39 protein-coding genes are annotated in these 42,460 nt (G+C 73.2%); 22 read left to right on the top strand and 17 right to left on the bottom strand.

Annotation, left to right across the window (positions count from 1 at the left end; translation table 11 throughout):
- A partial coding sequence (locus UW392_RS31705) for a glycerate kinase (protein ID WP_320778611.1) occupies positions 1–416 on the top strand: 416 nt, incomplete at its 5' end.
- Between the two features lie 57 nt (positions 417–473).
- Here UW392_RS31705 and UW392_RS31700 read toward each other — a convergent pair.
- The 10 genes from UW392_RS31700 to UW392_RS31655 all read right to left on the bottom strand — a co-directional run bounded on the left by UW392_RS31700 (position 474) and on the right by UW392_RS31655 (position 11,534).
- Positions 474–653, bottom strand: coding sequence for a hypothetical protein (locus tag UW392_RS31700; RefSeq protein WP_320778610.1), 180 nt, complete (start codon positions 651–653; stop codon positions 474–476).
- 139 nt (positions 654–792) lie between these two features.
- On the bottom strand, positions 793–1,575 hold the full coding sequence (pssA, locus tag UW392_RS31695; protein ID WP_320778613.1) for a CDP-diacylglycerol--serine O-phosphatidyltransferase: 783 nt from the start codon (positions 1,573–1,575) through the stop codon (positions 793–795).
- 67 nt (positions 1,576–1,642) lie between these two features.
- Entirely contained in the window at positions 1,643–2,299 is a 657-nt protein-coding gene (locus UW392_RS31690; RefSeq protein WP_320778609.1) for a phosphatidylserine decarboxylase, read from the bottom strand.
- 173 nt (positions 2,300–2,472) lie between these two features.
- On the bottom strand, positions 2,473–3,678 hold the full coding sequence (locus UW392_RS31685; protein ID WP_320778608.1) for an acyl-CoA dehydrogenase family protein: 1,206 nt from the start codon (positions 3,676–3,678) through the stop codon (positions 2,473–2,475).
- Entirely contained in the window at positions 3,678–4,193 is a 516-nt protein-coding gene (locus UW392_RS31680; RefSeq protein ID WP_320778607.1) for a MaoC family dehydratase, read from the bottom strand. Before UW392_RS31680 ends, UW392_RS31685 begins: the two co-directional genes overlap by 1 nt.
- Before the next feature lie 5 nt (positions 4,194–4,198).
- On the bottom strand, positions 4,199–5,161 hold the full coding sequence (locus tag UW392_RS31675; protein ID WP_320778606.1) for a CoA ester lyase: 963 nt from the start codon (positions 5,159–5,161) through the stop codon (positions 4,199–4,201).
- Positions 5,158–7,185, bottom strand: a complete 2,028-nt coding sequence (locus UW392_RS31670; RefSeq protein ID WP_320778605.1) for a protein meaA — start codon at positions 7,183–7,185, stop codon at positions 5,158–5,160. The genes UW392_RS31675 and UW392_RS31670 overlap by 4 nt, the downstream gene beginning before the upstream one ends.
- A gap of 10 nt (positions 7,186–7,195) precedes the next feature.
- Entirely contained in the window at positions 7,196–8,533 is a 1,338-nt protein-coding gene (gene ccrA / locus UW392_RS31665; protein WP_320778612.1) for a crotonyl-CoA carboxylase/reductase, read from the bottom strand.
- A gap of 336 nt (positions 8,534–8,869) precedes the next feature.
- Positions 8,870–9,682 carry a TetR family transcriptional regulator gene (locus UW392_RS31660; protein ID WP_320778604.1) on the bottom strand — a complete coding sequence of 271 codons (813 nt, stop codon included), beginning with the start codon at positions 9,680–9,682 and terminating at the stop codon, positions 8,870–8,872.
- 46 nt (positions 9,683–9,728) lie between these two features.
- Complete coding sequence (locus tag UW392_RS31655) at positions 9,729–11,534, bottom strand: 3-hydroxyacyl-CoA dehydrogenase family protein (protein ID WP_320778603.1); 1,806 nt, start codon at positions 11,532–11,534, stop codon at positions 9,729–9,731.
- 344 nt (positions 11,535–11,878) lie between these two features.
- Here UW392_RS31655 and UW392_RS31650 point away from each other — a divergent pair, with 344 nt between their 5' ends.
- Positions 11,879–12,451, top strand: coding sequence for an adenylosuccinate lyase (locus tag UW392_RS31650; protein WP_320778602.1), 573 nt, complete (start codon positions 11,879–11,881; stop codon positions 12,449–12,451).
- 55 nt (positions 12,452–12,506) lie between these two features.
- Here the strand turns inward: UW392_RS31650 and UW392_RS31645 are convergent, their stop codons facing one another.
- Positions 12,507–14,084, bottom strand: coding sequence for an alpha/beta hydrolase (locus UW392_RS31645; protein WP_320778601.1), 1,578 nt, complete (start codon positions 14,082–14,084; stop codon positions 12,507–12,509).
- A 135-nt stretch (positions 14,085–14,219) separates the two neighbouring features.
- Complete coding sequence (locus UW392_RS31640) at positions 14,220–15,284, bottom strand: Rv2578c family radical SAM protein (RefSeq protein ID WP_320778600.1); 1,065 nt, start codon at positions 15,282–15,284, stop codon at positions 14,220–14,222.
- A gap of 171 nt (positions 15,285–15,455) precedes the next feature.
- Between UW392_RS31640 and UW392_RS31635 the strand changes: the two genes are divergently transcribed.
- From UW392_RS31635 to UW392_RS31620, 4 genes are all read left to right on the top strand, one after another.
- The gene (locus tag UW392_RS31635) at positions 15,456–15,899 is read left to right on the top strand and encodes an SRPBCC family protein (protein WP_320778599.1); all 444 of its coding nucleotides are present in this window, start codon (positions 15,456–15,458) and stop codon (positions 15,897–15,899) included.
- 150 nt (positions 15,900–16,049) lie between these two features.
- On the top strand, positions 16,050–18,455 hold the full coding sequence (locus UW392_RS31630; protein WP_320778598.1) for an MFS transporter: 2,406 nt from the start codon (positions 16,050–16,052) through the stop codon (positions 18,453–18,455).
- A 143-nt stretch (positions 18,456–18,598) separates the two neighbouring features.
- A complete protein-coding gene (locus tag UW392_RS31625; RefSeq protein ID WP_320778597.1) occupies positions 18,599–21,085 on the top strand; it encodes a SpoIIE family protein phosphatase in 2,487 nt (828 codons plus the stop codon).
- Positions 21,086–21,206: 121 nt separating this feature from the next.
- Positions 21,207–21,941 carry a class I SAM-dependent methyltransferase gene (locus UW392_RS31620; protein ID WP_320778596.1) on the top strand — a complete coding sequence of 245 codons (735 nt, stop codon included), beginning with the start codon at positions 21,207–21,209 and terminating at the stop codon, positions 21,939–21,941.
- 62 nt (positions 21,942–22,003) lie between these two features.
- On the opposite strand, the gene UW392_RS31615 is transcribed toward UW392_RS31620, so the two are convergent.
- The 4 genes from UW392_RS31615 to UW392_RS31600 form a co-directional block, all read right to left on the bottom strand.
- Positions 22,004–24,652, bottom strand: coding sequence for an immunoglobulin I-set domain protein (locus tag UW392_RS31615; protein ID WP_320778595.1), 2,649 nt, complete (start codon positions 24,650–24,652; stop codon positions 22,004–22,006).
- Between the two features lie 86 nt (positions 24,653–24,738).
- A complete protein-coding gene (locus tag UW392_RS31610) occupies positions 24,739–25,278 on the bottom strand; it encodes a hypothetical protein (RefSeq protein ID WP_320778594.1) in 540 nt (179 codons plus the stop codon).
- Positions 25,279–25,460: 182 nt separating this feature from the next.
- Positions 25,461–26,441 (bottom strand): HtaA domain-containing protein, encoded by a 981-nt coding sequence (locus UW392_RS31605; protein WP_320778593.1) that lies wholly within the window; start codon positions 26,439–26,441, stop codon positions 25,461–25,463.
- A 48-nt stretch (positions 26,442–26,489) separates the two neighbouring features.
- Positions 26,490–27,341, bottom strand: a complete 852-nt coding sequence (locus UW392_RS31600) for a hypothetical protein (RefSeq protein WP_320778592.1) — start codon at positions 27,339–27,341, stop codon at positions 26,490–26,492.
- A gap of 88 nt (positions 27,342–27,429) precedes the next feature.
- Here UW392_RS31600 and UW392_RS31595 point away from each other — a divergent pair, with 88 nt between their 5' ends.
- From UW392_RS31595 to UW392_RS31570, 6 genes are all read left to right on the top strand, one after another.
- The gene (locus UW392_RS31595) at positions 27,430–28,491 is read left to right on the top strand and encodes a heme/hemin ABC transporter substrate-binding protein (protein WP_320778591.1); all 1,062 of its coding nucleotides are present in this window, start codon (positions 27,430–27,432) and stop codon (positions 28,489–28,491) included.
- A 67-nt stretch (positions 28,492–28,558) separates the two neighbouring features.
- Positions 28,559–29,392, top strand: coding sequence for a M55 family metallopeptidase (locus UW392_RS31590; protein ID WP_320778590.1), 834 nt, complete (start codon positions 28,559–28,561; stop codon positions 29,390–29,392).
- Positions 29,385–30,734 carry a M20/M25/M40 family metallo-hydrolase gene (locus tag UW392_RS31585; RefSeq protein WP_320778589.1) on the top strand — a complete coding sequence of 450 codons (1,350 nt, stop codon included), beginning with the start codon at positions 29,385–29,387 and terminating at the stop codon, positions 30,732–30,734. The genes UW392_RS31590 and UW392_RS31585 overlap by 8 nt, the downstream gene beginning before the upstream one ends.
- Positions 30,735–30,772: 38 nt before the next feature.
- Complete coding sequence (locus tag UW392_RS31580; protein ID WP_320778588.1) at positions 30,773–32,740, top strand: prolyl oligopeptidase family serine peptidase; 1,968 nt, start codon at positions 30,773–30,775, stop codon at positions 32,738–32,740.
- Positions 32,737–33,660, top strand: a complete 924-nt coding sequence (locus tag UW392_RS31575) for an LD-carboxypeptidase (protein WP_320778587.1) — start codon at positions 32,737–32,739, stop codon at positions 33,658–33,660. Before UW392_RS31580 ends, UW392_RS31575 begins: the two co-directional genes overlap by 4 nt.
- 29 nt (positions 33,661–33,689) lie before the next feature.
- Positions 33,690–34,241 (top strand): GNAT family N-acetyltransferase, encoded by a 552-nt coding sequence (locus tag UW392_RS31570; RefSeq protein WP_320778586.1) that lies wholly within the window; start codon positions 33,690–33,692, stop codon positions 34,239–34,241.
- A gap of 6 nt (positions 34,242–34,247) precedes the next feature.
- Here the strand turns inward: UW392_RS31570 and UW392_RS31565 are convergent, their stop codons facing one another.
- Positions 34,248–34,595, bottom strand: a complete 348-nt coding sequence (locus tag UW392_RS31565) for a VOC family protein (RefSeq protein ID WP_320778585.1) — start codon at positions 34,593–34,595, stop codon at positions 34,248–34,250.
- A 69-nt stretch (positions 34,596–34,664) separates the two neighbouring features.
- Here UW392_RS31565 and UW392_RS31560 point away from each other — a divergent pair, with 69 nt between their 5' ends.
- The 10 genes from UW392_RS31560 to UW392_RS31515 all read left to right on the top strand — a co-directional run.
- On the top strand, positions 34,665–35,213 hold the full coding sequence (locus tag UW392_RS31560) for a phage holin family protein (RefSeq protein ID WP_320778584.1): 549 nt from the start codon (positions 34,665–34,667) through the stop codon (positions 35,211–35,213).
- 267 nt (positions 35,214–35,480) lie between these two features.
- Positions 35,481–37,328 carry a transketolase gene (locus tag UW392_RS31555; RefSeq protein WP_320778583.1) on the top strand — a complete coding sequence of 616 codons (1,848 nt, stop codon included), beginning with the start codon at positions 35,481–35,483 and terminating at the stop codon, positions 37,326–37,328.
- Positions 37,325–38,251 carry a non-homologous end-joining DNA ligase gene (gene ligD / locus UW392_RS31550; protein ID WP_320778582.1) on the top strand — a complete coding sequence of 309 codons (927 nt, stop codon included), beginning with the start codon at positions 37,325–37,327 and terminating at the stop codon, positions 38,249–38,251. The genes UW392_RS31555 and ligD overlap by 4 nt, the downstream gene beginning before the upstream one ends.
- A 62-nt stretch (positions 38,252–38,313) precedes the next feature.
- On the top strand, positions 38,314–38,733 hold the full coding sequence (locus UW392_RS31545; RefSeq protein WP_320778581.1) for a gas vesicle protein: 420 nt from the start codon (positions 38,314–38,316) through the stop codon (positions 38,731–38,733).
- A 52-nt stretch (positions 38,734–38,785) separates the two neighbouring features.
- Positions 38,786–39,205, top strand: a complete 420-nt coding sequence (locus tag UW392_RS31540; RefSeq protein WP_320778580.1) for a gas vesicle structural protein GvpA — start codon at positions 38,786–38,788, stop codon at positions 39,203–39,205.
- The gene (locus UW392_RS31535; protein WP_320778579.1) at positions 39,202–39,975 is read left to right on the top strand and encodes a GvpL/GvpF family gas vesicle protein; all 774 of its coding nucleotides are present in this window, start codon (positions 39,202–39,204) and stop codon (positions 39,973–39,975) included. The genes UW392_RS31540 and UW392_RS31535 overlap by 4 nt, the downstream gene beginning before the upstream one ends.
- A 5-nt stretch (positions 39,976–39,980) precedes the next feature.
- Positions 39,981–40,244, top strand: coding sequence for a gas vesicle protein GvpG (locus UW392_RS31530; protein WP_320778578.1), 264 nt, complete (start codon positions 39,981–39,983; stop codon positions 40,242–40,244).
- Positions 40,241–40,936, top strand: coding sequence for a DNA primase (locus UW392_RS31525; protein ID WP_320778577.1), 696 nt, complete (start codon positions 40,241–40,243; stop codon positions 40,934–40,936). Before UW392_RS31530 ends, UW392_RS31525 begins: the two co-directional genes overlap by 4 nt.
- The gene (locus UW392_RS31520; protein WP_320778576.1) at positions 40,933–42,156 is read left to right on the top strand and encodes an SRPBCC family protein; all 1,224 of its coding nucleotides are present in this window, start codon (positions 40,933–40,935) and stop codon (positions 42,154–42,156) included. The genes UW392_RS31525 and UW392_RS31520 overlap by 4 nt, the downstream gene beginning before the upstream one ends.
- The coding region (locus UW392_RS31515) for a gas vesicle protein (RefSeq protein WP_320778575.1) at positions 42,153–42,460 on the top strand (308 nt) is incomplete at its 3' end. The genes UW392_RS31520 and UW392_RS31515, both read left to right, overlap by 4 nt.

Here is a 42,460-nt window from a genome sequence, read left to right as displayed (position 1 = left end):
GGGCCGCCGAGCACGCCGCCGCGCCCGGCGCGGGTGCCGCGGGCGGCATCGGCTACGGCGCGCTGCTGCTCGGCGCGCGGTTCCGGCCGGGCATCGAGGTGATGCTGGACGTCCTCGGCTTCGCCCCGGCCCTGGACCGGGCGGAACTGGTGATCACCGGTGAGGGTTCGCTGGACGAGCAGACCCTGCACGGCAAGGCCCCGGCGGGCGTCGCGGCGGCGGCGCGCGAGGCGGGCAAGGAGGTCGTCGCGGTCTGCGGCCGCCTTGCCCTCCCCGCGGAGGCCCTCGGCCGGGCGGGCATCCGCCGCGCCTACCCGCTGACGGAACTGGAACCGGACGTGGCGACGTGCGTCGCGGAGGCGGGTCCCCTCCTGGAACGGGTCGCGGAGCGCATCGCGCGGGACTTCCTGGTCTGAGCCCGCTGTCCGAGCGGACGTGCCGTCTCCCCCGGCGGGCCGGGAGAGACCGCGCCGTCAGTCGATCAGCGCGCGCGGCACCGGCACGCTGACCCCGGCCGCCACCAGGCCGGTCAGTGCCGCACCGGCCGGAGCGGCACCGCCGGGAGCGGCCGGCACCGCGACGACCAGGCCGATGACGGCCGCCGCGAGCAGCACCACCGCCGTGTGCGGCGGCAGGAACGGCGGCCGGCTCATCCGGGCTCACCGCACTCGTACACTCACCGCTCGCTCCCCGCCGCCCGGCGGAGGCGGCGGAAACGCCCACAGAGCCGGAAAGGGCCCCGAACCGGGGAGGTCCGGGGCCCTTCGGCCGTTCGTGTTCCGCGCGGCGGTGCTACGGCAGCTGCGCCGCCCGCGCCTCGCGCCGGTTGTCGCGGAAGTTGTTCACCCGGCGGGCCGTGGCGAACAGGGGGATCACCGCGCCCATGACGAGCTGGAGCGCACAGCCCGTCTGGAGCAGCAGCTGGCCGCTCGGGGCGTCGAACGCCCAGCCGGCCAGCAGGCCCATGGAGAGGACGATCCAGGAGAGCATCGCGACGGCGAGGCGGCCCCGGGGCTTCGGGTACTCCACGCGCGAGACCATCAGCCAGGCCGTGCCGAGGATGGCCAGCACGGTCGCCACGAAGGGCAGCTCCAGGAGCACGATCGAGACGACCGTCAGCGCGCCGAACGGCGACGGCATGCCCTGGAAGGTGCCGTCCTTCACGGTCACGCAGGAGAATCTGGCGAGCCTGAGCACCACCGCCAGCAGGACGACGATGGCGCCCACCGCCGCCAGCCGCTGGTGGGCGTCGTCGGCGACCATGCCGTAGACGAGGACGAAGTACGCCGGTGCCAGGCCGAAGCTGATCAGGTCGGAGAGGTTGTCCAGCTCCGCGCCCATCGGCGACGACCGCAGCTTGCGCGCGACCAGGCCGTCGAACAGGTCGAAGACGGCCGCGCAGAGCATGAGGATGACCGCCGTCGCGGCGCTGTGCCGCGCCATGCCGGTCTCCTGGCTGCCCTGGAGGTGCGGGATGAGGATTCCGGTGGTGGTGAAGTACACCGCCATGAACCCGCACGTGGCGTTGCCGAGGGTGAGCGTGTCCGCTATCGACAGGCGGAGCGAGAGCGGCATCTCCTCCTCGTCGAACACCTCGTCGGCGTCGTCGGTCTCCGGCGCCCAGCCGGCCTTGGTATCAGGATCAATCACGGTCAATGCGAGTCACCCCAGCCACGGTCTTCTGACCGACCTCGACTGCCACCTCCACGCCCTCGGGCAGGTACAGGTCGACGCGCGAGCCGAAGCGGATCAGGCCGATCCGCTCGCCCTGCTCGACCTTGGTGCCCTGGGGCACGTACGGGACGATGCGGCGGGCCACCGCGCCGGCGATCTGGATCATCTCGATGTCGCCGAGCTCGGTGTCGAAGTGCCAGACGACCCGCTCGTTGTTCTCGCTCTCCTTGTTGAAGGCGGGAACGAAGCCACCGGGGATGTGCTCGACGGACGTCACCTCGCCGGCCAGCGGCGCGCGGTTGACGTGGACGTTGAGCGGGCTCATGAAGATGGCGACGCGGGTGCGGCCGTCCTTCCACGGCATGATGCTCTGCACCACGCCGTCGGCGGGAGAGATGACCCGGCCCTGGGTGATCTCACGCTCGGGGTCGCGGAAGAACCACAGCATCCCCGCCGCGAGAGCGGTGGCGGGGACGGCGACGGCCTTGGCGGCGCCGGAGCGGCGGGCGCGGACCAGGCTGACGGCCGCGGTCGCGACGGTCGGCAGGAGCCACGGCGATGCTCCGCGCGCGAGGCGTACGCCGGCGAGGCTGTCGCGAGGTGCAGAGGTTTGGCTGTGGGGCATGGATGACCTTCGTAGCGGATGATGCCGCGCTTCGGAAACGGGGGACGGCGGCTTTCTCGCGATCGTAGCGGCTCGGGGTCGCAACTGGGTAAGCCAGGCAGCCGAGTCGGAGGCCGGAGCACGCCTACGGGGTGTGATCTTCTTCTCCAAGAAAACACCCCGTATCCGGACATCTAGCCCTGGAATCGATACTCCTCTAGCAACCTTCGGCCGATGATCATTTTCTGGATCTCGGCGGTGCCTTCACCGATCAGCAGCATCGGCGCCTCCCGGTAGAGGCGCTCGATCTCGTACTCCTTGGAGAAGCCGTACCCGCCGTGGATCCGGAAGGCGTCCTCCACGACCTCTTTGCAGTACTCGGACGCGAGGTACTTCGCCATCCCCGCCTCCAGGTCGTTTCGTTCGCCGGAGTCCTTTTTGCGTGCAGCGTTCACCATCATCGCATGCGCGGCCTCCACCTTGGTAGCCATCTCGGCCAGCTTGAACTGGATGGCCTGGTGGTCGGCGATCCGCCGGCCGAAGGTGTGGCGCTGCTGGGCGTAGCGGATGCCGAGTTCGAAGGCGCGCTGGGCGACGCCGCAGCCGCGGGCGGCGACGTTCACACGGCCCACCTCGACGCCGTCCATCATTTGGTAAAAACCTCGGCCGGTGGTCCCGCCGAGCACCCGATCAGCCGGAACGCGCACCCCGTCCATGATCAGCTCGGTGGTGTCGACACCCTTGTAGCCCATCTTGTCGATCTTCCCGGGGATGGTGAGGCCGGGGCGGACCTCACCGAAGCCGGGCTCCTTCTCGACCAGGAAGGTGGTCATGGACCTGTGCGGGGCCGTGGACTCGGGGTGACCCTCGTCACTCTTCACCAGGACCGCCACGAGCGAGGACGTGCCGCCGTTGGTGAGCCACATCTTCTGGCCGGTCAGGAGGTAGTCGTCGCCGTCCCGGACCGCCTTGGACGTGATGGCCGACACGTCGGAGCCGAGCGCCGGCTCGGACATGGAGAACGCGCCGCGGATGTCACCGGCCGCCATCCGGGGCAGGAAGTGGTCCTTCTGCTCCCGGGTGCCGTGCTGCTTGAGCATGTACGCCACGATGAAGTGCGTGTTGATGATGCCGGACACCGACATCCAGCCGCGGGCGATCTCCTCCACGCACAGGGCGTAGGTGAGCAGCGACTCGCCCAGGCCGCCGTACTCCTCGGGGATCATCAGCCCGAACAGGCCGAGTTCCCGCAGGCCGTCGACGATGTCCTGGGGATACTCGTCGCGGTGCTCCAGCTCGGTGGCGACGGGGAGGATCTCCTTGTCGACGAAGTCCCGCACGGTGGACAGGATCTCCTGCTGGACGTCGGTGAGACCGGCGGTCCGGGCGAGTCGCGCCATCACTTCTTCCCCTGTTCCTTCGGCTGGGGGCGGCCGGGCTGCTCCCCGCCCCGCTCCTTGACGTAACCCTCGGTGGGCACCATCACCTTGCGGCGGAACACGCACACCAGCGTGCCGTCCTGCTTGTGGCCCCTGGTCTCCACCTGCACGATGCCGCGGTCGTCCTTCGACCTCGACGGCCACTTGTCCAGCACGGTCGTCTCGCCGTAGACCGTGTCGCCGTGGAAGGTCGGCGCGACGTGTTTCAGCGACTCGATCTCCAGGTTGGCGATCGCCTTGCCGGAGACGTCCGGGACGGACATGCCGAGGAGGAGCGAGTAGACGTAGTTGCCGACCACCACGTTCCTGCCGAAGTCGGTGGCGGACTCCGCGTAGTTGGCGTCGAGGTGCAGCGGGTGGTGGTTCATGGTGAGGAGGCAGAAGAGGTGGTCGTCGTACTCGGTGACCGTCTTGCCGGGCCAGTGCTTGTAGACCGCGCCGACCTCGAACTCCTCGTAGGTGCGTCCGAACCGCATTCGCCTCAGCCCTCCGGGATCTCGAACTTCGACGTGCGCCTCATGCCCGCCGCCCGTCCCTTGCCGGAGACGACCAGCGCCATCTTCCGGCTGGCCTCGTCGATCATCTCGTCGCCGAGCATCGCCGAGCCCTTCTTGCCGCCCGCCTCGGAGGTGCAGTAGTCGTACGCGTCCAGGATCAGCTCGGCGTGGTCGTAGTCCTCCTGGGACGGCGAGAAGACCTCGTTGGCGGCCTCCACCTGGCCCGGGTGCAGCACCCACTTGCCGTCGAAGCCGAGCGCGGCGGCCCGCCCCGCCACCTCGCGGAAGCCGTCGACGTTCCTGATCTGGAGGTAGGGGCCGTCGATGGCCTGGAGGCCGTTGGCGCGGGCGGCCATCAGGATCTTCATCAGGATGTAGTGGTAGGCGTCGGCCGGGTAGCCGGGCGGCTGTTCGCCCACCACCAGCGACTTCATGTTGATGGACGCCATGAAGTCGGCCGGCCCGAAGACGATGGTCTCCACACGGGGGCTCGCCTCGGCGATCGCGTTGACGTTGTTCAGGCCGCGCGCGTTCTCGATCTGCGCCTCGATGCCGATCCGGCCCACCTCGAAGCCCATCGTCTTCTCGATCTGGGTGAGGAGCAGGTCCAGGGCGACGACCTGCTGGGCGTCCTGCACCTTCGGCAGCATGACGCAGTCCAGGTTCGGGCCCGCGCCCTCGACGACCGTCACGACGTCGCGGTACGTCCACTCGGTCGTCCAGTCGTTGACGCGCACCACCCGGGTCTTGCCGGTCCAGTCGCCCTCGTTGAGGAACTTCACGATGGTGTGCCGGGCCTCCGGCTTGGCCAGCGGCGCGCAGGCGTCCTCCAGGTCCAGGAAGACCTGGTCCGCGGGGAGGCCCTGGGCCTTCTCCAGGAAGCGGGGGTTCGAGCCCGGTACCGCCAGGCAGGAACGGCGCGGGCGGAGACGGTTGACCGTCGTCATGCGGGGACCTCCAGGGGGTCGAGCTTGTTCGCGTTCCGGATCTCGTCCACGATCCGGCCGATGATGCCGGTGATGTCGAAGTCCTTCGGGGTGAAGACCGCGGCCACTCCGGCGCCCCGCAGCTCCTCGGCGTCACTGCTGGGGATGATGCCACCGGCGATCACCGGGATATCTGTGGCACCGGCCACACGCAGCCGCTCCAGCACGTCCGGGACCAGTCGCGCGTGCGAACCGGAGAGGATCGACAGGCCCACCGCGTGCACGTCCTCGGCGAGCGCGGCGGCCACGATCTGCTCCGGGGTGAGCCTGATCCCCTGGTACACCACCTCGAAGCCGGCGTCGCGGGCGCGCACCGCGATCTGCTCGGCGCCGTTGGAGTGCCCGTCCAGCCCCGGCTTGCCGACCAGGAAGCGCAGCTTGCCGACGCCCAGGTCACGGGCGGTCGTCTCCACCGCGCGGCGGACCGAGGCGAGCGCCGAGCCCTCCTCGGCGGCGACGGCGACCGGCGCCGACGACACGCCCGTGGGGGCGCGGAACTCGCCGAACACCTCGCGCAGCGCCCCCGCCCACTCGCCGGTCGTGACCCCGGAGCGCGCGCACTCCAGGGTCGCCTCCATGAGGTTCTCCGTGCCGTGCGCCGCCGCCTTCAGCCGCTCCAGCGCCTTGCAGGGCCGCGGGTGGTTGAACGGCGGCTGGTAGCGGGTGTCCCGCCAGCCGGCCAGCGCGGCGACGACACCCGCCTCCACCTCCGGATCGACCGTCTGGATCGCGGCGTCCAGGTCGGCGGTGAGCGGGTTCGACTCGGTGGACTCGAAGGAGTTGACCCCGATGATCTTCTCCTCGCCCGACTCGATCCGGGCCCGGCGTTCGGCGTGCGAGGCGACCAGCCGCGACTTGAGGTAGCCGGACTCGACGGCCGCCATGGCGCCGCCCATCTCCTCGATGCGGCCCATCTCGGCCGACGCCTCGGCCACCAGCTCCCCGACCTTCGCCTCGACCACCTTCGACCCCTCGAAGAGGTCGCCGTACTCCAGCAGGTCGCTCTCGTACGCCAGCACCTGCTGGATGCGCAGGCTCCACTGCTGGTCCCAGGGGCGGGGCAGGCCCAGCGCCTCGTTCCAGGCGGGGAGCTGCACGGCACGCGCGCGTGCGTCCTTGGACAGGGTGACGGCCAGCATCTCCAGCACGATCCGCTGGACGTTGTTCTCCGGCTGCGCCTCGGTCAGGCCGAGGGAGTTGACCTGGACGCCGTAGCGGAAGCGGCGGTGCCGGGGGTCCTCGATGCCGTAGCGCTCCCGGGTGACGCGGTCCCAGATGCGGCCGAAGGCGCGCATCTTGCACATCTCCTCGACGAAGCGGACGCCCGCGTTGACGAAGAAGGAGATCCGGCCGACGACGTCGCCCATGCGCTCCTGCTCCACCTGCCCGCAGTCGCGGACGGCGTCGAGGACGGCGATCGCGGTGGACATCGCGTACGCGATCTCCTGCACCGGTGTGGCACCGGCCTCCTGGAGGTGGTAGCTGCAGATGTTGATCGGGTTCCACCGGGGGAGGTGGGTGACGGTGTAGGCGATCATGTCGGTCGTCAGCCGGAGCGAGGGGCCCGGCGGGAACACGTGTGTCCCCCGGGACAGGTACTCCTTGACGATGTCGTTCTGGGTGGTGCCGCTGAGCCGCGTGATGTCCGCGCCCTGCTCCTCGGCGACCACCTGGTAGAGCGCCAGCAGCCACATGGCCGTGGCGTTGATGGTCATCGAGGTGTTCATCCGCTCCAGCGGGATGTCCTGGAACAGCCGGCGCATGTCACCGAGGTGGGCGACCGGCACCCCGACCCGGCCGACCTCGCCGCGGGCGAGGACGTGGTCCGGGTCGTAGCCGGTCTGTGTCGGCAGGTCGAACGCCACCGACAGACCCGTCTGGCCCTTGGCGAGGTTGCGCCGGTACAGCGCGTTGGACGCCTCGGCGGTGGAGTGACCGGCGTACGTGCGCATCAGCCACGGCCGGTCCTTCTGTCGCTCGCTCATCCACCGGCCCTCAGACGTTCCGGAAGCGGTTGATGGCGTCGACGTGCCGGGAGCGCAGTTCCTCGTCGCGGACGCCGAGGCCCTCCTCGGGGGCGAGGCACAGGACCCCGACCTTGCCCTGGTGGACGTTGCGGTGCACGTCGTGCGCGGCCTGGCCGGTCTCCTGAAGGGAGTACACCTTCGACAGCGTCGGGTGGATCTTCCCCTTGGCGACGAGCCGGTTGGCCTCCCACGCCTCGCGGTAGTTGGCGAAGTGCGAGCCGATGATGCGCTTCAGCGACATCCACAGGTAGCGGTTGTCGTAGGTGTGCTCGTAGCCCGAGGTGGAGGCGCAGGTGACGATGGTGCCGCCCTTGCGGGTGACGTACACCGAGGCGCCGAAGGTCTCACGGCCCGGGTGCTCGAAGACGATGTCGACGTCCTCGCCGCCGGTGAGTTCGCGGATGCGCTTGCCGAACCGCTTCCACTCGCGCGGGTCCTGGGTGTGCTCGTCCTTCCAGAAGCGGTAGTCCTCGGCGTTGCGGTCGATGATCAGTTCGGCGCCCATCCGCCGGCAGATCTCGGCCTTCTTCTCGTTGGAGACGACGCAGATCGGGGTGGCCCCGCCGGCCAGCGCGAACTGGGTGGCGTAGGAGCCGAGTCCGCCGCTGGCGCCCCAGATCAGCACGTTGTCGCCCTGCTTCAGCTGCGCGCCGTTGCGCGAGACGAGCTGCCGGTACGCGGTCGAGTTGACCAGTCCCGGCGCGGCGGCCTCCTCCCAGCTGAGGTGGCCGGGCTTGGGCATCAGCTGGTTGGACTTGACGAGCGCGAGTTCCGCGAGCCCGCCGAAGTTGGTCTCGAAGCCCCAGATCCGCTGCTCGGGGTCGAGCATCGTGTCGTTGTGGCCGTCGCTCGACTCCAGCTCCACGGACAGGCAGTGGGCGACGACCTCGTCGCCCGGCTTCCAGGAGTTGACGCCGGGGCCGGTGCGCAGGACGACGCCCGCGAGGTCGGAGCCGATGATGTGGTACGGCAGGTCGTGGCGCCGGGTCAGCTCGCTGACCCGGCCGTAGCGCTCCAGGAACCCGAAGGTGGAGAGCGGCTCGAAGATCGAGGTCCACACGGAGTTGTAGTTGACCGAGGAGGCCATCACGGCCACCAGGGCCTCGCCGGGACCCAGTTCGGGCACCGGCACCTCGTCCAGGTGGATCGACTCGCGGGGGTCCTTGTCGCGGGTGGCGAGGCCCGCGAACATCTCCGTCTCGTCCTTGTGCACGGTGATCGCGCGGTACGACTCGGGCAGCGGCAGGGCGGCGAAGTCGGCCGGGCTGGTGTCGGGCGACTGGATCGCGTCCAGGATGTCCTTCACGGTCACGGTGTTGCCTCCGGCGGTGGGCGCCCCGGGGGAGGGGCGCCGATGGGCTGATGGAGAGGTGCCGTCGGTTCGGCGAAAGGTGGTGAGCGGCAGCGCTTCGTGGCGCGGAAGGGTGCCTGTGACGCAGGCGTCCGGGACGCGGAGGGTGACCCGCGGGGACCGCCCGGACAACATCAACGTATGGCACCGCGTGTCACCCCGCAAGGCACTGCGTGCCAAAAAATGGGCTCAGATGAAATCTTTACGCAACAGATGAGCGATGATCGATCAGGGGCGGACACAGAAACGGCCACCCGGAGTCCGGGTGGCCGTTCCGTGACGTGTACCGCGTCAGCGTTCCTTGAGCGCCTGCTCGATGGCGCGCATGACCTCGTCCAGCGGGGCGTCGGTACGGGCGACGGTCACCAGCACCTCGCCTTCCGCCGACGCCGTCGCCGCCGGGCGGCGGTCCTCCGCGCCGCTCCGGCCGGCGCCGATGCCCGTGCCGAAGGTCTTGCGCACGATGGCGAAGGCGTGGTCGAGCTGGGCCTCCAGATCGCCCTGCCCGCCCGCCCGCAGCCAGCGCCGCAGCACATGGTTGTGGGCGGTGACCACGGCGGACGCGGCGACCTCCGCCAGCAGCGGGTCGTCGTTGGCGTCGTCGTCGTGCGCGTGCTCGTCGAAGTGGCCGAGGAGGTAGCGGGTGAAGAGCCGCTCGTAGCGGGCCACGGAGGCGATCTCCGCCTCGCGCAGGGTGGGCACCTCGCGCGTCAGCTTGTAGCGGGCGACGGAGATCTCCGGGTGGGCCGCGTACATCTTCATGACCTCCTTGATGCCGCGGCACACCGTGTCGAGCGGGTGCTCGTGCGCCGGGGCGGCGTTGAGCACCGCCTCGGCACGGACCAGGGTGTCGTCGTGATCGGGGAAGATCGCGTCGTCCTTGGACCGGAAGTGGCGGAAGAAGGTGCGCCGGGCGACCCCGGCCGCCGCCGCGATCTCGTCGACGGTGGTGGCCTCGTACCCCTTCGTCGCGAACAGCTCCATCGCGGCGGCCGCCAGTTCCCGGCGCATTTTCAGCCGCTGGGCGGCGGCTCGGCCGCCGGCGGCGCTCTCCGGCGCGTCGGACGCGGCTGGTGTACGTGTGGACTTGGCGGGCTGGGACATGCAAGTGAACGTACTGCATGTGCCCAGCTCGCCGCGCACGGCCGGGTCAGCGCCTGGCGTACTCACGGAAACCCCGGCCCGTCTTGCGGCCCAGGCAGCCCGCCGCCACCAGATGCTCCAGGAGCGGCGCCGGGGCGAGCCCCGGGTCGCGGAACTCGCGGTGCAGCACCTTCTCGATCGCCAGCGACACATCCAGTCCCACCACGTCGAGCAGCTCGAAGGGGCCCATCGGATAGCCGCCGCCCAGCTTCATGGCGGCGTCGATGTCGTCGAGCGTCGCGTAGTGCTCCTGGACCATCTTCACCGCGTTGTTCAGGTACGGGAAGAGCAGCGCGTTCACGATGAACCCGGCCCGGTCCCCGCAGTCCACGGGGTGCTTGCGGAGCTTCGCGCAGACCTCCCGCACGGTGGCGTGGACGTCGTCCCCGGTCAGCACCGTGCGGACCACCTCGACCAGCTTCATCGCGGGCGCCGGATTGAAGAAGTGCATGCCGATCACGTCCCGCGGCCGGGAGGTGGCGCGGGCGCAGGCGACGACCGGCAGCGAGGAGGTGGTGGTGGCCAGCACCGCGCCCGCCTTGCAGACCTTGTCCAGCGTGGTGAACAGCTGCCGCTTGACCTCCAGGTCCTCGGCGACCGCCTCCACGGCCAGGTCGACGTCGGCGAAACCGTCGTAGGTGCCCACCGGCGTGACCGACTCCAGGGCGCGGGCGGCGTCCTCGGCGGTCATCCGGCCCTTGTCGACCGACCGGGCCAGTGACTTCCCGATCCGTGCCTTGGCGGCCCGCGCCTTCTCCTCGCCGCGCGCGGCGAGCACGACCGGGTACCCGGCCCTGGCGAAGACCTCGGCGATGCCGGAGGCCATGGTGCCGGAACCGGCGACGCCCACCGACCGGACCGGGCGGCCCGCGGCCGGGACGGTGTCCGCGCGCGGGGTCAGCGCGTCGGGGACGACGGCCGCGGAGCCCGGACCGTCGTAGGTGTAGAAGCCGCGTCCGGCCTTGCGGCCGGTCAGGCCCGCCTCGCTGAGCTGGCGCAGGATCGGCGCGGGGGCGTGCAGCCGGTCGTGGGAGGCGGCGTACATCGCCTCCAGGACGGTGCGCGCGGTGTCCACGCCGATCAGGTCGAGCAGCGCCAGCGGCCCCATCGGCAGCCCGCAGCCCAGCCGCATCGCCGCGTCGATGTCCTCGCGCGAGGCGTACCGCGCCTCGTACATCGCCGCGGCCTGGTTGAGGTAGCCGAACAGCAGCCCGTCCGCGACGAAACCGGGCCGGTCGCCGACGGCGACGGGCTCCTTGCCGAGGTCCAGGGCGAGGTCGGTGACGGCCGTGACCGCGGCGGGCGCGGTCAGCACCGAGGAGACCACCTCGACCAGTTTCATCGCCGGCGCCGGGTTGAAGAAGTGCAGGCCCAGCACGCGCTCCGGCCGGGCGGAGTCGGCGGCCAGCCGGGTCACGGAGAGCGCGTTGGTGCCGGTGGCGAGCACCGCGTCCGGCCGCACGACCCCGTCCAGCTCCCGGAAGATCTGCTGCTTGACCTCGTAGGACTCGGGCGCCACCTCGATCACCAGGTCGGCCTCGGCGGCGGTGCGCAGGTCGGTGGAGACCCGCACCCGGGCGAGGGCGGCCGCGCGCTCCTGCCCGGTGAGCCGCCCGCGGGCGACGGCGCGGGCCGTGGAGGCCTCCAGCGCGGTGACGGCCCGTGCGGCCTGCGCCTCGCTGATGTCGACGCCGATCACGTCGCGGCCGGCTCGGGCGAGCACCTCGGCGATGCCGGTGCCCATGGTGCCGAGACCGACCACGGCGACGGTACGCAACGGGGACAGGGGAGTGTCGGAGAAGGGAGCAGCCATCGCGGGACTCCAGATGAGGGTGACGACGAGAACGCGCCCGCCGCGCCGGACGGCGCACGGGGCGTACGGGAAGAGGTGCGGGTGTGCCGGGCGACGGAGCGCACACGCCCGGCGGAGAACCGACCGGCCCTGTCCCGGGGCCGAGTCGCACTGCGGTACCTGAGGCACCGAACCGACCTGAACCTCGCGGTGGCCGCGTCACCAGACCGCCGCAAGGGAACACGAGTGGGTAACCCGCTCGTCTGAGCTTAACCCGCGGGTAACGAGCGGCGCCAGCCCCCCGTACCGGTACCGCTCGGTGATCTGTCTCCCACACGGCCGACGGCCCCTCTAGCCTCGGTCCCATGGACGAAGAGTTGCGCACGCTCACGGAACGCTCGCGGGCGGAGGCGGGCGGCTCGCCCGCCCACGCCCGCCTCGCGGTCACCGAGGACCGCGATGAACTGGCCGAGGTCCTCACCGGACCCGGACAGCCGCTCTGGGCCCGGGAGTTGGCCGCGTTCCGGCTGGGACTGGCGGGGGACCGGCGGTCCTTCGAGGCGCTCGTGCTGCTCCTCAACCACCGGGACCCGCCACGCTGCGCCTCCGCCGCCTACGCCCTCGCCCGGCTCGGCGACCCCCGCACCTCCCGCGCCGCCGCCGCCCTCGCCACCAACGAACTCCGCGTCGCCTACGCCCTGCACCCGGTCCGGCTCCTGACCGCGCTGCGCGCCCCGGAGGCCGTCCCCGCGCTGATCACCACGCTTCGGCGCCGGCTGCACCCGCACGACCCCTACCGCCGGGTGGCGCTCGCCTGCGTCGAGGGGCTCGGGGAACTCGGCGACCCCCGGGCGAGACCCGTCCTCGACGCGGCCCTCGCCCACCCGGCGCTCGCCGAGGCGGCGGTACGCGCACTGGGGCGGCTGCCGAAGGAGTGAGAACGGCCGGACGGCCGGGGCGCGGGCCCCGGCCGTCCTCGTCCGCCGACGGCTGTCAGCGGCGGAAGCCCAGCAGCCCGTGCAGGGCCGTGCCGCGCGCGGACGGCGTCGCCTCCCCGGACTTCAGCGGCTCGGGGTCCGGAAGCGCCGGGCAGACCGCGTCCGCCTCGCCGCCTGAGCCGCGCGGCACCGTGCCGTCGGCCAGGTACGCCGCGAGGTGCCCGTCCAGGCAGGCGTTGCCGCTCAGCGTGACACCGTGGTTGCCGCCGCCGTCCTCGACCACCAGGCGGGAGCCGCGCAGCAGCCGGTGGGTCGTCACGGCGCCCTCGTAGGGGGTGGCGGCGTCACCGGTCGCCTGGAACAGCAGGACCGGCGGGAGTTGGTCGTTGGCCACGTCCACCGGCTCCAGGGAACGGGTCGGCCAGAACGCGCACGGCGCGTTGTACCAGGCGTTGTTCCAGGTGAGGAACGGCGCCTTCTCGTACACCTCCCAGTTGTCCTCGCGCCACTCCTCCCAGTCGCGCGGCCACCGCGCGTCGCGGCACTGCACCGAGGTGTAGACGCTGTAGCCGTTGTCGCCCGCCGCGTCGACCGCGCCGAAGTTCTCGTACGCCTCGACCAGCGGATCGGCGTCCTTGTCGTTGACGTACGCCGCGAACGCCTCCGCCAGGTAGGGCCAGTAGCCGTTGTAGTAGCCGCCCGGCGAGTAGGTGTCCTCCACCTCCGCGGCGCCCACCGCGGAGCCCGCCGGCTTCTCCGCCAGCGCCGCCCGCATCGCGTACCACTTCTCCTCGACCCGCTCCGGGTCGGTGCCCAGCCGGTAGGTGGTGTCGCGCGCGGCGACCCAGGCGAGGAAGGCGCGGTGGCGGTCGTTGAAGGCGAGGTCCTGGTTGAGGTTGGCGTCGTACCAGACGTCGGTGGGGTCGACCACGGAGTCCAGGGCGAGGCGCCGCACCCGGTCCGGGAACAGCCGGGCGTAGACCGCGCCGAGGTAGGTGCCGTAGGAGTAGCCGAAGTAGTTGATCCGCTCGGCACCGAGTGCCACACGGATCGCGTCCAGGTCCCGCGCGGCGCTCGGCGTGTCCAGGTAGGGCAGCACGCGCGCGTACTTCTCGCCGCAGGCGTCGGCGAAGGACTTCGCGCGCTCCAGGTTGGCCTGCTCGACGGCCGGGGTGTCCGGCAGCGAGTCGGGCCGCACCGGGGCGAAGTGGCCCGGCCGGCAGTTCACGGCCGGTTCGCTCGCGCCCACGCCGCGCGGGTCGAAACCGATCACGTCGTACTGGGCGGCGACCTCCTTCGGCAGCGACGACGCCACGAACCCGGCGAGCGTCAGACCGCTGCCGCCGGGGCCGCCGGGGTTGACCAGCAGCGGACCCTGGTACGTCTTCGCGGTGTGCGGCACGCGGGACAGCGCCAGCGTGATCTTCTCGCCGTCGGGGCGGCCGTGGTCGAGCGGGACGGCGAGCGACGCGCACTGGAGCGTCGGGTAGTCGGCCGTGCCGCACTTCTTCCAGGCGGGCCGGGCGACGGACGCGGCCGCGGTGCCGGCCGCGGCGGGGGCCGCGGGAGCGGCGGTGAGGGCCCCGGCCAGGACCGCGGCGGTGGCGCACAGCGCGGCTGTGCGGTGACTCATGAGTCCTCCCAGGGGACGGAGAGGCGGCGGACCGCGAGGACCGCGGTCCTCGCGGCATCGTCCCGAAAAGCGCCCCCGGGTGAACCTGTTCTGTCGATACTTGACCCAATTGGGCCGAATGTAGCCCTCGAACGCTCAGAGCAGAGTGAGCTGGGTCGGTTCGGGCGCCGATATCTCCGAGTGCTCCGAGGGCTCCGCGAGGGCGTCAGGTCCCGGCTCCGGAATCCGCCGCGCCGCCCCGGCGCCGCGCGGCCCCATCCCGTACTCCCGGGCCAGGTCGTGCACCTGCCGGGTGATCCGGCGCTGGTACCACTTCGGGGCGTAGGCGCCCTCCGCGTACAGCCGCTCGTACCGGCGCACCAGGTGCGGGTGGTGCCGCGCCAGCCACGCCATGAACCACTCCCGGGCCCCCGGCCGCAGATGCAGCACCAGCGGCGTCACGGAGGTCGCCCCGGCCGCCGCGATCGCCCGCACCGTCGCCCGCAGGCTCGCCGGACCGTCGCTCAGGAAGGGGAGCACCGGAGCCATCAGCACCCCGCACCCGATGCCGCGCTCACCCAGTGCCCGCACGACGTCCAGGCGCCGCTCCGGCGCGGGCGTGCCCGGCTCCACGCCCCGCCACAGCACCGGATCGGTGAAGCCGACCGAGACCGAGACGCCGACCTCCGTCACACGCGCCGCCTCGGTCAGCAGGTCGAGGTCGCGCAGGATCAGCGTGCCCTTGGTCAGGATGGAGAAGGGGTTGGCGTGCTCGCGCAGGGCGTCGATGATGCCGGGCATCAGCCGGTAACGCCCCTCGGCCCGCTGGTAGCAGTCGACGTTGGTGCCCATCGCGATGTGCTCGCCGTGCCACGAGGGCGAGGCCAGCCGGCGGCGCAGCAGCTCGGGCGCGTTCACCTTCACCACGATCTGGCTGTCGAAACCGAGGCCGGTGTCGAGGTCCAGATAGCTGTGCGTCTTGCGCGCGAAGCAGTACACGCACGCGTGCGAGCAGCCCCGGTAGGGGTTCAGCGTCCATTCGAACGGCATGCGCGACGCGCCCGGCACGCGGTTGACGATCGAGCGGGCCCGCACCTCGTGAAAGGTGATGCCGGCGAACTCCGGCGTGTCGAAGGTGCGGGTGGTGACCGCGTCCGTGCCGAACAGCGCGGTGTCGGCAGCCCGGGTGTGACCGGACTCCGAGAGGTTCTCCCAGCGCATGGCGCCTCCTCGGTAGTGCTCGGCCACAGAATAGAACATACGTTCCCTTGATCGTGCGGGCCGAGGTCCGGACGTCCGTCCCGGCATTCCGTACGTCCCTCGATTTGGTGGCCGGGCGGCGGGGTGGTTGGCTTGCCCCGACCCCGAGGAACCAGGCCCTGGAGGAACCCGATGGCGCAGGTCGAGGCCACGACCGAGCGGACCGTCGCCGCCGACGCGGAGACGGTGTTCGACGCGCTCGCCGACTACACCGGCACCCGCGCGAAGCTGCTGCCCGAGCACTTCAGCGAGTACGAGGTGCGCGAAGGCGGCGACGGCGAGGGCACCCTCGTCCACTGGAAGCTCCAGGCCACCAGCAAGCGCGTCCGCGACTGCCTGCTGGAGGTCACCGAGCCGTCCGACGGCGAGCTGGTCGAGAAGGACCGCAACTCCTCCATGGTCACCACCTGGCGGGTCACCCCGGCCGGTGAGGGCAAGGCGCGCGTCGTCGTCACCACGGTGTGGAACGGCGCGGGCGGCATCGGCGGCTTCTTCGAGAAGACCTTCGCCCCCAAGGGCCTCGCCCGGATCTACGACGCGGTGCTCGTGAAGCTCGCCACCGAGGTCGAGAAGTAGCCAAGAGCCGTGCGGAGGGCGGCCGTTGGCCGCCCTCACCGGTTCGGGTGATCTCCGCTCCGGCCGCCGCAACGCCGTAACTCGTCGCGTCTGTTCGCAGTTGTCGCTTAACGCGGGAAATGCGTGACAGTGCGACGAGGGGAGCGGTACGTGGGCGGGATCACTCTGGTGAAGGACGAGCCGGCCGTCACGGCACCGCCGGACCCTCCCGAGCCGCCCGCCCCCCACCCGGCCGAGGCGCTGAGCCCGCGCCGGGTCCGGCTGGTCTTCTTCGGCCTGATGCTCGCGCTGCTGCTCGCCGCGCTGGAGCAGATGATCGTCGCCACCGCGCTCCCGAAGATCGTCGGAGAGCTGCACGGCCTGGACAAGATGTCCTGGGCGATCACCGCCTACCTGCTCACCTCCACCGTCGGACTGCCGATCTACGGCAAGCTCGGCGACCTCTTCGGCCGCAAGGGCGTCTTCCAGTTCGCCATCCTGGTCTTCGTCGTCGGCTCGGCACTGGCCGGCCGAGCCGGGACCATGGACCAGCTGATCGTCTACCGCGCGGTGCAGGGCGTCGGCGCCGGCGGCCTCATGATCGGCGTGCAGGCGATCATCGCGGACATCGTGCCGCCCCGCGAACGCGGCCGGTTCATGGGCCTGATCGGCGCCGCCTTCGGCCTCGCCTCCGTCGCCGGACCGCTGCTCGGCGGCTACTTCACCGACCACCTCTCCTGGCGCTGGTGCTTCTACATCAACGTCCCCTTCGGCCTGCTCACCATGGTCGTCGTCGCCGTCGTGCTGAAACTGCCCAAGCCGCGCACCCGGGCCCGGCTCGACGTCCTCGGCGCGCTGCTGCTCGCCGCCGCCTCGACCTGCGCGGTCCTGCTGACCAGTTGGGGCGGCGTCGAGTACGACTGGGACTCCCCGACCATCCTCGCGCTGGGCGCCGGAGCGCTCGCCGCGACCGTCCTCTTCCTGATCGCCGAGCGCTTCGCCGCCGAACCCCTCATCCCGCTGCGGCTCTTCCGCGACTCCGTCTTCAACGTCACCGCGCTGGTGGGGCTCGTCGTCGGCGTCGCCCTGTTCGGCGCCGCCAGCTACCTCCCGACCTACCTGCAGATGGTCGACGGCGCCTCCGCCACCGAGTCCGGCCTGCTGATGCTGCCGATGATGGGCGGCATCGTCGGCGCCTCGATCGTCTCCGGCCAGCTCATCACCCGTACCGGCCGCTACCGCGTCCACCCCATCGTCGGCGGCGCCCTCTCCGTCGTCGGCATGTGGCTGCTCTCCCGGCTCGACACCGGCACCCCCCGGCTGCAGTACAGCGTCTGGATGGCCGTCCTCGGCGCCGGTATCGGCATGGTGATGCCCGTCCTGGTCCTCGCCGTGCAGAACTCCGTGCGCCCCGCCGACCTCGGCTCCGCCACCAGCGCCAACAACTACTTCCGGCAGATCGGCGGCAGCGTCGGCGCCGCCGTCTTCGGCACGCTCTTCGCCGGACGGCTCACCGACGCCCTCGCCGACCGGCTCCCCGCCGACGCCGGCACCGCGCTGCCGGACGCCGAGGCCATCACCCCCGGGGCCGTCCACGCCCTGCCGCCCGCGCTGCGCGACGCCTACATCCAGGCGTACGCCGACGCCATGCCGCGGATCTTCCTGTACCTCGTGCCGGTGCTCGTGCTCGGCCTGTTCCTCGCCTTCTTCCTCAAGGAGAAACCGCTCGTGTCCCACAACGCGCCCGTGACCGAGGCCGAGACCGCCGTGCCCGCCGCCGTGGTCCCCCCGACCCGCACGCCGCGCACGCCGTACCCCGGCGGCGTCCCGGTCTGCGGCACGGTGCAGCACCCCGACGGCACCGTCGTGCCCCGCGCGGCGCTCACCCTGATCGACGTCGCCGGACAGCAGATCGGCCGCGGCGCCAGCGGCGACGACGGCCGGTACGCGCTGGCGACCCCCGGCCGCGGGGCGTACGTCCTGATCGCCGCGGCCGGCGGCCACCAGCCGCAGGCCGTCTCCGTCACCGTCGGCGAGCGGCCCGTCGAACTCGACGTCGTCCTCGGCGGCGCCGGACGCCTCGCGGGCGCCGTCCTCACCGCCGACGGCAGCCCCGTGCGCGACGCCACCGTCACCCTCACCAACGTCCACGGCGAGGTCGTCGCCACCACCCGCAGCGGACGGGAGGGCGGTTACGTCATCACCGAGCTGGTGGCCGGCGAGTACACCCTGGCGGGCAGCGCGCCCGCGTTCCGCCCGGCCGCCCTCCCCGTCACCGTGCAGGCCTCCCGGGAGACCCGGCAGGACATCGAGCTGGCCGGCGGCGCCGTGCTCAAGGGAACCGTACGGGCGGGCGGCGGCCGGGCCGTGGAGGACGCCCGCGTGACCCTCCTCGACGCCGCCGGGAACGTCGTCGACACCCTCACCACCGGCCCCGACGGCAGCTTCCGCTTCGTCGACCTGTCCTCCGGCGAGTACACCGTGATCGCCGCCGGCTACCCGCCCGTCGCCACCGTCCTCCAGGTCGCCGGGGGCGGCCGGACCGAACGCGATCTCCAGCTCGGCCACGAGGACTGACCGGACACCGGCGCGCGGGGCGCGCGCCGGTGCGTTTCCCCGCCGCCGATTCCCGGTTCCCGCACATCGCGCCGGGGCCCGGCCCTACCGTGGTGGGGGCGGCACAGATCGCGCCGAGCCGCGGGGAGAGAGGGCCTGACGCCATGGACCGTGGCACCGAGCATCCCGCGCCCGGCCGCATCCCGCTGGCCGTGGTCGTCGTCGGCCGTGACGGCCTCGTCTCCCACTGGAGCCGGGGCGCACGACGCCTCTTCGCCCTCACCAAGGAGGAGGCCATCGGGCGGCCGGCCCTCGACCTGCTGCCCGTCTCCGGCGCCCTGCCCGAGGAGGACGACGCCCCGTCGTTCGACTCGTACGGCGCCTACGACGGTCTCGGCCCCGACCTGGAGTCCTCCCTCGGGGGACAGCTGTCCTACCCCGCCTCCGGCCGCGCCCGGCTCACCGTGCCCGAGCACGGCGGGGCGGCGCGCCGGGACCGCGTCGACCTGCTGTGGTGGGCGTACCCGCTGGTGGGGCCGGGGCCCGAGCGGCTCCTCGTGCTGGCCGCCGACGCCCGGGGACTGCGGCCCGGCGGCCTCCCGGGACCCGGCGCCGTACCGGCCCCGGAGCGCATCGCCCCCGGGTTCGCCCTGCACACCGACTTCCCCGGCGCCGAGGAGCTGGCCCGCCGCCTCCCCGACATCCTGCCCAGCATGAGCGTCGGCGAGGGCGCCCGGATCGTCGCCCAGATCCTCGAACTGGGCTATCCAATCCTGGAGTTCAGCGAGAACCACCTGGTGCCCGTCACCCCCGACTGGGGGGTGTCCCGGCGGGCCGGGCGCCGGGCCCGCCGGGAGCGCGCGGCGGGGACGGCGGCCCCCGGCGCACCGCTCGCCCCGGACGCGGCCCACGGGTATCCCGACGACGAGGACGACGAGGACGGCGAGGATCTGGAGTACGCCGCCGTCCGCGAGCACCTGGAGTTCCTCAACGAGGTCAGCGGCCGGATCGGCACCTCCCTCGACCTCGCCGAGACCATCGTCGAGGTCAGCCGGGCCGTCGTCCCCCGCTTCACCGACGTCGCCGGCACCTACCTGCGCGAACAGGTCGTCGCGGGCGAGGGGTTCCCCGAGGGCGTCCCCGACACGACGACCATGTGGCACCGGGTCGCCCTGGAACACACCGACGAACCCGGCCGCTGGGACGACGTCGTACCGGTCGGCGAGGCCATGCCGTTCCCCGCGCACACACCGTTCTTCCAGTGCATGACCAGCGGTGACCCCGTCCTCGTGGAGCGGATCACCGAGGAGGCGGGCCACGCCATCGCCTCGCAGTTCGAGAAGCGGGACATCCGGCCGCTGATCACCGGCCGCTCCATGCTCGTCGTCCCGCTGAAGGCCCGCGACGTCGTCCTCGGCTTCATGATCCTGCTGCGCCACCCCGAGCGGCCCGTCTTCAACGACATGGACCGCGTCACCGGCGCCGAACTCGCCGCCCGCGCGGGGCTCGTCCTCGACAACGCCCGCATGTACACCTACCAGGAGAACGTCGCCGAGACGCTCCAGGACAGCATGCTCCCGCACATCCCCGCCCGCATGTCCGGCTGCGACATCGCCACCCGCTACCTGCCGGGCACCCTGCTCGGCCGGGTCGGCGGCGACTGGTTCGACGCGGTGAAACTGCCCGGCGCCCGCACCGCGTTCGTCGTCGGCGACGTCATGGGCCACGGCCTCAACTCGGCGGCGATGATGGGCCAGCTGCGGACCGCGGTGCAGACCATGGCCGGACTCGACCTGCCGCCCGCGCAGCTTCTGCGCGGCCTCGACGACCTCGCCCAGCGGCTCGGCGACGGCTACCTCGCGACCTGCCTCTACACCGTCTACGACCCCGTCGCCGGTGAACTGCGCGTCGCCAACGCCGGTCACATCCCGCCCGTCCTGGTCCGCGCCGAGGACGGCCGCAGCGAACTGCTCGACCTGCCCACCGGCGCGCCGATCGGGGTCGGCGGCGTCGCCTTCGAGTCGGTCCGCGTCCCCGTGTCCGGCGGCGACCGCCTGGTGATGTGCACCGACGGACTGGTCGAGGTCCGCGGCGAGGACATCGGTGTCGGCCTGGCCACGCTCTGCGCGTCCGCCGCGCACCCGGCCGCCTCCATGGACGACGCCTGCGACACGATCACCCGCACCCTCGCCGGGCGCGGCGGCCGCAAGGACGACGTGGCCCTGCTGATGGCCCGCCTCAACGGCATCGGCCCGGACGACGTCGCCGAGTGGCGCCTCGCACGCGACGTCCGCGAGGTCCGCCGGGCCCGCGCCGCCGTCCGGGAACAGCTCCGCTCCTGGCGCCTGGAGCCGCTCGCGGACACCGCCGAGGTGCTGGTCAGCGAACTCGTCACCAACGCCGTACGCCACGCCCACCGGCCCGTCGTCCTGCGCCTGGTGCGCGGCGACACGCTGCTGTGCGAGGTGGACGACGACGACCACGAACTGCCCACGCTCCTCGACGCGGGCCCCGGCGCCGACCGCGGGCGCGGACTGCTGGTGGTCAGCACCCTGGCCCGCGAGTGGGGCACGAGCCGCACCGCCACCGGCAAGACCGTCTGGTGCGAGCTGACCCTGCCCCCGGTCCGCTCCCGTCCCTCCCGGTGGTGAACGGCGTCGAAGGACCCGTGAAGGTACGCGCAGCGCGCTTGTGGGCCGGACCGGTGCGCGGTAGACCGTACTGGCCCGTCACTCGGCACGGGTCTTGAGGCCGCACCCTGGGGAGTCGGGCATGAGCGTGACGAGACGGTACCGGGACGCCTGGGAGGACTTCTGGAGCGAGGCGCCCGACGCCCCGCGGGCGGTGTTCTGGGACGCGGAGCCCGCCCTCACCGCGGGCCGCCACCTCGCCCTCTTCGAACCCCACCTGACCGACCCCGGACTGCCGATGGTCGACCTCGGCTGCGGCAACGGCACCCAGACCCGCTACCTCGCCGACCGTTTCGCGCACGTCGTCGGCGCCGACCTGTCCGCCGCCGCGCTGGACCGGGCCCGCCGCGCCGACCCGGCCGGGCAGGCCACGTACCGGCAGGTGGACGCCGCCGACAAGACGGAGGTGCAGACCCTCCACGCCGAACTGGGCGACGCCAACGTGTATCTGCGGGGCGTGCTGCACCAGTGCGACGCCGAGGACCGGCAGCCGGTGGCCGAGGGTCTCGCCGCGCTCCTCGGCGAGCGGGGCCGGGCCTTCCTCGTCGAGCCGTCCGAGGCCGCCGAGCCCGTCCTCGCCTCTCTCGTCGAGGACCCGGACGGGCCGCCGTCCAAGCTCGCCCCCGTCCTGCGGCACGGCATCGCCCCCGGCACGCTGGTCGACGCGGCGCTGCCGGAGCAGCTCCGCGCGGCCGGTCTCGCGGTCCTGCGACAGGGCGAACTCCCGCTCGTCACCACGGAGTACCGGCCCGACGGCACCCGGATCGAACTGCCGGCGCTGTGGCTGGTCGCGGGACGAGCGGGAGGAGCGGGCTGACACCCGCTGAGCGGGCTGACACCCGGCGGGGGAGCGGGCTCACACCCGCCGGGGGGAGCGGGTCAGCCGGCCGTGCGGCGGCTCCTGCGGTACGCGATCCAGCCCGTGGCGACCAGGGCCGCCGCGAACGCGGCGACCGACAGCACGGTGACGCCGGTGGAGGCGAGGCTGCCGCCGCCGAGGGCGGACGTACCCGAACCGCCGGAGGAGGAGCCGCCCGTGGCGCCGGTGCCCCCGCCGGTGCCGGTGGAGCCGGTGTCCGAGCCGCCGGAGCCGCCGGTGGTGCCCGAGCCGCCCGTGGAGCCGGTGCCGCCCGCGCCGCCGCCGTCGTCCGGGTCGGTCTCCACCGGGTCCTGGCCGGCGAAGGCGACCGGCACCTTCACGTCCTGTGAGCGGTCCCCGGAGAGGGTGTGGTCGGCGCGGGTGGCGAGCACGCAGGTGGCCTTGAGGCAGTCGGTGAACTCGTCCTTGGCGTCCACCGTCAGCTCCACCTCGAACGAGCCGTCCGCTCCGTAGGGGACGGCGAGGTCCTGCCCGTAGTCCGGCGGGTTCGAGGAGATCCACGCCGAGGAGTGGGAGGTGCCGGTCATGTCGACGCCGCCGACGCACGGTGTGGGCAGCTCGCCCGCGCCGTTGTCGACGCAGAGGGCGACGTAGACGCCCTTCTCCTCGTCGTAGCCGGTGCCGCTGACCTTGAGCGTCTGGCCCTCGGTGGCGAGGTCGTTGACCGGGCTGACGGTGAGCTTCTGGCCCTCGGGCCCGGTGACGGTCCGGGTGCCGGACGGGTCGCGCACCTCGCCGTCCCCGCCGTCGTCGCCGTCGTCGCCGCCGTCCCCGCCGCCGTCCTCGGTGACGGTCAGGGTGGTCGGCGAGGTGCGGGTGGTGCCCGCGGGGTTGGTGAACTCGGCGCGGTAGCGGTAGCCGTCCTGGGCCGCGCGGGCCGTGAAGGTGTACGTGGTGCCGGTGGCGCCCTCGATGCCCTGCCAGGTCTGGCCGCCGTCGGCGCTGACCTGCCAGGCCACGGTGGGCTCCGGGGCACCCTCGGCCGCGGCGACGAAGGAGACCTCGTCGCCCGGGGACACCGAGCGGTCCGTGGGGCTCTGGACGACCTTCGGCGACATCCGGCGGTCGAGCTTCGTGATCGTGGCCTCGGCGGGGCTGGTCACGTAGACCGTGGTGCCGCCCGGGGCCACGGCGACGGAGGCCTGGCCGAGCTGGCCCTGGTTGCCGGGGAGCGCGGTGGCGGTCGCCGCCTCCTCGAAGGTCGCGGTGTCGTACACGGCGAGCGAGCCGTTGCCGTCGTCGCCGCCGCCCGTGTTGCCGCCGTCCTGCCACACGACGAACGCGCGGCCGGTGCCGGGGTCGAAGGCGACGGCCGCGGCCCGGTCCTCGCCCTCGATGGTGGTCAGGGGCTCGGCGTCCTTGTCGAAGACGTGGACGGTGTTGCCGCTGCCCACCCAGACGTCGCCGGTGGCGGGGTCGGGGGCGACGAACCAGAGGGGGTCCGCGGGGAGGTCCGCCGTGGCCGTCACCGTGAACGAGCCGGTGTCTACCCGGCTGAGCAGGCCGCCGCCCACCCCGGACCAGGCGGCGCCGCGTGCGGTGTCCACGCCGAGCGCGGAGCCGCCGTCGAGGGTGAGGGAGCGCTCGGCGGCGCCGGTGGCGGTGTCGTACTCGGTGAGCACGGCGCCCTGCTGGACGAGGGTGGTGGTGGCCCTCGTGCCGGGCCCGGTGCCGGTCACGGTGGTGCCGCCCAGCCAGACGCCCCGCGCGCTCTCGTCACCCTCCTTCGCGGTGCCGATGCCGCGCAGCGGGTAGTGGAAGACGACGCCGTCGCCGGAGAGCGGCGCCGCGAGCCGCGTGATCCGGCGGCTCGCCAGGGTGCCGGTGGAGCCGGGGGCGTCGGTGATGTGGTCGCGGACCGTGCCGTCGGCCGGGTCGAGCACGTACAGGCCCTGCTCGTTGACGGTGGAGGTGTCGGGGATGTCGGCGGCGCCGACGTACAGCTTCTCCGAGTCCGGGTGCAGCAGCAGGTCCATCGGCTTGCCGGCGCTCGTGAACACGGCGGCGCGCGTGTAGTCGACGGTGCCGGGCGGTACGTCCACCCCGTCGCCGCCGTCGTCACCGCCGCCGGAGTCCTGGCCCTCGAAGGCGACGGGGACGCGGACGTCCTGGGAGCGGTCGCCGCTGCCCCGGTGGTCGACGCGGGTGACGACCGAGCAGGCGACCTGGAGGCAGTCCAGGCCGCTGTCCTTCGCGGTCAGGTCGAGCTGGACGTCGAAGGTGCCGCCGGCGCCCCAGAGTTCGGTGAGGCCGCCGCCCGCGTAGGGGTCGTCCGCGGGCACGATCCACTTGGACGCGCTGCCGCCGCCGGTGACGTTGGCACCGCCGAGGCAGGGGGAGGGGACGCGGTCGTCGCCGTTGTCCTTGCACAGGGCGACGTAGATCCCCTTGGCCGCGTCGTAGCCGGAACCGGTGACGCGGACGGTTTCGCCCGCCGGGTCCAGGTCCGTGGAGGCGGAGACCGTCAGTTTCTGGCCGTCCTTGCCGAGCCCCGTGCGCGGGGTGCCGGCGGCCTCGGCCGCCGAACCCGCGGCGACGGAGGCGAGCACGAGCGCGGCGGCGCCGAGGAGCGCCGCCGGGCGTCTCGGCGCCCGGCGCGCGGGGGCCGGGCGGTCCGGCCCCCGCCGGACCGTCGGGTCAACTGCCATGGTTTTCCTCACTCGTCGGGTGTGCCCGGGGCACCCCGGGAACGCCGAGGCCGGGCCCCCGCGCGGGGGCCCGGCCGGACGGCTGGTTACTGGAAGGAGAGGGGAACGTGCACGTCGTACTTGCGGTCGGCCGAGTCGAGGTGGTCGGCGCGCGTCACCACGGCGCAGGTGACGTCCTCGCCGCAGACGCTGCCGTCGTCCAGCGTGGCCTTGACGAAGATCTGCGCGGTGAAGGTGCCGCCGTCACCGAACTTGGAGCTGTTGGCGAAGAGGCCGCCGAAGGTGTTGTTCACCCAGTGCGAGGCGCCGGTCGAGCCGCTCTCGTCCTGGCCGCCCAGACACGGGGTGGGCTTGGCGGCGCCCGGCGCGCCGTCGACCACGCACAGGCCGACGTAGATGCCCTGGGCCGGGTTGAATCCCGAGCCCGTGACGGTGATGACCTGGCCCGCCGCGGCGGCGGAGTCCGGGGCGGTCACCGACAGGTCGTAGGTGGTGGAGCCGTCGGTGATCGTCCGGGTCGAGGTGGCGGCGGACGCGGAGCCGGCCAGCCCCAGGGTCAGGGCCGCGGAGGCGGCGACGGCGAGTGTGGCGCGGGCGGTGGTGCGAGCGGAAGGAACGGCTCTCATGGCGAGCACTTCACCTTTCTCTCGGGGGAAGGTAAGGCAAACCTAAGTACGAAATCCGGGTGCTTGTCAATGGACGGCAAAGAAGTCTCAAAACCCGCTCTGACGTGCGGTTTTCGGGCATGACGAGGGGCGGGCCGAGCGGCCCGCTCCCGTGTGTCGGTCTCGTACGGTTCTGCCGCGGATCAGCCCCCGGCCCGCACCTCGAAACGGGCCGTGGCCCGGCCGCCGGAGGAGACGGCGGTGAGTTCGACGGTGTGCGTGCCCGCGGTCGCCGTCGCGTAGACCGGGAAGGTCCGCGACAGGCGTCCCTCCGCGTCGGCCTCCGCCTGGTAGCGGGTGTCCGCGTCGATCGCCACCAGGACCACCTCGCCGGGTGCGAAACCGCTGCCGGTGATCCGCTGTTCGCCGCCGGGGGTGAGGGCGGGGTGCCGTACGGCGGCGGTGGGTGCCGGTGCCTCCCGCTCCGGTTCCGGCGCGGGGGACGCGGTGGCGGGCGGCTCGCTCGGCGCGGGACCCGGCGCGGGGTCCGCCGTGCCGTCCGGCTGCTCGGGGAGGGCGGGTGCCTCGCCGTCGTCGCCGGTGCCCACCGTCACATCCAGTGATCCCAAGCCGTCGCCCGCCGCGAACTCCCGTCCGCTCCAGGCGGAGAGCAGCCGCGCGCCCTCCTCGGTGAGCGTCGCCCGCAGGCCGCTCCAGGTCACGCCCGCGCTGCGGACGGCCGGGGCGGCGCCGTGCGGGTCCACCTCCGCCAGGGCCAGTTCCCGGGTCCCGTCACCGGTTGAGGTGCGGACCCGCAGCGCGCCCTTGCCGCCGTCGGCCAGGTCGAGGCGGAGGCCGTCCAGGGCGAGGGGATCGGTGCCGTCGGCGCCGGACAGCCGGGCGGTGCCCGCCAGTTCGACCTCCGCCGCGCCGGTCGCCGGGTCCGCACCGCCGCCCGCGGCCGGGAACCAGGCGCGGCCCGCCGTGTCGTGCACGGCGGGCCGGGTGACGTCGAACGCCAGACCCGCCTCCGCCGGGCGGCCGTCGTCGGTGGTCCAGCTCGCGTAGCCGCCGGTGACCTCGCGGGGAAACGCCCCGCCGTCCTCGGCCCGCGCCGCGGTCGAGCCGAGCAGCGCCAGCAGGACGCCGCCCGCCGTCACGGCGGCGCCGGGTCTCTTCGCCATCTTCCAGTCTCCCTGGGGGAATCGCGGATGTGGATCAACTAGGAGGGGTCAGCCCGCGCTCGGGCCGCCCGTCGAGGCGGTCCGGCGCCGGCGGGCCAGGAACCGGACGCCGGTGCCTGCCGCGACCAGTGCCGCCGCGGCGCCCCCGATCGTCAGGGCCGCGGAACCGGTGCTGGCCAGCGGCCCGCCGGAGGACGTGTCGCCGGAGCCCGAGCCCGAGCCCGAGCCCGAGCCTGAGCCCGAGCCCGCACCGGAGTCCGCGCCCGTGCCGGTGCCGCCGGTGGTGGAGCCCGTGCCCGCGGTGGCGTCGGGCGTGGCCGAGGTGCCGGCACCGGAGCCGGAGCCGCTGTCCGGGTCGCCGTCCTGGCCCGTGAACGTCACCGGGACGCGCACCGTCTGGGACTGGTCGCCGCCCCGGGTGTGGTCGTTGCGGGTGATCACGGCGCAGGTCACGCCGGACTTGGCGCAGTCGGTGTTGGCGTCCTTGGCCCGCACCTTCACCCGCACGCTGAACGTGCCCTTGTGGCCGCTGCCGCCGTACGGCTTCGCCAGTCCCTCGCCGTACGAGGGCGGGTTGGACGAGACCCAGGCGGAGGCGCCCGACTCGCCGGACATGTCGACGCCGCCGACGCAGGGCGTGGGCGTCCTGCCCGCGCCGTTGTCCACGCAGAAGGCGACGTAGATGCCCTTCTCCGTGTTGTAGCCGGTGCCGGAGACCGTCACCGTCTCGCCCGCCGGGTCAAGACCGGCCGATTTCGACACCGTGAGCTTCTGCCCCTCGGGACCGGTCGCCGAGGCGCCGGCGGCCGACGCGGGCACCGCCGACAGCGTCAGGACGACGGCCGCGGTCGCGGCGGCACCGGCCATGCGCGTGGCGCGCGGAGAGATTGCCGCTTTCACATCAACACCCCCACCAGAGTCAATAAGGTAAACCTAACCTAAGCTATCGATCAACTGTGTCAGGTCCCGAAACCCGAGAGGCCCAGCGATGCGCATGTCCGGAAGAAGCCGACCCTCGCCGTGGCGCCGGAGCCTGGCCCCGCTCGCTCTGGCCGTCGCGCTGCTGACGGCCGGCTGCGGCGGTTCCCCGGCGGGCTCCTCGTCCGGCTCGGCGGCGGGCGCGTCCCCCGCGTCGGCGGGGGAGCGGGCCGCGGCGGCCGAGCGGCAGCTGCGGAAGAACACCCTCACGCCCCTCGAAGGCCCGGCGCCCACCCCCGAGTTGCCCGTCACCGTCGACTCCTCCGACGGCCGGAAGGTCACCGTCACCGACGCCTCGCGCATCCTCCCGCTCAACGGCGGCGTCGCCGAGACCGTGTTCACCCTGGGCCTCGGCGAGCAGGTCGTGGGCCGGGACATCACCGCCACCTTCGCCGAGGCGAAGAAGCTTCCGCTGGTCACCAGGGCCCACGACGTCAGCGCGGAGAGCGTGCTGTCGCTGCGCCCGACCGTGGTGCTCGCCGACACCGACACCGGGCCCGCGGAGGCGATCGACCAGATCCGCGACGCCGGGGTGCCGGTCGTCGTCCTGGACCCCGCGACGAACCTCGCCGACGTCGCCGCCCGCACCACCCGCGTCGCCGAGGCGCTCGGCGTACCCGGGGCCGGGAAGAAGCTCAACGCACGCGTCGACGAGGAACTCGCGGCGGCCCGCGACGCCGTTCCCGCGGGCAGCCGGCCCAAGGTCGCCTTCCTCTACATGCGCGGCAGCGCGGCCGTCTACCTCATGGGCGGCAAGGGCTCGGGCGCCGACTCCCTGATCGACGCGGCCGGAGCGGTCGACGCCGGGGTCGAGACCGGCCTGGACAAGCCCTTCACCCCGCTCACCAGCGAGGCACTGGTCGCCGCCCGGCCCGACGTCATCCTGATGATGGACAAGGGGCTGGAGTCGGTCGGCGGCATCGACGGCCTCGTGGACATCCCGGGCATCGCCCAGACCCCCGCCGGGGCCGACCGCCGGATCGTCACCCTGGAGGACGGGGTGCTGCTCAGTTTCGGACCGCGCACCCCGCTCGTGATCGACATTCTGGTGGACCGCGTCCACGCGACCTGAACACCGGCCCGGCGGGCGGCCCGTATCTCCTGGCCGCCCGCCCCCGAGGCGCGTAACGTGGCGGACCATGAAGATCCTGATCAGCGCCGACATGGAGGGCGCCACCGGCGTGACCTGGCCGGCCGACGTGCTGCCGGGGACGCCGCAGTGGGAGCGGTGCCGGTCGATGTTCACCTCGGACGTCGACGCCGCCGTCCGGGGCTTCCTGGACGGCGGCGCCGACGAGGTCCTCGTCAACGAGGCGCACTGGACCATGCGCAACCTGCTCCTCGAACGGCTCGACGAGCGGGCCCAGATGCTCACCGGCCGCCACAAGGCGCTGTCCATGGTCGAGGGCGTGCAACACGGCGACGTGGACGGCATCGCCTTCGTCGGCTACCACGCGGGCGCCGGGATGGAGGGCGTCCTCGCCCACACCTACCTCGCCAACCAGATCACCGGCGTCTGGCTGAACGACGTACGCGCCAGCGAGGGACTGCTCAACGCCCATGTCGTCGCCGAGTACGGCGTCCCGGTCGTCCTCGTCACCGGTGACGACGTGGCCTGCGAGGACGCGCTCGGCTACGCGCCGGAGGCGCTGAAGGTCGCCGTCAAGGACCACGTCTCGCGGTACGCCGCCGTCTGCCGCACCCCCGCCCGCACCGCCGCCGAGATCCGCGCGGCGGCGAAGGAGGCGGCGTCGCTGGCGGTGCGGTACGAACCCGTGCGCGGCGGGCCGTACACCGTCGCCGTCGAGTTCGACGCCGAGCACCTCGCGGCGGCCTCGACCGTCGTCCCCGGCGTGGAGCGGACCGGCGAGCGCAAGGTGGCGTACACCACCGGCACCATGTACGAGGCCATCCGGACCTTCAAGGCGGTCACCACGATCGCCTCGGCCGCCGTGGAGGAGCAGTATGGCTGACGAGCGGGCCACCGACGCGACCGTCCTCGACGAGCGGGCGCCCGACGCGACCGCCCTCGACGAGGTCGTCCGGTTCACCTCCGAGCTGATCCGGATCGACACCACCAACCGGGGCGGCGGCGACTGCCGCGAGCGCCCCGCCGCCGAGTACGCCGCCGCCCGGCTCGCCGAGGCGGGCCTCGAACCCACCCTCCTGGAACGCACCGGGGGACGGACCAACGTCGTCGCCCGGATCGAGGGCACCGACCCCTCGGCGGACGCGCTGCTCCTCCACGGCCACCTGGACGTCGTCCCGGCCGAGGCCGCCGACTGGACCGTGCACCCCTTCTCCGGGGAGGTCCGCGACGGCGTGGTCTGGGGCCGCGGCGCGGTCGACATGAAGAACATGGACGCGATGATCCTCGCCGTCGTCCGCGGCTGGGCCCGCGCGGGCGTACGGCCCCGCCGCGACGTCGTGATCGCGTTCACCGCGGACGAGGAGGCCAGCGCCGAGGACGGCTCCGGGTTCCTCGCCGACGAGCACCCGGAGCTGTTCGAGGGGTGCACCGAGGGCGTCAGCGAGTCCGGCGCGTTCACCTTCCACGACGGCGCGGGACGGCAGCTCTACCCGATCTCCGCCGGGGAGCGCGGCACCGCCTGGCTGAAGCTCACCGCCCGCGGCCGGGCGGGCCACGGCTCCAAGGCCAACCGGGAGAACGCCGTCACCCGGCTCGCGGCGGCGGTCACCCGCATCGGCGAGCACCGGTGGCCGGTCCGGCTGACCCCGACGGTCCGCGCCGCCCTCACCGAACTCGCCGCGCTCCACGGCGTCGAACCCGACCTCGACGACGTGGAGGGCCTGCTGGCGAAGCTGGGCCCCGCCGCGAAGCTGGTGGAGTCCACCGTGCGCAACAGCGCCAACCCGACGATGCTGGACGCCGGTTACAAGCTCAACGTCATCCCCGGCGAGGCCACCGCTCACGTCGACGGGCGTTACCTGCCCGGCGGCGAGGAGGAGTTCCGCACCACCCTGGACCGGCTCACCGGCCCGGACGTGGAATGGGAGTTCGCCCACCACGAGGTGGCCCTCCAGTCGCCGCTGGACTCCCCGACGTACGCGCGGATGCGGGCCGCCGTCGAGGAGTTCGCGCCCGAGGGACACGTGGTGCCGTACTGCATGTCGGGCGGCACGGACGCCAAGCAGTTCTCCCGGCTGGGCATCACCGGCTACGGTTTCACGCCGCTTCGGCTGCCGGAGGGCTTCGACTACAACGCCCTCTTCCACGGCGTCGACGAACGGGTACCCGTCTCGGCCCTGCACTTCGGCGTACGGGTACTGGACCGCTTCCTGCGGACGGCCTAGAAGACACGGACGGCCCGGAGACACGGACGGCCTAGTAGATGGGGAAGACAGTGCGGACCCTGGCGTACGGATCGTGGCCCTCGCCCATCGACGCGGCGCTCGCCGCCGCGCACGACGGGCGCCCCGACGACGTGGCCTTCGTCGGTGACGAGGTGTGGTGGACCGAGGCCCGGCCCGCGGAGGGCGGCCGGCGCGCCCTGGTCCGCCGGAGCGCCGACGGCACGCGCCACGAGGTGCTGCCCGCCCCGTGGAACGTGCGCAGCCGCGTCATGGAGTACGGCGGACGCCCCTGGACGGCGCACATGACCGACGCCGGCCCGCTGGTCCTCTTCGTGAACTTCGCCGACCAGCGGCTCTACCGTTGTGCACCCGGCGGTGGCGAGCCGCGCCCGCTGACCCCCGTCTCCCCGGTGGGCGGCGGACTGCGCTGGGCCGAGCCGCGGCTGCTGCCGGACCGGGGCGAGGCGTGGTGCGTCCTGGAGGAGTTCACCGGGGACGGACCCACCGACCTGCGCCGCGTCCTGGCCGCCGTCCCCCTGGACGGCTCGGCGGCCGACGACCGCGGCGCCGTGCGCGAACTCGGCGACGACAAGCACCGCTTCGTCACCGGACCCCGGCTCTCCCCGGACGGCCGGCGCGCGGCCTGGCTCGTCTGGGACCACCCGCGGATGCCCTGGGACGGCACCGAACTGAAGGTCGCCGACATCGCCCCGGACGGCACCTTCGGCCCGGCCCGCACCGTCGCGGGCGGGCCCGAGGAGTCCATCGCCCAGGCCGACTTCGACCGCGACGGCGCCCTGCTGTACGTCTCCGACCGCACCGGCTGGTGGAACCTCTACCGCGACGGCGCGCCGCTCTGCCCCCGCGAGGAGGAGTTCGGCGGGCCGCTGTGGAAACCGGGCCTCGGCTGGTTCGCGCCGCTGGACAACGGCCTGATCGCCGTCGTGCACGGCCGCGGCGCCACCGCCCTCGGCATCCTCGACCCCGAGACCTGCGAGGTCGTCGACGCGGCCGGACCCTGGACCGAGTTCGCGGCCGGGATCGCCGCCTACGGCGAGCGGGTCGTCGCCGTCGGCGCCAGCCCCCGCAGCGCCTACGAAGTGGTCGAACTGGACGCCCGCACCGGCCGCGCCCGGGTGATCGGCGCCGCCCACGACGACGCCGTCGACCCCGCGTACTACCCCGAACCGCAGATCCGCGCCTTCACCGGCCCCGAGGGCCGCGAGGTCCACGCCCACATCTATCCGCCGCACCACCCCGACAGCGTCGCCCCCGCCGACGAACTGCCGCCCTACGTCGTGTGGGCGCACGGCGGCCCCACCAGCCGCGCCCCGCTCGTCCTCGACCTGGAGATCGCCTACTTCACCTCCCGGGGCATCGGCGTCGCCGAGGTCAACTACGGCGGCTCCACCGGACACGGCCGGGAGTACCGCGAGCGGCTGCGCGAGCAGTGGGGCGTGGTCGACGTCGAGGACTGCGCGGCCGTCGCCCTCGCCCTCGCCGACGAGGGCACCGCCGACCGGAACCGCCTCGCCGTGCGCGGCGGCAGCGCCGGCGGCTGGACCGCCGCCGCCTCCCTCGCCACCACCGACGTCTACGCCTGCGGCACGGTCGTCTACCCGATCCTGGACCTGACCGGCTGGGGCACCGGTGAGACCCACGACTTCGAGTCCCGGTACCTGGAGTCCCTCATCGGCCCCTACGCCGAGGTGCCCGGCCGGTACGCGCAGCGCTCGCCCGCCGAGCACGCCGACCGGATCACCGCGCCCTTCCTGCTGCTCCAGGGCCTGGACGACGTGATCTGCCCGCCCGTGCAGTGCGAGCGGTTCCTCGCCCGGATGGCGGGCCGGGGCGTCCCGCACGCCTACCTCGCCTTCGAGGGCGAGGGCCACGGCTTCCGGAAGGCCGAGACCATGGTCCGCGCGCTGGAGGCCGAACTCTCCCTGTACGCCCAGGTCTTCGGGCTGCGCGTCCCCGGCGTCCCCACCCTGGAGCTGCGCGCGTGAGGCAGCTGCTGCGGCCCGCGCGGCTCGGCCCCGGCGCCCGCGTCGCCGTCGTCGCCCCCAGCGGACCCGTCCCCGAGGAGCGGCTCCAGGCGGGCCTCGACGTGCTGCGCGGCTGGGACCTCGACCCCGTCGCCGGGCCGCACGTCCTCGACCGGCACCCCACCCAGCGCTACCTCGCGGGAAGCGACGCCGACCGGGCCGCGGACCTCCAGAACGCCTGGTGCGACCCGGCCGTCGACGCGGTGATCTGCGCCCGCGGCGGCTACGGCGCCCAGCGCGTCGTCGACCTCCTGGACTTCGACGCGCTGCGCGCCGCCGGACCGAAGGTCCTCGTCGGCTTCAGCGACATCACCGCGCTGCACGAGGCGTTCGCCGTCCGGCTGGGCCTGGTCACCCTGCACGGCCCGATGGCGGCGGGCGTCGACTTCCTCAAGAACGCCCGCGCGCAGGACCACCTGCGGGCCACGCTGTTCGCGCCGGAGACGGTCCGCACTCTCGTCTCCGGCGGTACGGCGCTGGTCCCCGGCCGGGCCCGGGGCGTCACCCTCGGCGGCTGCCTCGCCCTGCTCGCCGCCGACCTCGGCACGCCGCACGCCCGGCCCGGCGCGCGCGGCGGGCTGCTCTGCCTGGAGGACGTGGGCGAGGAAACCTACCGCCTCGACCGCTACCTCACCCAGCTGCTGCGCGCCGGATGGCTGGACGGCGTCCACGGGGTGCTGCTCGGCTCCTGGGAGGGGTGCGAGGACCCGGAGCGGCTGCGGCCGATGCTCGCCGAGCGGCTCGGCGGGCTCGGTGTGCCGGTGGCCGAGGAGTTCGGCTTCGGGCACGGCGCGGGCGCGCTCACCGTGCCGTTCGGGCTCCGCGCGGAGCTGGACGCGGACGCGGGCACGCTCACCCTGGACGAACCGGCGCTGCGGTGACGCCCCGGGCGCCGTCGTAGGGTGGCGGAATGCCGGACCACGCACCTCGCCACCTCGCCGAAGGCCCCCGGGTGGGCATACGGCGCTTCCGCCTCGCCGACGGAGCGGAGTTCACCGCCCGCGCCCGGGAGAGCAAGGACCTGCACCACCCCTGGCTCTTCCCACCGGACGACGCCGAGGCGTACGCGCGCTACGCGGGCCGGCTGATCGACGACCCGACGAAGGCCGGGTTCCTCGTCTGCGAGCGGGAGACCGGGGCCATCGCCGGGTTCATCAACATCAACAACATCGTCGAGGGCGGCTTCCTCAGCGGCGCCCTCGGCTACGGGGCCTTCGCCCACGCGGCGGGCCGCGGCCTGATGCGGGAGGGCCTCGGCCTGGTCGTCGCCCACGCCTTCGGGCCGATGCGGCTGCACCGGCTGGAGATCAACGTGCAGCCCGGCAACGCCGCCTCCATCGCCCTCGCCCGCGCCTGCGGATTCCGCCTGGAGGGGTTCTCGCCGAAGATGCTGCACGTCGACGGCGCCTGGCGGGACCACCAGCGGTGGGCGCTCACCGCCGAGAGCGCCCGGGGCCGCTGACGGCGGTCAGGCCCGGCGGTCGGCGTACTCGTACACCGCGCCGTCCGGATGACGGGCGATCAGGTTGCGGCCCGCCGGGGTCGGAACCGGACCCGCGATGACCTCGCCCCCGTGCGCCGTCAGGACGCGCGCCGTCTCCTCCACGTCGGTGACGGCGATCGTCGCGGTCACCTTGCGCAACAGCTCCAGCTGGGACTCGGGTCCGCTCATCAGCAGGAAGCAGCCGATCGCCGCCACTTCGATGCCGCCGCGTTCGGACCGCAGGGCCCGTCCCCCCGCGAGCCCTTCGTAGAAGGGCACCGCCTTGTCCAGGTCGTCGACGTAGACGCGCAGCGTGGCTCCCAGAATGTCCATGCGGAAAAGCCTAGTTGGCGTCGGCGACGCGCCGCCCATGACCCGGGCGGTCGCGGGTACCCGGCTGGCATGGACCGCATGGAGCACTTGGAGCATCTGGACAAGCACCTGGTCGATGAACTGACCCAGGTGGCACGCGAGACCATCCGCGACGAGCTGCGCCGGCAGACCCGCAAGCAGCGCCGGAAGGCCACGCTGTACGCGGCCTCCGGCGCCGCCGCCCTCTACGCGGGGGCGGCCGTGGCGCTCGCCGTCGGCCTGGCGCTCGCCGCCGGGCTGCCCGGCTGGGCCGCCGCGCTGATCACGGCGGCGCTGCTCGCCGTCGCCGCGTACCTGCTGCGCGGCGCCGCCCGCCCGTCCGGGCCGGCCGGGGCCGCCGGACACGGTCACGGCCACGACCACGGCCACGGTCACGGTCACGGGCACGGCGAGACCGCCGGTGACCGCCCGCTCGGCGGCACGGCCCCGGGCGCGCCGCCGAGCGGCCTGGGCATGCCGTACCCGCCGATGCCCGACACGGCCCCCGGCCGTCCCGGCACCGGCGCGCACAGCGCCGCCGACCGGATGGCCCCCCGCCAGGACGACATCGACCCCGAGGCGCCGCACGGGCGCGCGTGACCCGGGAACGTAACCGGACGGTGGGCGGGCCGTCACCCCGAGCGGGGTGGCGGCCCGCCCCCCGTCGCGCGCCTCGCGCCTCGCCGTCACCGGGTGCGTCCGCCGGGAAACCGCCCCGCCGCATACCCCGGCGGGGGACCGGTAACCGGCGGTACGGGTCCCTTGCGTACGTTTGGCCGCCCCCGGCAGGGGGACGCGAAGGGTTCACGAGGGCGACAGCCCGAGGCGGGTCCGCGACCGCGATCGCAGCCGCACGGAAGGAGACTCATGAACACCGAGGAACTCGTCGAGCTGGGACAGCAGTTGCGTGTCGACAGTGTCCGGGCCGCCGCCGAGGCGGGCTCCGGACACCCCACGTCCTCGATGTCCGCCGCCGACCTGATGGCCGTACTCTTCGCCAACCACCTGCGCTACGACTTCGAGCGCCCCGCCCACCCGGGCAACGACCGTTTCGTCCTCTCCAAGGGCCACGCCTCCCCGCTGCTGTACGCCGCCTACAAGGCGGCCGGCGTCATCGACGACGAGGAGCTGCGCACCTTCCGCAGGCTGGGCAGCCGTCTGGAGGGCCATCCGACGCCGCAGCGGCTGCCGTGGGTGGAGACCGCCACCGGCTCGCTCGGGCAGGGACTGCCCGTCGGCGTCGGCATCGCGCTCGCCGGACAGCGCCTGGACCGCACCGGGTACCGCGTGTGGGTGCTGTGCGGGGACAGCGAGCTGGCCGAGGGATCGGTCTGGGAGGCGGCCGAGCACGCCGGGTACGAGCGGCTCGACAACCTGGTCGTCATCGTCGACGTCAACCGGCTCGGCCAGCGCGGCCCCACCCGCCACGGCCACGACCTGGACGCCTACGCGCGCCGCTTCCGCGCCTTCGACTGGCACACCGTCGAGATCGACGGCCACGACGTGGACGCCGTCGACCGCGCCTATGGCGAGGCACTCTCCACCCGGGGCCAGCCCACCGCGATCATCGCCCGCACCCTCAAGGGCAAGGGCGTCGCCGCGACGGAGGACCACGAGGGGCTGCACGGCAAGCCGGTCAAGGACGCCGACGAGGCCATCGCCGAACTCGGCGGGCCCCGCTCCGTCGCCCTGCGGGTGCAGGAGCCGCCCACCGCCCGGTCGCTGCACTCCACCGGCTCGGGCGAGCTGGAGCTGCCCCACTGGGACAAGGGCGAGCAGGTGGCCACCCGGGACGCCTTCGGACAGGCGCTGACCGCGCTCGGCACCGCCCGCGCCGACGTCGTCGCCCTCGACGGCGAGGTGGGCGACTCCACCCGCGCCGAGCTGTTCGCCAAGGAACACCCCGAGCGCTACTTCGAGTGCTACATCGCCGAGCAGCAGATGGTCGCCACGGCCGTCGGCATGGCGGCGCGCGGCCGCGTCCCGTACGCGACGACCTTCGCGGCGTTCCTGACGCGCGCCCACGACTTCGTCCGCATGGCCGCGATCAGCGGCTCCGGCATCAACCTGGTCGGCTCCCACGCGGGCGTCGCCATCGGCCAGGACGGGCCCAGCCAGATGGGCCTGGAGGACCTGGCGATGATGCGGTCCGTGCACGGCTCGACCGTGCTCTACCCGTGCGACGCCAACCAGACGGCGAAGCTGGTCGCCGAGACCGCCGCCCTGGAGGGCATCCGCTACCTGCGCACCTCGCGCGGCGCCGCCGAGGTCGTCTACGGGCCGGACGAGGAGTTCCCCGTCGGCGGCAGCAAGGTGCTGCGCTCCTCCGCCCGGGACCGCCTCACGGTCGTCGCCGCCGGCGTCACCGTCGCCGAGGCGCTGGCCGCCGCCGACGCCCTGGCCGGGGAGGGCATCCCGGTCCGCGTCATCGACCTGTACTCGGTCAAGCCCGTCGACCGCGACACCCTGCGCCGCGCCGCCGAGGAGACCGGCTGCCTGGTCACCGTCGAGGACCACCACCCCGAGGGCGGCCTCGGCGACGCCGTCGCGGAGGCGTTCGCCGACGGCGGCCCCGTGCCCCGGCTGGTCCGGCTCGCGGTGCGCACCATGCCGGGCTCGGCCGCGCCGGACGAGCAGCTGCACGCCGCCGGCATCGACGCCGACTCGATCGCGACGGCCGGCCGGCTGCTGGTGGAGCAGGCGGTGGTGCCGTGAGCGCGGACGCCGCGCGGACCGTGCGGGCCGGCCGGCGCACCGTCGAGGTGCACCGGCCGGACAAGGTCCTCTTCCCGGCGACGCCCGGGACCGCCGAGGTCACCAAGAGCGGCCTCGTCGACCACTACCGTTCCGTGGCCCCGTACCTGCTGCCGCAGGTGCGGGGCCGCCCGCTGATGCTGGAGCGCCACCCGGACGGCGTCGACGGGCCGGTATTCGTTCAGAAGAACACCCCGGACCGCTACCCGGAGTGGATCGAACGGGCCGAGCTGCCCAAGGAGGGCGGCACGGTCCGCCACACCGTCTGCGACGACACCGCCACCCTCCTCTACCTCGCCGACCAGGCGGCCCTGACCCTGCACCGCTGGCTCTCCCGGGCCGACCGCCCCGACCGGCCCGACCGGCTCGTCTTCGACCTCGACCCCGCCGAGGACACCTTCGAGCCGGTGCGCGAGGCCGCCCGGTGGCTGCGCGAGCTGCTGGACGGGCTGCGGCTGCCGTCGGCGGCGATGACCACCGGCTCCCGCGGTCTGCACGTCGTCGTGCCGCTGCGCCGGGGACCGGACTTCGACGAGGTACGGGAGTTCGCCCACGACGTCGCCGAGACGCTCGCCGCGGCCCACCCCGACCGGCTCACCACCGCCGCCCGGAAGAAGGACCGCGGCGGCCGGCTCTACCTCGACGTGCAGCGCAACGCCTACGCGCAGACCGTGGTCGCCCCCTACACGGTGCGCGCCCGGCCCGGCGCCCCCGTCGCCACGCCCATCGCCTGGGAACAGCTCGACGACCCGGCGCTGCACGCCCGCCGCTGGACCGTCGCGGACGCCGTCGAGCAGGCCCGCACCGACCCCTGGGACGGGGTCATGAACCGCCCCAGGGCACTCGGACCGGCCCGTCGGCGGCTGGCCGCACAGTACGGCTGAGATGCGTACGCCCGTGGAGGTTTGGCGAACACACTTGCGGCCACACGGAGGGGGAGGTGGCCATGTCGAACACAAAGAACACATCCGAATCGCAACCAGAGCAACGTAGTTCACAGAACTCACAGACTTCCGAGAAGTCCGTGAGTGCGAAGCAGACTGACGGTGCGTCGGACGGCGGCACGGCGAAGCGCAGGCCCAGGCCCGCGCCCAAGCCGAAGCCGAAGCCCATGGAGATCCTGCGCGAGGCCCGCGCCCAGCTCGCCGAACTGACCGGGATGGTGGCCGAGTCCGTGTCCTCCTTCGAGCAGACACAGGACGGCTGGGCCCTGGAGGTCGAGGTGCTCGAACTGGAGCGCGTGCCCGACACCATGAGCCTGATGGCGAGCTACCAGGTGGAACTGGACTCCGAGGGCCAGCTCACCGGCTACCGCCGCGTCCGCCGCTACGAGCGCGGACGCTCCGACGCGCGCAGGTCCGGCTGAAGCGGACCGGACCCGTCACCACATCCACCAACCCAAGGAGGGATCACCCGGCATGAGTGTCGTTCCGGCACAGCAGACCGGCGGCGGAGGCGGCAGCAGCGGCCTCTACGACGTGCTTGAGCTTGTCCTGGACAGGGGCCTCGTCATCGACGCGTTCGTACGCGTCTCCCTGGTCGGTATCGAGATCCTGAAGATCGACGTCCGGGTCGTCGTGGCCAGCGTCGACACCTACCTGCGCTTCGCCGAGGCGTGCAACCGCCTCGACCTGGAGTCCGGCCCGCGCAAGGACCCGGGCCTGCCCGACCTGGTCGGCAAGATGACCGAGTCCGGCGCGCGCGGCAAGTCCAAGGGCGCCCTCTCCGGCGCCGCCGAGACCATTTCCGACGCCTTCCAGCAGGCCCGGGGCGAGTCCGAGTCCCGCCCGCGCGCCCGCCGTTCGACGTCCTCGCGCCGTAAGGAGGAGCAGGAGTGAGCACGTACGTCTACGGCATCACCGCCGCCGCCCACCCCGCGCTCCCCGAGGGCCTGGCCGGCGTCGGCGACCCGCCGCGCACGGTGCGCGTGCTGACGGAGGGCGAACTGGCGGCCGTCGTCAGCGACGCCCCCGAGCGGCTGCGGCCCAAGCGCAAGGACCTGCTCGCCCACCAGAACGTGCTCGCCGAGGCGGGCACGGGCGGCTGCGTGCTGCCCATGCGGTTCGGCAGCGTCGCCCTCGACGAGAAGTCGGTCACCGCGGTCCTCGCCGAGCGCGCCGACCACTACAAGGAGCGGCTGCGCGCCCTGGACGGCCGGGTCGAGTACAACATCAAGGCCAACCACGTCGAAGAGGCCGTCCTGCACCACGTGATGGCCGAGAACGCGGAGATCCGCGCGCTCGCCGAGGCCAACCGGCAGGCGGGCGGCGGCAGTTACGAGAGCAAGATCCAGCTCGGTGAGCTGGTCGCCGCCGCGGTCCAGGCCCGTGAGGCCGAGGACGGCACGGCGCTCCAGCACCTCCTCGACTCCGAGGCCGACGCCGTCAGCGTCGGACCCGAGTCCACCGGCTGGCTCGCCAACGTCTCCTACCTCGTCGAGCGCGACCGGGCCGAGGACTTCCTCGCCGCCGTGGAGCGCGCCCGCCAGGAACTGCCCCACCTGGAGGTACGGGTCAACGGCCCGCTGCCGCCGTACAGCTTCGTCGAGCCCGGACCGGCCGAGCCGGCGTCCGCGGCGGCGGGCGGTGCGGACACCGGAGCGGGGTGACGTGAGTGGGCCTGATCTCGGAGGTGCTGCTGCTGCCGTTCGCACCGGTGCGCGGCAGTGCCTGGGCCATCAAGCAGGTATTCCAGGAAGCCGAGCGGATCTACTACGACCCCGCCACGGTACGGGCCGAACTGGCGCGCCTGGAACAGCAGTTGGAGGCCGGGGAGATCACGGAGGAGGAATTCGACCGGCAGGAGGACGACCTCCTGGACCGGCTTGAGGAAGCTTCGCGTCACAACGCGGGAACGGGCAACGGGACGACACCATGAATCGAGTGGGACTGGGCCTCGCCGTAGGGGCCGGCTATCTGCTGGGACGTACCAAGAAACTGAAACTGGCCGTCGCCGTGGGCACCATGGTGGCCGGCAAGAAGATGAACCTGACGCCCCGCGGCATCGCGGAGCTGGTCTCCACCCAGCTGCAGAACAACCCGCAGTTCAAGGAGATAGGCGACCAGCTCAGGGGCGACCTGCGCGGCGTCGGCAAGGCGGCCACGGGCGCGATGGTGGAGCGGCAGATCAGCTCCCTCGCCGACCGCCTCCACGGCCGTACGGCCCAGGTCCAGGACCAGCTCTCGGGCGTGGCCTCCTCGGTCCCGGGCGTCGGCCGTGACCGGGACGACCGCGCCGACGACTACGACGACGAGTACGACGAGGACGACTACGACGCGCGCGACGCGCGCGACGACCGGGACGACCGGGACGAGGACGCGGACCGGGACGAGCCGCGGGAGCGCGCTCCCGAGCGGGGTGGCGGCCGGACGGCGAAGAAGGCCACCGGCGAGGCGCGCAAGACCGCCAAGCGGGCGCCCGCCAAGAAGACGGCGGCCAAGAAGACCGCCGCGAAGCAGCCGCCCGCGCGCAAGGCGGCGGCGAAGAAGACCCAGTCGGCGACCAAGACGGCACGCGGCGCCGCGCGCGGCGCGCGTGGCGCGGCGCCGAAGAGCGGCGGTGAACGATGACCGGGCCCCTGGGATCGGCGGCCTCCAAGGCCGGCGACGCGGCGAAGAGCAACCCGCTGGCCGACGTGGCCCGCAGCGAGGCCGCCGACCGCCTGAAGGACGAGGTGCAGCAGTACCTCGCCGCCCAGGCGCAGCGCGCGCTGGTCGGGGTCGGCCGCAAGCTCGGCGAGACCACCGGCAAGCTGAACGACATCGCCGAGGGCAACAGCCCCGGCTTCGCCAAGCTCGCCCTCGACAGCGGGCGCAAGCTCGCCGAGGGCAAGGGCCCGGTGCGCACGGCCGTCGAGGTGGGCGCGGGCCGGCTCAAGGACAACGTGGTCGGCGCGTTCAAGAACCTCACCGGCGGCAAGGGCCGCAAGAAGGGCGGCTCCGGCCAGAAGCCGACCGTCATCATCGAGTACGCCGACGTCGGCGTGGAGCTGCGCACGGCCTACGACCAGTGGACCCAGTACCAGGACTTCAGCACCTTCGCCAAGGGGGTCAAGAGCGCGAGCCGCGCCGACGACACCTCCTCCGACTGGCAGCTGAAGGTCTTCTGGTCCAACCGCAGCTGGAAGGCGAAGACCACCGAGCAGGTCCCGGACGACCGCGTCTCCTGGACCTCCGAGGGCGCCAAGGGCACCACGAAGGGCGTCGTCTCCTTCCACGAGCTCGCGCCGAGCCTCACCCGCGTCATCGTGGTCGTCGAGTACTACCCCAAGGGCCTGTTCGAGAAGACCGGCAACATCTGGCGCGCCCAGGGCCGCCGCCTCCGGCTCGACCTGAAGAACTACGTCCGCTTCATCACGCTCAAGGGCGAGGCCGACGACGGCTGGCGCGGCGAGATCCGCGACGGCGAGGTCGTCCGCAGCCACGAGGACGCGGTGGCGGAGGAGGAGCAGGAGCAGCAGGAGGAGCAGGAGGGCCGGGACGAGCAGGAGGGCCAGGAGGGCCAGGAGGCCCACGACGAGCACGACGAGGCCGACGAGGCCGACGAGTCCGAGGCTCGCGACGAGGCCGAGTACGACGACGAGGAGCCCCGGGACGACGAGGAGGCACCGGAGGAGTCGTACGAGGAAGAGGGCGACGAGTACGAGGACGAGCCCGAGGACGAGTACGACGAGGAGGAGCCGGAGGCCGAGGAGCAGGCCGAGGACGAGTACGACGAGGAGGGCAAGGGCGACCAGGACGACGCGTACCACGAGGAGGACGAGTACGCGGAGCACGGGAGTCGTCGATGACGACACCGGGCCGCATGCCCGAACCGTTCGGCCAGGGGCAGAGCGCCAATCTCGCCGACATCCTGGAGCGGGTGCTGGACAAGGGCGTCGTCATCGCCGGCGACATCCGGATCAACCTGCTCGACATCGAGCTGCTCACCATCAAGCTGCGGCTCATCGTCGCCTCGGTGGACAAGGCCAAGGAGATGGGCATCGACTGGTGGGAGAGCGACCCGGCGCTCTCCTCGAACGCGAGACACAAGGAACTGGCCCGGGAGAACAAGGAGTTGCGCGAGCGGCTGGCCGAACTGGAGGCCGGCCGCGC

The organism is Streptomyces sp. CRN 30 (genome assembly GCF_034105845.1).
This window is presented reverse-complemented; position numbering and strand designations above follow the sequence as displayed.

What these genes read in the sequence shown, in the direction of transcription:
- UW392_RS31700 (WP_320778610.1), bottom strand. Translation starts at nt 653, where the DNA reads ATGAGCCGGCCGCCGTTCCTGCCGCCGCACACGGCGGTGGTGCTGCTC.
- pssA (WP_320778613.1), bottom strand. Translation starts at nt 1,575, where the DNA reads ATGCCGCTCTCGCTCCGCCTGTCGATAGCGGACACGCTCACCCTCGGC.
- UW392_RS31690 (WP_320778609.1), bottom strand. Translation starts at nt 2,299, where the DNA reads ATGCCCCACAGCCAAACCTCTGCACCTCGCGACAGCCTCGCCGGCGTA.
- UW392_RS31685 (WP_320778608.1), bottom strand. Translation starts at nt 3,678, where the DNA reads ATGGCGCGACTCGCCCGGACCGCCGGTCTCACCGACGTCCAGCAGGAG.
- UW392_RS31680 (WP_320778607.1), bottom strand. Translation starts at nt 4,193, where the DNA reads ATGCGGTTCGGACGCACCTACGAGGAGTTCGAGGTCGGCGCGGTCTAC.
- UW392_RS31675 (WP_320778606.1), bottom strand. Translation starts at nt 5,161, where the DNA reads ATGACGACGGTCAACCGTCTCCGCCCGCGCCGTTCCTGCCTGGCGGTA.
- UW392_RS31670 (WP_320778605.1), bottom strand. Translation starts at nt 7,185, where the DNA reads ATGAGCGAGCGACAGAAGGACCGGCCGTGGCTGATGCGCACGTACGCC.
- UW392_RS31660 (WP_320778604.1), bottom strand. Translation starts at nt 9,682, where the DNA reads ATGTCCCAGCCCGCCAAGTCCACACGTACACCAGCCGCGTCCGACGCG.
- UW392_RS31655 (WP_320778603.1), bottom strand. Translation starts at nt 11,534, where the DNA reads ATGGCTGCTCCCTTCTCCGACACTCCCCTGTCCCCGTTGCGTACCGTC.
- UW392_RS31650 (WP_320778602.1), top strand. Translation starts at nt 11,879, where the DNA reads ATGGACGAAGAGTTGCGCACGCTCACGGAACGCTCGCGGGCGGAGGCG.
- UW392_RS31645 (WP_320778601.1), bottom strand. Translation starts at nt 14,084, where the DNA reads ATGAGTCACCGCACAGCCGCGCTGTGCGCCACCGCCGCGGTCCTGGCC.
- UW392_RS31640 (WP_320778600.1), bottom strand. Translation starts at nt 15,284, where the DNA reads ATGCGCTGGGAGAACCTCTCGGAGTCCGGTCACACCCGGGCTGCCGAC.
- UW392_RS31635 (WP_320778599.1), top strand. Translation starts at nt 15,456, where the DNA reads ATGGCGCAGGTCGAGGCCACGACCGAGCGGACCGTCGCCGCCGACGCG.
- UW392_RS31625 (WP_320778597.1), top strand. Translation starts at nt 18,599, where the DNA reads ATGGACCGTGGCACCGAGCATCCCGCGCCCGGCCGCATCCCGCTGGCC.
- UW392_RS31620 (WP_320778596.1), top strand. Translation starts at nt 21,207, where the DNA reads ATGAGCGTGACGAGACGGTACCGGGACGCCTGGGAGGACTTCTGGAGC.
- UW392_RS31615 (WP_320778595.1), bottom strand. Translation starts at nt 24,652, where the DNA reads ATGGCAGTTGACCCGACGGTCCGGCGGGGGCCGGACCGCCCGGCCCCC.
- UW392_RS31610 (WP_320778594.1), bottom strand. Translation starts at nt 25,278, where the DNA reads ATGAGAGCCGTTCCTTCCGCTCGCACCACCGCCCGCGCCACACTCGCC.
- UW392_RS31605 (WP_320778593.1), bottom strand. Translation starts at nt 26,441, where the DNA reads ATGGCGAAGAGACCCGGCGCCGCCGTGACGGCGGGCGGCGTCCTGCTG.
- UW392_RS31595 (WP_320778591.1), top strand. Translation starts at nt 27,430, where the DNA reads ATGCGCATGTCCGGAAGAAGCCGACCCTCGCCGTGGCGCCGGAGCCTG.
- UW392_RS31590 (WP_320778590.1), top strand. Translation starts at nt 28,559, where the DNA reads ATGAAGATCCTGATCAGCGCCGACATGGAGGGCGCCACCGGCGTGACC.
- UW392_RS31585 (WP_320778589.1), top strand. Translation starts at nt 29,385, where the DNA reads ATGGCTGACGAGCGGGCCACCGACGCGACCGTCCTCGACGAGCGGGCG.
- UW392_RS31580 (WP_320778588.1), top strand. Translation starts at nt 30,773, where the DNA reads ATGGGGAAGACAGTGCGGACCCTGGCGTACGGATCGTGGCCCTCGCCC.
- UW392_RS31570 (WP_320778586.1), top strand. Translation starts at nt 33,690, where the DNA reads ATGCCGGACCACGCACCTCGCCACCTCGCCGAAGGCCCCCGGGTGGGC.
- UW392_RS31565 (WP_320778585.1), bottom strand. Translation starts at nt 34,595, where the DNA reads ATGGACATTCTGGGAGCCACGCTGCGCGTCTACGTCGACGACCTGGAC.
- UW392_RS31560 (WP_320778584.1), top strand. Translation starts at nt 34,665, where the DNA reads ATGGACCGCATGGAGCACTTGGAGCATCTGGACAAGCACCTGGTCGAT.
- UW392_RS31555 (WP_320778583.1), top strand. Translation starts at nt 35,481, where the DNA reads ATGAACACCGAGGAACTCGTCGAGCTGGGACAGCAGTTGCGTGTCGAC.
- UW392_RS31545 (WP_320778581.1), top strand. Translation starts at nt 38,314, where the DNA reads ATGTCGAACACAAAGAACACATCCGAATCGCAACCAGAGCAACGTAGT.
- UW392_RS31540 (WP_320778580.1), top strand. Translation starts at nt 38,786, where the DNA reads ATGAGTGTCGTTCCGGCACAGCAGACCGGCGGCGGAGGCGGCAGCAGC.
- UW392_RS31525 (WP_320778577.1), top strand. Translation starts at nt 40,241, where the DNA reads ATGAATCGAGTGGGACTGGGCCTCGCCGTAGGGGCCGGCTATCTGCTG.
- UW392_RS31520 (WP_320778576.1), top strand. Translation starts at nt 40,933, where the DNA reads ATGACCGGGCCCCTGGGATCGGCGGCCTCCAAGGCCGGCGACGCGGCG.